This is a genomic window from Spongiimicrobium sp. 3-5 (genome assembly GCF_046557915.1).
Lineage (GTDB): Bacteria > Bacteroidota > Bacteroidia > Flavobacteriales > Flavobacteriaceae > JBHEBG01.
In genome coordinates this window covers 57672-115342 of the sequence record NZ_JBHEBG010000005.1, presented here as the reverse complement: position 1 = coordinate 115342, position 57671 = coordinate 57672, and the positions used below count along the sequence as shown (strand labels likewise).

Below are 57671 nucleotides of genomic sequence, written 5' to 3'. Positions count from 1 at the left end.
ATCATTATCTAGATCGGCATAGGCCGCTCCGTTAGAGCAGCTAGGGTCTTCAATGCCCCAGTTTTCCGAAACGTTTTCAAAAGTCATATCGCCTTTGTTACGGTAGGCGTAATTTATCAATTGGGCCTTGGGCAATTCGTTTATAGAGCTCAGTTTCTGTTTTATTTTGGTATCCACATCGCCTAAGGGATTGTCATATATGTTTTGGTAGTGTATGTAATCCAAATTGCCCAAATCTCTTAAAAAACCATTGGTAACATACATGTCCTTATAACCATCATTGTCATAATCCGCTAAAAGGGCGCTCCAGCTCCAGTCGGTACTGCTTACACCGGCCAAAAAACCAATTTCGCTGAACTTATCTTCACCTTGATTTAATTGCAATGTATTTCTGCTGTATTGTGGATCGTAACCTGCTTCGAGCATCATTTGAAAGCGATCATAACCTGTAGAGGAGATAATCAATTTTTGTCTTGTATTATCTTCTGGCCGCATATCGAGTACCACAATATCGGGTTTACCATTGTTATCAATATCGGCAACATCATTTCCCATACCTGCATAGGAAGTATGTTTTATCTGATCGGATATTTGGTCTTTAAAAGTACCATCCCCTTGGTTTATATATAGGATGTCATTACCAATAAAATCGTTAGAAACATAGATATCTGGCCAAGAATCGTTGTTGATATCCGAAATACCTACACCAAGGCCATAACCTTCTACCAAGATCCCCGCCTCGGTAGAAACATCGGTAAATTTCCCATTGCCATCATTCCGATATAACCTATCGGTACTAATGGATTCCCCATTCAATTTTCGTGGCATGCTACTATTTACCCCATGCTCGTAGGCAGCTGGGTTTACCAGCAGATATAAATCCAAATCGTGGTCCTTATCAAAATCAAAAAAGGCAGCTTGCATGGATTGGCGTGTATCCGCTAGGCCGTATTCCTCAGCTTTTTCCGTGAACGTTAAATCTCCGTTATTAATGTAGAGCAAATTGGCACGTTGCGGTATTGGGGCACCTCCAGAAACGCAAACGTAAATATCCAAAAAACCATCTTGGTTAATATCTACCATGGTTACGCCAGTCCCCCAGCTTTTGTTCAGAATACCCGCTTTATCGCTTATATCCTCAAATTGTAGATTTCCTTTGTTGAGGTAGAGCCTACCCGAGACCATATTACCGCTGAAATAGATATCCGTAAGGCCGTCGTTATTGATATCACCTACGGCTACTCCGGCACCCGTATAAATATTCATGAAAGAAAATACGTTTATACTATCATTTTCTTCAATGGTATTAGTGAAGTCTATACCTGAGTGCGACGAACCCACTCTTTTAAAACCTTGGGTTTGCTCTTTCTTGCATGCAACTAAGAACAAGAGGCTACAAAAAACGCCGATAAGTGGTTTAAAATATTTCATTGCGCCGGAAAAATTTGGGTTTGTTCACCTTCAACATCGATTATAGTTACAGTTTTAGCATTGTTTGGAATTGGCATACTTCTACTGGGTTGGGACAAATAACTGCCGCCATAGTTAAATTCAACCTTTTGTTGTTGTCCATTAGCGTATTGGATTATTGCATAAACATCCTGTGATTTTGCGGTGTATATTTTTTGCTGTGGCCTTGGGAAGGTATAGACAGCTAAAGGACCGTTATTAATCGTAGCCATGGCAACTTCTTTACCCTCGGCGTATAGTCTGGCCAACCCCTTGGCATCCCCGGGAACAAAAAAACCGCTTTGTTCTACCCCTACGGATTTAAACCCTCCATTTCCATTACCAGCCAACAGCCAACCAATGGCGGCATCGTATTGACCAGAGAATACTTCGCCACTATAAAAATTTCCAACGGCCAAAAGGTCTAGATGGTCATCATTATTATAGTCGCCCACCATCATTCCGTACATAGGAGCGATTTGAGCGGGTCTGGGCAATGCGGTAAGCTTAAACTTTCCATCCCCTAAATTTTCTAGATAACTGTTGGCAAAAGTTTCTGATTTAACCACATAGGCATCTTCTAATTCTTGTTTTAGAAAAGATTCTTCAAAGGTAGCCTTGGCGTAGTCGGAATATGTTCTAAAGCGGGCCCTCATAGCGTTTATTTGATCGATGAGGTCGTTTCGGGAATGAGCTACATAATTTTCGCCATCGATATAATAGCACATTACCGGATCTATTTGCCCATTTTTATCGTAATCGTTGGCATAGATGCAAAGTGGTTCTTCGGAACTTGCATGGTACCTGCTATTTAAGCCAAGATTGCCCAAAATATAATCGGTGTCCCCATCATTGTCAAAATCTCCCGATACGATATTGTTCCACCAGCCAGAAGTATGTTCCAGACCAGTTTGTTTCGTGATCTCCACTAATTTTCCTTGCTGATTTTCAAAAAAGCGAATGGCCATAAATTCACCTACTACAACGAGATCTTGCCATGTGTCATTATTAAAATCTGTCCATAACGCCCCAGTAACCATTCCCAATTCTTCAAAAAGAGTACTAACAGCTTGGTCATCCTTAATAAAGCTAATGCCGTTTTCCGCGCTATTGTTTTTTAGCAGATAGCTAGCCGGTGCAAGGGGGTAGGCCCCCGGTCTAACCCTACCGCCTACAAAAAGATCTAGTTTACCGTCTTTGTTGTAATCGGCGGCGGTAACTACGGAACCACTTACAGCAAATTCTGGGAGGGCACGTATCTCGGTGAAAGCACCCGTACCGTCATTTTCGTATAATCTGTCTTGGTACAATGGACTGTTCTCTTTATGCGTAGATCCTCCACTTACTACGTATAGGTCTTGATCACCATCGTTGTCGGCATCAAAGAACAAAGTTCCCATATCCTCTTGTTGCTTTTGGGGAAACGATAGCTTTTGAAAACTCTGATTTTCACTTTGGATCATAAGCGTGCCCGGCTGCCCGGTAGCACCACCAATATAACAATCTTCCATACCGTCGCCATTTACATCGGCTACTGCGAGTCCAGGGCCATTGCGCGAATGCATATGGGGCAGTAAAGCCTGTATCTTAAAATCTACAAATGGGTCTTCTCGATGCTTATAAGCATGTAGGGCCGTGCTATCCATTTGCTGAAATAGTGTAGGAGCCGTATATTTTTGTTTGGTTTGATAAGGGATGGCATCCTTAATTTTTAGGGTAATTTCCTTATTTGTGGACACATCTTGAAGCACCTCTCTATTTCCGTTTGGCCAAGTCACTATTACGCTGTCCAACCTAACCGTGTTACCCAAGCCAAAATGAAGGGAATGTTCTACTGTGGAGAGGTAACCTCTATAGGGTGTAAAGTATTGTTTTTGTACTTTTCCCTGATAATGGAGTGTTACCTGACTGCCTATTCCTGCTAAATTTGGCGCTTCCCCCTTAAATTTGAATTTTATATAATTATGAGTTTGGTCCGATACTGTATTATTCTCAAAAAGACTAGCCGGATCGTCAATGTTGTTCATTACCAGATCCAAGTCACCATCGTTGTCCAGATCACCATAGGCCATACCGTTGGAGTAGGTGGGTTTGGTAAAACCGGCTTCTTCGGAGATGTCCTTAAATTGAAGGTCGCCTTCATTTTTGAAGAAAAAATTGTGTGTTTTTATACCGGGTAGCTTATTGAGTTCTTCTATTCGCTGCTTTCTGTTGGTTTCCTCCGTACCCATGGTAAGTACCTGATTTCCGTATACCATGAAATCTAGGTTGGTAATATCTTGTCGGTAGCCATTGGTAATGCCAAGGTCTTTAAGGCCATCGTGATCAAAATCGGCCAATAGCGCACTCCAACTCCACTCTGTGGCGGAGATACCTGCAATTTGGCCCACTTCACTAAAAGATCCATTTCCATTGTTCAGCTGTAAGGTATTTCGAATATACTGGGGCTGGTAACCATCTGATATACTATTTTGAAACTGATCATAATTGTTGCCCATCATGGTAAGTTTCCAGCGTTCATTATCTGGTGGTAGCATATCCAAGACCACTACGTCCATTAGTCCGTCGTTGTTAATGTCCGCTATATCATTACCCATACCATTATAGGTAAGATGTTTAAAATAGGTGCTAATTTCATTAAGGAACGTTCCGTTTTGTTGATTTACGTACAGCAGATCGTCCGTAAGAAAATCATTGGATACGTAAATGTCTGGCCATCCGTCCATGTTGATATCAAATACTTCTACGCCAAGACCAAATCCTTCCATTAAGATTCCGGCTTCTATTGAGACGTCACTAAAGGTTTGATCTCCATTATTGCGAAACAACTTGTCTACAGAAGGTGCTTTCCCAGTTCGATCTTTAGGACGTGTTGTATTGCGGTTAAAATCTACCAGGGCGTTACTTAGCAGATACATATCCAAATCCCCATCTCCGTCATAGTCCAAAAAGGCGGCTTGTACAGAATAGCTTTCGTCTGCGAGGCCCCATTTTTCAGCTTCTTCCTCAAATGCTAGCTTACCCTCTTTTAAACCTTTGTTAATGAACAAAAGATTGGCCCTATCGGCTCCTGTAGAAGTTCTTGGTCCACCCTTGCACACATAGATGTCTTGATATCCGTCTTGGTTAATATCTACGATAGCCACACCGTTAGACCAATTAGTAGACCCAACATTGGCCTGTTCCGTGAGGTCTTCGAACTGCCAATTGCCCAAGTTGCGGTATAATCGGTTACTTGTCATGTTACCGGTAAAATAAAGGTCTTGTAATCCGTCTTTATCAAAATCTGCCACTGCAACCCCTGCACCATTGTACATGTATTCAAATTCGAGTACACTTAATGTTTCATCCAATACCAGTGTATTGCTAAAGGATACACCAGAATTTTCTGAGGTATGCTCTTTGAATAAATGTTCTGCGGTTTTATTGCAGCCGACCAAGCTCACTATCAAAGAGAATGAGCTTATTGTCAGTAGTCGTTGTAAGGTTGTATTGAACATACAGCGAATATAATTACTAAGGGTTAAAAAAAGGAATCCAATCTCTTAAAATAGACTGGATTCCCTATGGTTTGAAGCAATCAAATGTCCTAAACTAATTTCGCGAATAGGGCAACGATCTATTTCTTAGTAATTAGGATTTTGTTGAAGCATACCTCCAGATCTATCAACCTCTGACAATGGGAACGGAAACACATTAAATCTGTCATCCCAAGCTGCACCAAAGATTTGAGAGCCAATGCCCCATCGGGTAATATCGAACCAACGATGTGGTTCGAGTGCCAACTCAATCCTTTTCTCTTGCCTCATGGCTTGCGTTAGGTCTGCCGCTGCGTCCAAAATAGGTAGCCCTGCCCTAACTCTAATATCATCAATTTGCTGTCTAGCAATGGTAAGATCACCACCACCTTCTATTAGTGCTTCGGCATATAAGAGCTTTAACTCGGCAAATCTAAACCAACGTTCATTGTTAAAATCTGCCTGTCCGTTAGGTGCATGGTTCCCTGGAACGGTATTCGCCGGACCTCTGTACTTCTTTAAAGTGAAATCTGTTGAGGACCATTCTACGTCATAGGGCAAGCTAGCAGTACCGCCACCATCATAAGTGTAGTACATGTCACCATCTTGGTAAAATATGGATTGGGCCCTAACGTCACCGGGTTCAAAGGCATCTACTAAATCTTGGGTAGGGGCCCACCAGCCTAGTTTTCCTGCTGGAGCTCCATTACCTGCATCCCAGTACCATCCTCTACCTGTTCCTTGTGAGGCTTTGAAATTCTCTGAGTGCGTATCGTCAAATACCCAAAGGTTATCATCTGAGAAAGGACCTCCATATTGGATTTCAAAAATAGATTCCGCGTTGTTCTCATTATCAAAGGCAAATACACTGTCGTAATCCGGTAAAAGCTCATAAGGCCCGTTGGTTACAACATCGGCAAAAGCGGTGATCGCCGCAGCCCAATCTTGTTTCCAAACGTTTACTTTCCCTATGTAGGATCTTGCGGCCCAGGAAGTGACTCTACCTGTATTTCCGCTATCCCAAGCTGCGGGTAGACCTGCTGCTGCTTCTGTCAAATCAGCCAATATTGATGTAAACAAGTCATCAGTAGTTGAATTTGGCAGGGCCAAATCGTTTATGTCTGTTTTAACCTCTAACGCTAAGGGAGCTGGACCAAATAGTTTCAATGCCTGAAAATGGAACCATCCTCTAAGAAATTTAGCTTCTGCGGATAATTCTGTTTTATCCTCTGCCGTTAGTTCATTTTCACCTTCCATATTTTCCAATACCAGATTGGCGCGGAAGATACCCTCATATATCTGTGTGTAAATTGCCGCATAGGGAACGTCGCTAGAACGTATTTGTAAAAGGTCTATATCTTGGGAAATACCATCTGAAGTAACATTATCTGCTGCTACATCATCCGTTATTACCATGGTTATTTTCCAAAATTCCCCTCTTTCGGAAAGTGTTTCGGTACTCGTTCCCCAAAAATCCTGAATGGAAGAATAGGAAGCGAATATAGCGCCGTCGAAATCGGCTCTGGTCTTATAAAATGTATCGGCAGTTACACGATCTAGCGGTAGCAGGTCCAATTCATTATTACAAGAGGAAAGACAAAAGAAACAGATGCCTACTAAAAACATACTTATCTTCTTCATAATTATCTTATTAAATTATTTTTTTATTATAAAATTAATTAAAACTCACGGACCATCCTAGTTGAAAAATCCTTGGCTGTGGTGATGCACCGCCATCCTGACCACTGGCCAAGGTAAAGTCTCCTTTCTGGAAACTCTGTGCGCGAGTAACCTCTGGGTCAAAACCAGAGTAATTGGTAAATGTTGCCAAGTTTTGAGCTCCAATATAAAACCGCATTCTGCTTACAAATCCGTTGGTCCATTTGTTCAACGTTTCCTGTGGTAAGCTATATCCAATGGATATATTTTGAATACGCATGTAACCTGCATCTTCTACCCAACGGTCTGATACCCTATTGTTGTTGTTGGGATCGTCCCTTGTTAACCTTGGGCTGGAACTAGAGTTGGTTGTTCCTGGTCCGGTCCATCGGTTAAGTACTTGTGTACTAAAGTTACTTGCGGAGGTTAGATCTTCCAATGGTATTCTTGCCGAGTTGTAGATCTGCTGATCGCCAACACCCCTAAGCACCATAGAGAAGTCAAAACCTTTGTATTCTGCCTGGAGATTAAATCCATAGAAGAAACCAGGGAAAGGACTGCCTAGGAATGTTCTGTCCTCTGCATCTACCTCACCATCACCATTTACATCTACAAATCGAACATCACCAGGTGCTGCACCACTAGAAAAAGCATCGGGAAGGGCGGCATCGGCAGCAGCCTGATCTTGATAAAGGCCGTCTGTTTTAAAGCCGAAGAAGTGACCCAAACTTTCACCAACAATGGTACGATGCGTTTGTGCACCTCCAATACCCGAAATAATCGATGGGATTTGACCCAAGCTCGTTACTTCGTTTTTCACTGTGGTAAGGTTGGCGCCTATACTATATTTGAAATCGCCTATTTCATCATTGAAGTTAACCGAAAGTTCTATTCCCGAGTTTTTAATTTCCCCTACGTTTGCATCGGCCGGTAAGAAAAAGCCCGATACAAAAGGTATTGGAAGCCCAAGAAGTACGTCTTCGGTAGTTTTGTTGTAATAATCGAACGTTCCGGTAAGTTTACCGTTAAGAAAACGTCCGTCGATCCCTATATCATATTGTGTACTGGTTTCCCATTTAAGGTCGGCATTGGCAAAACTGCTTGGTGCAGGAGCTACCGTAACCGATTGATCGTCACCTATTACATAGAAGATGTTATTGTTCAATGCACTAAGGAACGCGAAATTTAACCCTGTAAATTGGTTACCAGACTGTCCCCATCCAACTCTGATCTTCAAATCGTCCACAAAATCACCTTTAGGAAAAAAGTCTTCTTCGGAAATTCTCCAACCAACGGATAATGAAGGGAAAATATCGTCCCTGTTGTCTTCGGCAAATCTAGATGTGGCATCCCTTCTAACATTGGCGGTTGCCAAATACTTTCCTTTATAGTTGTAGGTAAGTCTACCTAACCATCCTTGCAATGTCCAAAGATCGGCCTCATTGGCGGCTGCTACTGCTGTACCTGTAGCGGCAAAATTTGGATTGAACAAGTTACGTCCTTGGATTCTTACCTTATCGAATTTAAACTTGGTCTGCTCAAATCCGAATATGGCGGATAGATTATGATCGGAACCCCCGAAGGTAGTATCATAAGATAGGGTTGCGGCAGATGTTAACGTTAATTCTATTGGACGGGATTGAACCAACAAGGATTGTCTAATTGAATTGCCTGTAAAATCTGTTTCTTCCTGGAAGAAATCACCAGAACCTACGTTATAGTCAATACCAAGTGAAGGTCTAAGTTTAAGGCCTTCCACAATTTGAAGTTCGCCATAGAAATTGGCTAAAACCTTACGTGTTTGGATGGTTGTTCTGTTTATCCGCTCATCTGTTCTAAACAAAATATTACTAGCAGAACCTTCGCCTATCGTCCCTGGGTTTTCTTGGTTGTAACCTAAAGGACCGTTGGGATCGAAGGGTTGAAAGTATGGTGCGTTAAGCGCGGCATTGTATGCAGCGTTAAGACCACCACCTTCTGCTTGGGTAGTACGATCTGTTTGACTTATCAATATTGATTCTCCAAATCGCAAAAATTTCCCCACTTTAATATCAGAGTTGGCCTTGAACGAGAAACGCTCAAAATCTTGTGCTCTTTCAATACCGTCAGAGCTTAAATAACCACCAGATATGAAGTAGTTGGCTTTTTCAGTACCACCACTTACGGTAACATTATGGTTTTGAACAAAACCATTTTCAAAAACAAGGTCTTGCCAGTCTACGTTGGGTTGACCGCTAAATTCTGAAACGTCTCTTCCAAGCTGACCTTGGATATCTATATATTGCTGTACGTTAAGCATGTCATACCTGTCTCTTACGGTGCTTACGGAAACGTAACCATCATAATTAACTTTGGCATCACCGGTTTTTCCACGCTTCGTGGTAACGATAATTACACCATTTGCCGCCCTAGCCCCATAAATGGCCGCGGAAGCGGCATCTTTAAGAACATCTATGGATTCGATGTCGTTGGGATTGAGTCCGGCCAATGGGTTAGAATCCGTAGTGGAGGAAGTGTTTACGGTAATATTATTGGTCTGTACAATCGGTACACCATCTATTACCCATAAAGGATCGTTTACCCCCGGAGTTCCAATACCACGTATACGTACGTTGATAGGAGCCCCCGGATCACCACTTCTATTGGTAATGTTTACCCCGGAAATGGTTCCGGCCAGTACCTGATCAGGACTGGTAATGGGTTTGGATACAATATCCTCTGCTCCAATAGAGCCTACAGCACCGGTAAGATCTGCCTTCCGTTGCGTACCATAACCTACAACTACTACTTCGCTAAGCGCTTGGGCATCTTCTACCATAACAACGTTAATAGTAGACCTGCCATTAATTTGCACTTCTTGCAAAGAATAACCTACGTAGGAAAATACCAAGGCGGTTGCACCATCCGGTGCGTCTATCACGTAGTTACCGTCAAAATCGGTAACCGTACCTACGGTGGTACCTTTGACTACTACGTTTACGCCAGGTAATGGACCTGTTGCATCTGAAATTGCCCCAGAAATAGAAGTCTGGGCAAAGGACGAGTGCACTCCAAATAAAATTAGAAAAATGAACGCCAGGTAAAGCACCTTCGTTTCACGGTGTTTCGTAAAGTTTTGTTTCATAATCAATGAAGTTTAGAGTTAGTTTTTCGAAAACCACAGTGCAGAAACACAAATATTTCTGTACTATGATATACTATGCTACATTGACAAAAGTATTATAAAAATCAATATATAAAAATAAAATCCTAATAAAAATAGCTATTTAACATATAACAGCTTAAAATTTTATGTAGTTGATACCTGGGCTTTAAAATCTTTGGATAAATAAAAAACCAATTCTTACCCGCTAGTTTAGACCCATTTGGTTGTTAAAATGCATGGATGTAGGAACTTGGAAGTACATTCTTTTTGCTTGGTATTACAAATATTGTGGTTACAAAGGGAAGTATCATTAAAATAAATGGTTAACCGTACCGGCCAATAGTTTTCTTAAAAAAGGCCTTATAAAGAATCATTTCATTACTTGGATAGCGGACAAAAGTAATTTTACCGTTATAAATATATCTGGGAAGCTTAGGTCTACATCTATTTAAAACATTCAATATATTGGGTATAACTAAATCTTTGGGACCACAAATAATATTCTTGTTTATATTTGTAACAATCACGGATGCGCAATGATCTGCTTTTGGACTTCGGTCATGGATTTTTAGTGTTTGACCGGCAAGGAACAGGAGAATTATGGTATTGATAGACAAAATCATCAAACTGAAGCAGAACTTTAGTCTGTCTAAACACGAACAATTGGTACAGGGTGTCATCGAGGCGATAGATGAAGGTATCCTAACCCCGGGTGATCAATTGCCTTCTATCAATAAGATGGTTAGCGAGGTTGGTTTTGCCAGAAAAACTATTGTACGGGCCTACGAAGAACTCAAAGAGCGCGGTCTTGTTGAGTCTAAAAAATTAAAAGGGTATTTCATAGTTAGTCAGGAAACCAAAGTTACACTTAAAATAGCCCTTATACTATTCTCTTTTCAACGGTTTCAAGAAGAATTCTACAATACATTTAGAAAGGAACTGGGCAAGCGATTCCATATAGACGTCTTTTTTCACCATAACAACATATCGATTTTTGAAACCATCTTTTCCAATATACGTGGAAAGTATGGGATGTACGTGGTAGCACCAATACCTAACCCCAAGTTACGTCCATTGTTAGAGGGCATTTCTCCCCAAAAATTACTTATTATTGATAGATATTTACCTTTGGCCCCGGAGTACTCCTATATTTCCCAAGAGTTTGAGAAGAATACCTATGGCCGACTCGTAGAATTACTGCCGGCGATTAAAAAGTTTAAAAAGTTTGTATTGCTTTTTTGGGAAGACGGGGATTACCCAATGGGAATCATGAACTCCTTCAATCGGTTTTTATCCGATTACGATTTGGATGGTGCGGTAGAGAACAAATACAAACCAGGATCTATCAAAAAAGGAAATCTCTATTTCTTTATCAGTGATACCTTTTTATGGGAGGTGCTAAGAGATTGCCGAAATAACGAATATGTGGTAGGTAAAGACGTAGGTATCCTATCCCACAACGACCACATCGCCAAACAAATTGTCTTTGGTGGCATTACAACCATTTCCACCGATTTTAACGATATGGCACGTAGGGCGGCCAACCATATTAAAAGCGGAGGCATTACCCAGGAGATAATGCCTTTTAATCTCATTAAGCGCAATTCGCTCTAAATTCACCTTCAATTTCTTTTAGGTTAAAATGTTAATTTCATTGAATTTTCAATCCATATTTGACAATTCTTAGAGTTTTTATGCATTTTATTTTTGATTTCTTAAGTTTAATACTACATTTGCATTGTAGCATAGTATATCATAGTATATATGTTTTACCTGTGTCAGGTTAACTATAAAAGTTTGAGTTTAGTTATATTGAGTTAGTTTACCAAAGTTTAAGTAGCGAGAAAAGCCAAGTGATTGTGAATCGCTTGGCTTTTATCTACTATAACCGAAGTGAACTAGGATCTGCCGTCTTAACCGTAAACCATACTAATTAAGTAATAATGCTGAAAAAGGCCACCTTAGGGCAAGAACTTGAGATTTTGATAAAGGGAGTGGAAGCCCCTATTTCTTCATCGTTAACCAAGGCATTTGATGACGATGGACTTATAATCTACGATTTTGAAGTGAGCTGTAATGAAGAGGTTTATCCCCGGCCCATTACCCTGCTATGGAAAGTGCCGGCAATTGATGTGAAGGGAGTTTGGAAACCGACTACAGATTTTGCAAAACGTATTCAGGCAGATTGGGAATTGGAAAATATGGAGTCTAGAATATCCATAGATTCACCAGTAATAAGCCTGTTTGGAAATAACGACCTAAATGTACTGACTTTCGCATGTTCCAATGCGATCAACAAGCTGGAGATGAATGCCCGATTACGGGAAGAGAACAACAATTTTTACTGTCATCTTACCCTTTTTACAGAGCAGCATTACGCATTGAAGAAATTCAAAATTCAGCTGCGCTTAGATTACCGAAATCTTCATTTTTCAGATACTTTGAGGGACGTTTCCAAATGGTGGGAGACCGCTGGCCAGCTAAAACCTGCTTTTGTACCTCCAATAGCAAAAAAACCACTATACTCTACCTGGTATCAATTTCATCAAAGCTTAGACCTTGATGTCCTGTTTCAAGAATGCAAAATAGCCTACGATCTAGGATATAGGGTGGTTATTGTAGATGATGGTTGGCAGACCAACGACTCTAACCGGGGGTACGATTATACCGGCGATTGGCAACCAGACCGTATCCCGGAAATGGCACAGTTTGTAGCGCAAATGCACAAATTGGGAATGAAGGTTGCGCTTTGGTATTCCGTTCCGTTTTGTGGTAAAAAATCTGCCGCCTATGAAAGGTTTAAAGGAAAGTTTTTAACAGAAAACCATCGCTGGGCACCCGTTTTCGATCCACGTTATCCCGAGGTTCGCGAATACCTGGTAAATACCTATGCGCATGCACTTAGAGATTGGAAACTAGATGGTTTTAAACTCGATTTTATTGATGATTTTAAACTGTATTCAGATACCCCGTTGAGCAAGGAAGACGGACGAGATTTTGCCTCCATTAATGCTGCGGTAGATAGGCTTCTTACTGACGTTATGACTGCCTTGCAAGCCATTAATCCCGAAGTTTTTATAGAGTTCAGACAAAAATACACCGGTCCTGCAATGCGGAAATACGGTAATATGTTTAGAGCGTTCGATTGCCCTGGGGATGCCACTATGAATAGAGTGCGCATTGCCGATATTAAGATGCTTTGCGGAGAAAGTGTTGTGCATTCGGATATGGTTACATGGCATAAGGACGAATCTTTGGAAGTCGCTGCTTTGCACATGGTAAACACCTTATTTGGTGTGCCACAGTTGTCCATTATGTTACACGAAGCCCCACCCTTACATGTACAAATGATAGCTTTCTATACACGCTATTGGCAAGAGCACGCCCATATTTTATTGGAAGGCCATTTTACTCCTTCCAGACCCTTGGCAAACTACCCTATGCAAAGGGTATCCAAGGATGGGTACACCATCATAGGCATATATGAAGAGTATGTGGCCAAACTATACGAGGCAAAGGAAAATATACATTTGATAAATGGACAAATAGCCAATGAACTTGTGCTGAATTGTATAACGAGTTTAGGCGACTATAACTGCCTGGTTTATGATTGTACAGGAAAGAAAATCAGTGAAAAAGAAGTGAACTTGGCCAAGGGCGTACATCTATTGGAAGTACCTCCCTGCGGGCTTATTGAACTGACTAAACAAGTTTAGATAAACCAAACCAAAACCAATCGTAAAGATGGAAGAAGCGATAAGCAGTATTGATATTATAATCATTGGGGTTTATTTCATTGGAGTAATGCTTATCGGTCTTTATGTTGCCAGAGGAACAAAAACGGGAGAAGACCTTTTCCTCGGAGGAAGAACTTTTGGCTGGGGTCTAATAGGGCTTTCATTGTTTGCTTCCAATATTTCCACCTCTACCATTATAGGGCTCTCTGGTGCCGCCTATAGTTCCGGTATTGTGCAGTCTGTTTATGAATGGATGACAGGCATACCACTGATTATTGCCGCTCTTATATTTATACCACTTTATCTAAAATCTAAAATTACCACCATTCCCGAATTTTTGGAACTCCGTTTTGACAGAAGATCTAGAAAGTTCTTTTCCCTAGTAACCATCTTTACCAGCATAGTGGTAGATACCGCGGGAGGTTTGTATGCAGGAGCTATTGTTCTACAAGCGTTTTTTCCAAATTTGATCATTTGGCAAACCACCTTGGTATTAGCCTTGGTCGCTGGTATTTATACCGCTTTTGGAGGACTAAAGGCTGTTGTTTATACCGATGCCATACAGGCTATTATCCTCATTGTTGGTTGCTCAATTTTGTCCTATATGATGTTCGAAAAGTTAGATTTTTCCTGGGATAAGGTTGTGGGGGCAGCCCCTGAGGGTCACTTATCAATAATAAGACCTGCGGATGACGATTCCTTACCTTGGCCCGGATTAATTATGGCGGTTCCCATATTAGGTTTTTGGTATTGGACTACCAACCAGTACATTGTGCAACGCATTTTAGGGGCAAAGGATGTCAACAATGCCCGATGGGGTGTTATATTGGCAAGTTTCTTAAAGATTATACCCCTATTTATAATGGTTATTCCCGGTACCATGGCCATTGGCCTGTTTCCCGGCTTGGGCAATGCGGATCAGGTATTTCCAACGGCGGTAATGAACATATTGCCCGTAGGGCTCATAGGCCTTGTGCTTGCCGGATTGATATCGGCCATTATGAGTAGCGTGGATTCTACCTTAAATTCGGCATCTACGCTATTGGTAGTAGATTTTATTAAAACCAAAAATCCGGATATCAGCGATAAGGATACGGTAAAATATGGAAGAATCACCACCCTGGTACTGATGTTGGTGGCTGCTGGGTGGGCACCCATGATAGAGAACTTTGGAGGTATTTGGTCCTATTTGCAGCAAATGTTTTCAATAATAGTTCCGCCAATCGTGGTACTGTTCCTTGTTGGGGTATTCTACAAAAGGGGAAACAAGGATGGCGCTTTTTGGACATTGATTTTAGGTACCTTGGGAGGGGTTGTACTCTTCGTTCTGGACCAATTGGGTTTTTGGACGCTACATTTCACCTACAACGTAGGGATTATGGTAGTCATAAGTACTCTTGTTTTTATATTTATTAGTAGGGCTACACCGCCACCCTCAGAAGAAAAAATAGCCTTATACACGTATAGGAAGGAATTGATTCGAATGGGAACGGAGAATGTTCCTTGGTATAAGGATTATAGATATCAAATTGTACTTTTGCTGGCTATTATTGGATATTTGGCAATCGTTTTCGCTTAATTAAGATTACAAGGCCAGAAAAGTATGGGTAAAACAGATAACACAATGCAATTTATAAAAAAGTTCTCCCCGCAGCTTGTTGTAGAATCTCCAGGCCGAATTAACCTTATCGGGGAACATACTGATTATAATTTGGGTTATGTGTTGCCCACTGCCATCAAAAAAAAAATTACCCTGAAGTTTGCCAAAAACGGATCAGATAGCAAGTGTGAAGTTTATAGCTATGACCTTAAAAGAGGTGTCTCTTTTGATTTGGACAATTTTACCAAAAGCGATGTGGGGTGGGAAAACTACATCTTTGGTGTAATCCATGAAATTTCCAAAAAATCCGACAAGCTAAAGGGTTTTAATTGTACCATAGAAAGTTATATGCCCACCGGTTCGGGTATCAGCTCTTCCGCTGCTTTGGAATGCGGCTTTGCCTACGGCCTCAACGAATTGTTCAATTTGGGCCTCAACAATCGTGAAATCGTTGAACTTACTCACCATTCCGAGCACAATTACGTAGGCACCAAATGTGGAATAATGGATCAGTTTGCATCGGTAATGAGCAAAGAGGGTCATGTTATCTTATTGGACTGCAGGTCCCTGGAGCATACCTATATTCCGATGACAATAGCACCTTATAAGTTGGTGTTGCTAAACACCAATGTTTCTCATAATCTGGTCACAAGCGAATACAATACCCGGTCAGAAGAATGCGAGCAAGGTGTGGCGATCATTAAAACTGAATTTCCGGAGGTAGTTTCGTTACGAGATGTTACAGAGACTATGCTGCAGGCATGCAAACCACTCATGGATGCTGTTATTTATAAAAGATGCGAGTACGTTTTAGAAGAAAACAATCGTGTTTTGGAGGCAGTGGAGGCCTTAAAAGAAAATGATCTAAGGCGTTTGGGCCAGTTAATGTACAAAACACACAAAGGGCTTAGATACGACTATGAGGTAAGTTGCGTAGAACTCGATTTTCTGGTTGATTTTTCCAAACAGTTCGATGCTGTTCTTGGTGCCCGGGTAATGGGGGGCGGCTTTGGGGGCTGTACCATTAATCTGGTACACGAAGATACTGTGGACACCTTTATTGAAGAAGCATCAGCTGCCTATTTTAAGGAATTCAATATTAAATTAACGGCCTTTGAAGCACTTCCCAGTGAGGGAACTTCCATTATATACCCCTAATGAAAATGCAAGATTTTAATAGTAATCCACATAGGCGGTTTAACATTCTTACCGGGGAGTGGATATTGGTCTCTCCCCACAGGACCAAAAGACCTTGGCAAGGTAAGACCGAAGAAAGAAACGAAGTTCCAAGACCCCATTATAACCCTAGTTGCTACCTATGCCCTGGAAATGAACGCTCTGGCGGAGAAGTAAATCCAAACTACAAAAGCCCTTATGCATTCACCAACGATTTTTCTGCACTTTTGACCCATGTAGATCAGGAAACGAAAATAGACGGATTACTTCTGGCAAGATCAGAATCCGGCCTATGCCGGGTAGTCTGTTTTTCACCAAACCATTCCCTTACCCTTCCACTAATGTCACAAGGTGAGATAACCGATGTAATATCACTTTGGCAGCAAGAATATAAGGAGTTGGGGGCGTTGGAAAGAATCAACCATGTGCAGATCTTTGAGAACAAAGGCGATATCATGGGGTGTAGTAATGCCCATCCCCACGGTCAGATATGGGCACAAGAAACTGTTCCACAAGAAGTCAGTAAAAAAGCTGCCCGTTTTTTGGACTATTGGGACAAAAATGGTAAAAGTTTATTGGCAGATTACCTAACCCAGGAGCTTAGTTTGGATGAGCGCATAATTTTGGAGAATAAAAATTTTGTAGCCTTGGTGCCCTATTGGGCAATTTGGCCGTATGAAACCATGATTGTTCCCAGAAGAAAAATAGCACATATAGGGCAACTCACTTTCGATGAGAAAAAGGATTTTGCAGCAATCATTAAGATGCTTACAACTAGGTATGATAACATATTTGAAACGTCTTTTCCTTATTCTGCGGGTATACATCAATGCCCTACAGATGGTAAACCTCATCCGGAATGGCATTTCCACATGTCTTTTTATCCCCCGCTATTACGCTCGGCAACCATTAAAAAATTTATGGTGGGATACGAGCTGTTTGCCGATCCGCAGCGCGATATTACTGCGGAACAGGCTGCTGACACCTTAAAACGTCAAAAAGACGTGCACTATAGCTTGTAGGGTACAGAATTAGAATGGAATTAAAAAAATTAGTACTTTCCCTTATTCAATAGCTAATAGTTTGAAAAAAAATTTCCCCAAACAGGAAGAAAGCTCGGTTTTACGGATATCCACAGAAGTAGAACTGATTTTAGGCACCATAGGGGCGGTGCAAAGCTTTTTTGTGTCTGCTTACCTTTTCTTTGGTAAGAAAAGGAACACTACCAATCTGCTGTTGGTTTTTTTCTTTTTAATGATTACCCTAAGAATAGTAAAATCGCTGGCCTGGGTGTATCTAGATTCTGTCCCTGCCTGGTTTTTAAATCTCGGTTTTATGGCGCATGTCGCTTCCGGACCAGCTCTTTTTTTATATCTCTATTACTTTTTACACAACAAAAAATGGAAAGTAATAGCGTATATCCATTTTATACCGGCAATCGGGCTGCTGTTACTACTTTTTAGATTAACCGGGGATAATTTTTGGCATTTTGGAGGTTATACAGCGCTGCTTTATCATCAAATTGTTTATGCCGTGGGATCCCTAGCAGTATTGGTTCATGGTTTTATCAACCGCAAGAAGCTAACTGTTTATTTGGATAGAAAGCAATGGCTCTGGCTTGCATTACTGATGATGGGAGCTGCCAGTATACAATTGGCTTATTTTTCCAATTACGTTCTTGGTTTGGTGCCTTATATGGCGGGCCCTATGATATATGCTCTTTTTATCTATGTGATTGCCTTCTTCGGTATGTTGAACCATCAACTATTCAATCAAATAAAGCCCGCAAACAAGTACCGGAACATTAATATAGACCCCAAAGAATTTGAACGAATACATCGCAGAATAGCGACTTTCCTTGAAAAGGAAAAACCCTACTTGGACGATGCCTTTAGTTTGGAGAAGCTCTCCAAAGCCGTTTCTTTTCCCAGTTATTTAACCTCTTACGTAATCAACAAAGGGTTTTCTACCAACTTTTCCGATCTAATAAATGCCCATCGTATCAAAACAGCAAAAACCATGCTTAGGTCATCGGATTTTCAGCATATAAAAATTTCGGAAGTGGCTTATGAGTGCGGATTTAGTTCACTGTCTTCTTTTAATGCCGCTTTTAAAAAACAGACCGGCACCACACCTTCCCAATACAAGAAAGACCAATAGCTAGCTTTCATATTTATAAATGCGTCAGTTGCTTTTAAGAATCCCTTAGGAAGTAATGGACAAACTTGGCACTTTGTGGGGGTTATTACTTCTACATGCACAAAAATACATTTAAGGGATTCGGTTTAATAGCGCAGGCAGAGCGTAGGGTTGTTTTGTGGGCGTTTCTGTATTTTTTTACCCTTCTTGCCTCTTACTTTATCTTGAGGCCCCTACGAGACGAAATGGGTGTTGCCAATGGTGCTATCAATATGCAATGGCTATTTACCGGAACGTTTGCCACTATGATGGTCATTGTACCATTGTTCGGATATGCAACGGCCAAATTTAAGATAGCAAAGGTGCTTAGCAGTGCCTACGTGTTTCTGATTATTAATATTATCTGCTTTTATCTCCTTTTTAAATTTGTGCCGAATATTGAAGTATTACCTGCGGTCTTTTTTATTTGGCTAAGTGTTTTTAACCTGTTTGCGGTTTCGTTATTCTGGAGTTTTATGGTAGATATTTTTACCATGGACCAGTCCAAACGCCTGTTTGGTGTAATAGCCGCCGGGGGTAGCTTAGGGGCCATCGTTGGTCCTTTGGTGACCAATTTGCTATCCCATAAAACCGCGATTGAAAACTTGTTTCTTGTGGCGGCTTCGTTCTTATTGATTTCCTTGCTTGCCCTTAGAAAACTTATGCGAATAAGCGCAGGGCAAAACCCTAAAAAGGAAGGGTACGTGCAAAACTTTTCAGATACGTTTTTATCCAAAAATAGCATCCTCGATGGTATAAAATTGGTAATGACCTCTAAATATCTGCAAGGAATGGTGTTATTTATGCTGTTGTATACCGGGGTCTCTACTTTTTTGTATTTTGAACAGGCACATATTGTTGAGACTCTTATGGAATTTCCATCTCACAGAATTGCCTATTTTTCCAAAGTAGATTTGGTTACCAATGTTTTGGCCATTGGGGGACAGCTATTTTTAACCTCACGTATTATTGGAAAATTCGGGTTAACTATATCGCTCTGTTGTTTGCCCATACTTATAGGAATTGGCTTTGTGGCATTGAGTTTTAACACCATGCTGATAATTATCGCTATACTGGTAATAATGCATCGGGCCGGGAATTTTATGGTATTACGTCCGGCTAGGGAAATGTTGTATACCATCTGTAGTAGGGAGGAAAAATATAAGGCTAAAAATTTTATCGATACCGCCGTATACCGAGGGGGAGACGCACTTTGGGGCTGGGCTTTTGCCGGGTTGGTATCTTTAGGGCTTGGCCTGTCGGCCATAGCAATTATAGCACTGCCCATAATTGCACTTTGGTCGCATACGGGATTTAAATTGGGCAGAAATGCGGAAGGTAGACCATCAAGTAAAATATCAACGATAAAAACGAAAAGATGAAAAAATATTCGAGGCGGGAAGCTTCCAAATTAATGTTATGCGCTTCGGCAGGGACCATTATGTCACCCTCGTTAATGTCTTATGCCGAAGATGGCTTAAAGAAAAGAAAAATCCCATCATCAGGAGAGCTCCTGCCCATTGTAGGCTTGGGTACTTGGCAATCCTTTGATGTAGGTAGCGATCAAACCGCGAGGGCAAGGCTTAAGGAAGTACTAACGTGCATGAAAGACTATGGCGGCACATGTATAGACAGCTCCCCAATGTATGGCAGCTCTGAGCGTGTAGTAGGCGATTTAACCAAGGCCTTGGGGATGCAAGATCATTTTTTCTATGCTACAAAAGTATGGACAAGCGGCAGGCAGTCCGGAATTGATCAAATGCAAAGATCTATGCACAATATGGGAAGATCGCAAATGGATCTGATGCAGATACATAATTTGATTGATTGGAAAGAACATATCAAAACCTTAAAAGATTGGAAAGAGCGGAAAAAGATAAGGTATTGGGGAATTACCCATTACACCAACTCCTCCCATGAGACCTTGGCAAAACTCATCCAAAACGAGAAACCAGATTTTGTGCAGTTCAATTACTCTATTAATCAACGAAATGCCGAAAAACGACTTTTGGGTACGGCCCATGATCATGGTGTAGCCGTAATCATAAATAGACCCTATGCCGGAGGGTCCCTTTTTAGAAAGACCAGGGGAAAAAGCCTCCCCCCATGGTGTAAAGAGCAGGAAATAAATTCGTGGGGACAGTTTTTTCTAAAATACATTCTGGCGCATAGTGCGGTAAACCTAGTAATTCCTGGTACTTCCAAACCACATCATATGGTAGACAATTTAAAAGCGGGAATAGGTAGACTACCAGACAAGGAGACCAAGGCTAAAATGGTTTCTTTGCTGGCGGATATGTGAAACTTTTTAGAGCCATTTTTTATAGAACGAATCCATATTTGATAATGGAAATACAAGTGTATTAAATACTGGGTAATAGGAGGTGATAGACATTGTTTTTGGTTATTTTAGCTGTCCAAAACCAAAATATCGATGTTGCATATTACAAACCGTTGGATCTTTACGCAAATATATTCACTGCTTAAATACATTGCATTACTATTGATTGTTGCGCTTTGCTTTCAGTGTAAAAACGAGAAAAAAGAAGCGACGAAGCCGTCGGATGAGTTTGTTAATACCAAGCCTGTGCCGCTGAACCTGATAAAGGATCTACCAGAAAATATCTCCGTTCCGGAAGGCATGGTTTGGATAGCCGGCGGAACTTTTAAGCTTGGTGCGGTTGCCCAAGACACCATGGCCATGAGCCACGAGAAGCCTGCTAGCGAAGCGGCCGTAGATGGCTTTTTCATGGATATTACAGAGGTTACCAATGCACAGTTCGCCAAATTCGTGAATGAAACGGGTTATATTACAACTGCTGAGCGCGAAATAGACTGGGAGGAGATGAAAAAGCAACTTCCCGAAGGTACCCCAAAACCACACGATTCTATTATGCAACCGGGATCTCTAAATTTTAAAAAGACTCCGGAAGCTTTACCCAATCTATACGACTTTTCGCAATGGTGGAAATGGACGATTGGATCTAATTGGAGGCATCCCAACGGACCGGATAGCGATATTAATGGGAAAGATGATCATCCGGTGGTACATATTTCCTTTGAAGATGCACAAGCTTATTGCGAATGGGCGGGTAGTAGATTGCCTACGGAAGCAGAATGGGAATATGCCGCTAGGGGAAATATGAAAAACACTGTATATTATTGGGGCGATGATCATGCCCAACTTCCTAAGATGGCCAACACTTGGGAGGGTTTGTTTCCTGTTTCCAACGATAAGCTGGATGGATTTGAGCGTAGGGCTACCGTAAAAAGTTATTTACCAAACGGTTTTGGACTTTACGATATGGCAGGCAATGTGTGGGAGTGGACCTCCGACTGGTACAATACAGATTATTTTGCAAAACTTTACAAAGAAGACGGACCCGCAGTGAATCCTACCGGTGCAAAACAACCCTACAATAAAGCCAATCCGTATGCAAAGGAAAAGGTAATCAAAGGTGGTTCTTTTTTGTGCAGTGCCTCTTACTGTGCCAGTTATAGGGTATCGGCCAGGATGGGATCCAGTACCGATTCTTCCTTGGAACACCTTGGCTTTAGAACGGTTAAGACCCTGGCTATGTTAGAAAATAAGCGGCCGTAAGGAAAGACTTTAGGGCTTTTGGGCTTACACTTGCGCAAACCATAAATTTTATTGAATACCCATAATAACTTTTGATAACTATTAAAGTAAGTTTTTTGCTAAAAAACCTACTTTTACATTAAATAATTTAGAGAAGATTTTGATTATGTCCGAAAAAGTAGAAAAAGTTAAAACATTGATTATAGGGTCTGGCCCTGCAGGCTATACTGCGGCCATATATGCTGCACGAGCCGATCTAAAACCTGTGCTTTATACAGGAATGGAACCCGGGGGGCAATTGACTACCACCACGGAAGTAGATAACTTTCCCGGATATCCAGAGGGTGTTGATGGCCCTACAATGATGGTGCAACTGCAACAGCAAGCGGAAAGGTTTGGTACGGAAGTGCGTATTGGAATGGCTACAGCAGTGGATTTTAGCGATGAAGTAGGAGGTATCCATAAGATTACCATAGACGATAATAAGATTATTGAAGCGGAAAGTGTTATTATTTCTACAGGCGCCACGGCAAAATACCTTAATATACCTAGTGAAGAACGTTTAAAAGGTGGTGGGGTCTCTGCCTGTGCCGTATGTGACGGTTTTTTCTATAAAGGGCAAGATGTAGCCATTGTTGGGGCCGGTGATACCGCTGCGGAAGAAGCTTCTTACCTGGCAAATATCTGTAATAAGGTCACTATGTTGGTTAGAAAGGATTATATGCGTGCTTCCAAGGCCATGCAGCATAGAGTAAATAGTCTTCCCAATATAGAAATACGGTACAATACAGAAGTAGATGAGGTATTGGGTGAGCAGGTAGTGGAAGGCCTAAGAATGGTAAACAACCAAACAGGTGAAAAAGAAGAAATAGCCATTACGGGTTTCTTTGTAGCCATTGGCCATAAACCCAATACTGATATATTTAAGGGTCAGTTAGAAATGGATGATACCGGATATTTAATTACCCAAGGAAAATCTACCAAAACAAGCAAGCCTGGTGTTTTTGCCAGTGGAGATGTCCAAGACAAAGAGTATAGGCAAGCCGTAACGGCTGCCGGTACGGGTTGTATGGCAGCTTTGGATGCTGAGCGGTATTTGGCAACGATAGAAACGCCACAGGAAGTATCCTAACCCTTAGATAGGTTGAACGGCATAAAAAAAGCCGCTATGAAAATAGCGGCTTTTTTATATACGATTATTAGGCTTAATCTATTCGTTTATAATTTTCGGAAAAGGTCTTATTACCTTCTTCATCCAATGTTATTTGTTTATAAGTGTCTTTGTCTAACTCTAGCTCAAACTCAAATACAACAGTGGTATCAATAACCTTCATCATTTCTGCAGACCCATATTCCAACCGTTCTTGTAGTGTGTTATCGTCAATTTTGTAGATTCCGTAACCAAACCACTCCGAAGGATCGTCCGGGGAATACCTTGTCCACATAACTTTCCCCTTACTGTATATTTTAACCTGTCTATACCCATTGGTATTTAGAATGGTATCGGTAACATTTACCCCATCGTAATTAAAGCGATTAACAAGCTCCCAAGTACCTTCAAGGGAATTTTCCGTTTGTAGTTTAGAAGAAGTAATTTCGGTAGCGGAAACCAAAATCAACATCAAAAAAACCAATCCAAGCAATTTTTTCATGGCTGTGTGTTTTAGAGTTATTAACACTAATAAGTTACGATATTTTTTGTTAATTCCGTAATATTCAGGGCGTTTAATAAGAGATTTCTCTAATTTTAAAATCTTTTATTGCGCTTTTTATGATGTGCCGTATAAATTGATTAAATAAACGAGGCGTTCTATGTCATCGGTGGTATGGGCAGCGCTTAAAACGATTCTATGAACTAAGGAGGCATCTTCTCCCGGATAGTTGAAATTGGTGGTAATGACACCATTTTTGATTAGATAGTCCGTTAGCCCAAAGTTGGGATGACTGTATGTGGGATGGTTGTCCATATATCTAAATGCTTCAGGACTTTTTAAGGTGCCCAAGAAAAGTTTGGTATGGGCTTGCAACAGTTTTCTTTTTTGAGAGCAAATACCCTTACCTTGCAGTAATGCCGCCAACAGTGCAGGGGAGGCCGGACTAGCACCGCCAAAAAATGGCGTGTTCGTTAACTCTGTTGTTCTTTGTTTGGTTCCTAAAACAGCGCCTGCCTGTATACCAAAACCCTTACCTAAAGAGCAACAGACTATGAGTTCCTTAGCGGGTAAAGGGGATAAAAGACGAAAAACACCACCGCCATTTGGTCCAACCACACCTATACCATGTGAGTCGTCCACTACTAGGATCACATCTTCAAGGGGAAGCGATCGTAGTCCCTCAAAATCCGGGTAATTGCATCCCGAAAAATCTATGGAATCCAAAAACAACACGGGAGCCTGTCTCTTTTTTTTCGAGAGATGCTGGCGTAGGGCAATGTTAAGCGCGGTATAGGTTGTATAGGACTTCTCTTTGGATCTATATAGTGCAGAATGGGTGTTTGGGGCGTAAAAAGGGGCATATTGTTTGTTGTAAAAAAAATTGCTAACGAACTGTCCGGCCAAATAACCCGATGAAAGCGTAATGCATGCTTCTGCACCGCTCAGGGATGCTAAAAAAGTTTCCGCTTGTGTATATACCGATATTCGGATATTGGAGTGTCTGGAAGAACCGTAGTTGGTGCCGTATTGCCTAATGTTTTTAATCAGCAAATCCTGAAAATGCGGATCGGTCTGAAGTCCTAAATATGCCGTTCCCCCAAAATAGTGATACTCCTTGTCGTCTAGAAGTATCTTGCGTCCCGGAAATGAATCAATGTAATGTGCCATCACAATAAGGTTATTCCACTTCCACCAAGTGTTGGGAAGACCACCTCTCCGGTGCTCCGCAATTGTACGCCGCTCGCAATGTCTTTTTTCAATAACATGGCCCCATCCATATCCACGTAATCTAGTTGGGGGAGTAACTGGGCTATGGCCGAAATACCCACGGTAGACTCCGTCATACAGCCTACCATAATTTTCATGCCCATGGCCCGGCCTTTTTTTATCATTCGTAATGCAGGGGTAACCCCACCGCATTTAGTAAGTTTTATATTAATACCACTGAAATGAAGACCACACTTTTCCACATCGGATTCCACGATACAACTTTCGTCCGCTATTATGGGTAGCACACTCTGGTGCATTACCTTTTCCATACCCTCCCAGTTATTGGCCTTTAGGGGCTGTTCTATAAACTCTACGCCAAGGGTCTTAAGCGTAATGGCATTGGCAATGGTTTCGTCTACTTCCCATGCGCAATTGGCGTCTACCCTAAAAACGGCCTTAGAATATTTGCGCAATTCCCTGATGATGGCTACATCGTTTTCCGTGCCCAACTTTATTTTATAGATTGGCCAAGGAACTTCTCGCATTTTGGCTACCATTTTATCTATAGTATCCAAACCAATGGTATAATTGGAAACCGGATAATGGTCTAGATTGGTGCCCCATATCCTATGGAGCGGCTTTTCCATGAGTTTTCCATAAAGATCGTTGGCCGCCAGGTCTAATGCACAGATGGCAAAATTGCTAAGTCCCTTGGCTACCAAGAACGCATGAAAAGTTTCCGGGTCGGTAAGGTCAAAGACCGCTATTTCGTCTCGGATATTTTCAATTTCTTGCTCCATAAGTTCCAATGTAATTTGGTAATATGGATTGGAAGTTGCCTCGCCATAGCCTGTCTTTCCTTTGTGAGACAAACAAACAATGAGGGTATCCTGAAAATCATAAGACTCTCTAGAAATACGAAAGGTATGTTTTAAGGGAAGTACGTACTTTTTGAGGCTCAAATGCATACTGAAATCGTTTGTACGAATATAGATAATCCGCCTTAGCTATAAAATCAAAACCCGCTGAATTTTCAACGGGTTTTGGGCTAATTTGGTTTATAACTAACTAAAGATTGAAAAAAAATTCTTGCTAATATTTATGAACGCTTCCCGAAGCCGATTTCTTTTTTTGAACGGTAGCCTCACCTGTATAGGAGATATCCCCGCCACTACTGGCATCGGCTGTTAAGGACTCGGAAACGTTTACGGTAATGTCTGCACCACTGCTTACATCTGCAGTACAGGTTTTGGTTAAAAGATCCTTGGCTTTTATGTCCGAACCGCTACTGGCACTCGCATAAAGAATGTCGGTTTCCCCGGATATCCTTATGTCTGCCCCGCTACTGGCGTCCGCCTCCACTTCGTCGGCATTTAGTTCCACGTGCAGATCCGAACCACTGCTGGCATCTAGCGAAATTTTATCCGCTTTGATGGGGGCACTGCTTACTAAATCCGATCCGCTAGAACTTTCCAAGGCGGTTACTTCTGGTAGGGAAACATATATTTTTTTTGTGGCCCTCCCAATGTTTTCAATGGCATGTATACGTAGTCTACCATTTTTTATATCGGTACCGATTAGGTCTATTACATTCTCGTCGGCCTCAACTTCTATACTGAAATCATCTGCCTGCGTTACAAATACGTCTAGACCTTCAGAAGCGGAAACAACGGTAAATTCTTCCGTAACCTTCCTGTCTTCAGTGGCAACAACGCCATTGCCTTGTTTGCCGTTTCCAAAATTGATGTCGAATGCGCAAGAGGACATTATTATTGCCATTATAAGCGCGATTGTAATTCTTGCTAGTGTTGTCATGATTGTCGTTTTTAGATTGTTAAAATTCCTGATTTTGATTGATGTTGAATATTATATTGTACTGAATTGTAGAAATAGCTGGTTGAAATGTTATGTTAGTCTTTTTCCTTGGCTTTTATTTTGATGCCGTCTTCATCGATCTTCAATTTAAAAGAATCGTTCTCGTCTTCAATGTTGATATCTACCCCGTCTTCATTGATAATAATTCTGCCATTATCGTCCTCTAAGATTTCATCTTCGATAATCTCGGGGCAGTCCTGACATTTTAACTCACCATTGTTTCCTAGCGCCCAAGTGTAGTCCACAATTTCGCTTCGGTATAGTTCGTGGTCATTCTTTGTGCTTCTACCAATATGCCCCTTGGCGGATTCATCGAAACTTACAACGGCTCCTTCCGGTAGGTATATGGTAACACGTATCTCCTGGTCACGGACCATATTTTTGGCATCGGTGGTGATAAAATCATCTAAAAGCAAGGTGCTGCCAGCGATGGAATATCCATAATTTATTGCCCCAGCCCGTTCTCTGGCTTCATTAAACGAGCTTCCATCGGCATCTTTTCTTATTTTGATATGGGCCAGGGAATCATCGGATTTTTTAATATCGAAAAGAATATCGTCCGAGATTAAAAGTCGATCCCCATCGTCTGTATAGGTAACACTCATTCCATTTAGGCGAACGTGCTCTATGTTATCGAGTAACTCGGTACTTCGCATGTTTATCCTTAGGGTATCGATATTACTTTCAAAGGCCAAAACCTGCTTTTCGCTTATGCTACCCGTAAAGGCATGGGCAGAAACCTGTTTTACCCCAAGTATTATTAGTCCTATCAAAGCGATGAGCCATAGACCCAGAAGGGAGAACTTGGCAATGTTTCCTATAGACCTTAGATTATTCACAAGTATTTTCAGTCCTAAGTAGAATAGAAAGAAAAACGGAATTCCCACGGCCAAAAAGGAGAGCAAGGACACCAACCAAACGGGGGCTTGGGTAGAATTTACCATTTCGTAAAAGTCCACACCGGGTATATGTATCATATCCAAGACACCTACGGTAAATAGGCCAATGAACAGTCCTATCATGGTGGCTGCACCTATGATGATCAGTAAGATTCCTATAAACTTTCCCGCAACCTTAAAAAGAAACATGATTATATCTCCCAGGGTATCAAAAAAAGTCTTCCCGCTACTTTTTACTTTATTACCCATCTTTTCATAATCGGCATTCTTTACTTTGTCCGCAACATCATCGAACCCTTCTTTTACCTTACGTTCTATATTGCTTATGTTTACGGCTTCGCCCTTCATATCCAATTTTTGTGAAGTGGTAGCCGCTTCGGGCACCAAGATCCATAATAGGATGTAAGCTATAAAACCGAAACCGGTGAAAATGGCCAAGAAAATGAATATAAGTCGTATCCAAAGGGCGTCTAGGCCCATGTAGTGTTCCAAACCGGAACAAACTCCTCCTATATATTTACTATCTATATCGCGGTATAATTTTTTTACCCGTGAGGTGGTGGTGGTCGATTTTGCCCTAGGTTCGTCCTCAAAAATGTCTTCATCTACCATGTAGTCTTCTGGCTGGCCCATAATGGCCACAACCTCGTCTACCTCTTTTTGGGTAATGACCTGACGGTCGTTTTCCATTTTTTCGTAAAATAGCTCCGATATCCTTGCTTCAATATCCGCAAGTATCTCATCACTACCCGGGGTACCGGCGAAGGATCGTTTTATGGCCTCTAGATAGCGTCGCAACTTGTTGTACGCCTCCTCATCGATATGAAAAATTGTATTTGCTAAATTTATATTTACTGTCTTGTTCATCGTTACTTGCTTTTAGTGTTGGTTACCAGATTTACGGCGTGTCTAAGTTCGTCCCAGGTAATGTTCAGTTCTTTAAGAAACAGTTTTCCCGTTTCGGTTAACATATAATATTTACGTGGGGGACCAGAGGTTGACTCTTCCCAACGATAGTTGAGCAATCCGGCATTTTTGAGCCTTGTAAGCAAAGGATAAATTGTGCCCTCCACCACAAGCATCTTTGCGTCCTTTAAGGAGCCAAGAATTTCAGAAGCGTATTTGTCCTCTCCGTTTAGAATGGAGAGAATGCAATACTCCAAAACCCCTTTGCGCATCTGTGCTTTTGTGTTTTCTATGTTCATAGTTTCTGTACTCTTTTTAATGCCGTCCCTAGACTTGGATTTTTTCCCTGTATTTGATCTGGTTTTCAGCATGATTTGACTGTTCGTTTTTTGATTGATGAATAAACATCTTGCTTGATTTGATTAATGATTAAACTCCTGTGTTATTTGGCGTGATTAAGACCAAACTTGTATGTACACTATTTTATAAAATTTATTGTAATGGGATACTTAAACGTTTCTCCCTCGTTGGTTCTGATTGTTGCCAGAATGGTATATACCACATTTATGATAAAAAGTGCGCCCTGCACCAATCCGGTGATACCCAAAGGCCATAAGAACCTGCCAAACCTATAATGGTCGTTGTCAAAGTGGAAATCGAGCCCATTAAAACCATTGAAGTCCGGAAAGTTGAATACCCCGTGCTCAAAAATATCGGGCAAGAAACTAATGAAAAAAGGTATGGAAATCATTCCCAGGACTATAGAGTATAAGAGCAGACTGATTTGAAAGTTCAGCGCTTGTTTTCCATTGTAATCCACAAATTTGTGCTCCTTTTTATTTGCCGTCCATAAAATGAGCGGCAAAAGGAAATTGCCAAAAGGGATGATGTATTTAGAAAAGGTAGAGGCATGTATTATGGCTGCTAGGTTCCTTTCGTGTTTTGTGATTGTCTCTGTCATGGCTTGTGTTTTTCCTACTCTGTTTTGGCTTGTAATTCTCTATTAGCGTTAATAACCTAATAACTGACTATGCAAATATATGGCTAAAAAAAGGTATTATGCAAAACATAGTACTAAAAATTAACATATTTTTAACGTTTATGAGTTCGATTATTTTCAATACTTTTGAAGCAAAGAAACCAACAACTATGGCCCAGAGCACCAGTAAAATCAATATATTCACTTTTTTTAAACTCCCGGCCGCATGGTGGTGCGGGGTGCGTATGAAATCTATGGACCACCAAAGGGCCGTTGTAACGGTAAAGTACCGATGGATAAATCAAAACCCTTTTAAATCTATGTATTGGGCTGTGCAGGGCATGGCGGCAGAGCTAAGTACAGGCGCTATGGTCACGGATCAGATTCGGGCCAGTGGAGAAAAAATATCCATGTTGGTAGCCAATAACACCGCTAATTTTTCGAAAAAGGCAAGGGGGCGTATCACCTTCACCTGTACCGATGGCCATCTTATAAAAGATGCTTTGCAAAGAACCATTGAAACTGGGGAGGGGCAAACCCTTTGGATGAAATCTGAAGGTATGGACGAAAACAATAATTTGGTATCCACCTTTGCTTTTGAGTGGACTCTAAAACTAAAACAGCAATAGCAATAATATTTTGATGTAACGAATTTACCCAGTGTACAACTAATAGAGGTAACCAAAAATTTATAAAAGCATGAATGCACACGAAATAGACTATCAAATTTACGGGGAAGAGATGCAATTTGTAGAAATAGAACTGGATCCGCAAGAAGCTGTAGTGGCAGAGGCCGGAAGTTTTATGATGATGGACACCGATATTAAAATGGACACCATTTTTGGTGATGGGTCTAACCAAGATACCGGAGTTTTGGGAAAACTGTTCTCTGCAGGAAAACGATTGCTAACGGGCGAAAGCCTTTTTATGACCGCCTTTCTAAATATAGGCCAAGGAAAAAGGCAGGTAAGCTTTGCATCTCCCTATCCTGGAAAAATTTTACCCATAGATCTGTCCGAAAAACAGGGGAAATTCATCTGCCAGAAAGATGCCTTCCTCTGTGCGGCAAAGGGAGTATCTGTAGGCATTGAGTTTTCTAAACGTTTAGGACGTGGCCTATTTGGCGGCGAGGGCTTTATTATGCAAAAATTGGAAGGCGATGGTATGGCCTTTGTACATGCTGGGGGTACCATGGCCAAAAAAGAGTTGGCCGCCGGCGAAGTATTGAAGGTAGATACCGGTTGTATCGTTGGTTTCACCAAAGATGTAGATTACGATATAGAATTCGTTGGCGGTATAAAAAACACCGTTTTTGGCGGGGAAGGGCTGTTCTTTGCTACCCTAAAAGGCCCAGGTACCGTATACATACAATCTTTACCCTTTAGCAGATTGGCAAGCAGGGTATGGGCAGCCGCACCAAAAGGGGAAGGTAAGGATAAGGGAGAAGGCAGTATTCTTGGGGGTATAGGAGATTTGTTGGACGGAGATAACCGCTTTTAATGAATTTTAAAAGACTATACGATTTTCTTAGAGAACTGGAGCGTAACAATTCTAAGCAGTGGATGGACAACAACCGAAAGCGCTACCACACCGTTAGAAACGATTTTATTGCTTGGCTCGACGAATTGGACACCACCTTAGGTGCCCTGGACGACAATTACTATGCAACGCCAGGCAAAAAAGGCATTACGCGCATCAATAACAATTTAATGTTTCACCCCAATAAACCCGTGTACCGCGATTATTTTGGAGCGGCACTGGACAAAGCCCCGGGTTCTGCAGATTTTTATCTGGAATTCGGTACCAAAAGCTCGCTATTTGCGGGCGGACTTTGGCGGCCCGAGGCCAAAACGCTTCGTAGTATTCGCGATGCCATAGATTATGACGGGGAAGATTTAAAAAAAATCATCCATAAAAAGTCCTTTAAGCAGACTTTTGGCAATCTATTGGAAGATGAAAAGCTTAAAACATCCCCCAAAGGTTTTGCCAATGATCACCCACATATCGATCTGCTTAGAAATAAGACATTTGCCGTAATACACTATTTTAAAGAGGAAGATGTATACCAAAACGATTTTGAGGACAAAATCATCCAAATCTATAAAGAAATGCTACCTTTTAGGCGCTATTTAAATCAGGCAATCACCGTTTAAAATCGAACTATTGAAAACTCCCAAGATAAGGAACATAAAAAAAGAACTACTATCAGATAACTGGTATATACTCAACAAGTTTACTTTCGACTATCAAAAAGATGATGGTTCTTGGGAAACCCAATACCGTGAAGCCTATGATAGGGGCAACGGGGCGGTTATCCTTTTGTACAACAAAGAAAAGGGAACTGTGGTTTTAACCCGCCAGTTCCGTATGCCAACCTACGTTAACGGTAATGAATCGGGTATGATGATCGAAGCCTGTGCGGGATTGCTAGATGGGGATCATCCGGAAGATTGCATCAGAAAGGAAGTGGAAGAAGAAACGGGGTACAAAATTGATGGGGTCCGCAAGGTATTTGAATCCTATATGTCTCCCGGATCCGTAACGGAGATCCTCTTTTTTTTCATTGGAGCCTATGAAGATAAAATGAAGGTAGGCGAGGGGGGAGGAGCAGATGACGAAAGTGAGCATATTGAAGTTTTGGAATACCCTTTCACAGCAGCACTAAAAATGATAGCGACCGGAGAAATTAAGGATGGCAAAACTATTATGTTATTGCAATATGCGTCCATGCATGGATTATTTGATTAAACCAAATGAAAAAGGAAGCCAAAATTGGTTTAGGAGGCGGGTGCCATTGGTGTACAGAGGCTGTTTTTCAGTCGCTTAGGGGAGTGCAAAGTGTGGCACAAGGCTTTATTGCCGCTGACGGTACAGATAGCGCGTTTTCCGAAGGCGTTGTTGTTACCTATGACCCTGCCGTAATACCTTTGGTAGATTTGATCAACATACATTTACATACCCACCAAAGTACCCATGACCATGCCTTGAGGACAAAGTATCGGTCTGCCATTTATGTCTTTAACAAGCAGGAATGCAAAGAGGTAGCAGATATTTTAAACACATTACAATCTGGCTTTGAAGATCCTTTGATTACCAAAGTACTTTTGTATAAAGCCTTTAAGCCTTCAGATGACCTGTTTCAGGATTATTACTACTCTAACCCCGATAAACCATTTTGTACCCGGTACATATCCCCAAAGTTAAAATTACTGTTGGATAAATTTTCTGAACATTTAGATCGGCAAAAGATGATCGATTACTGATTGTGATGTAGCCAGTCCAACGCCGTTTTTATCTCTTCCCTTACTTCGGCGGAAGGTCTTTTAAAATGGTTGTTCATAAAACTAAAAATTAAGGTTTTCCCCGATTTTGTAAGTAGATAACCACTTAGGCAGTAGTTGTTGCTAAAACTTCCAGATTTGGCATAAATGTAGGTGTTGCCGTTACCCTTTTCGGTATCCGATAAAGTACCCGATGCATCCCAAGTGGGAAACAGGTTAAAAAGACGTGCTTTTGGCAATTCTACATACAGCTTTTGCAACACATTTACCACGGATTGCGGTGTAAACAGGTTATATCTAGAAAGTCCCGATCCGTCTACCCATCGCGGAGGTTGTTTTACATCGGCCAGAAGATTTTCCAAACTATGGGTTATTGCAATCTTAGTTTTTAAGGTGTCCGAAATTAAGGAGGAGGTAAGCAGCAGCATTTGTTCTGCCAAGAAATTATCGCTTTTCTGCATCATACGTTTGTAAAGTGAATCGGAGGGTACGCTGTATAAAATTTCCTTTTGCCCCTTGGGCATAGCTTCGGTAAGGGCAATGTTTTGATGAAGCACATTTTCCAAAAGTTGTTTTGTAAGACTGTCCGAGGTAATGAACGGAACCTGTAGCGTGTCTTGTCTTACAACATCAAAATAGAAAAGGTTACGATCAATTTCCCTATTGCGTTTAAAAGAAACGGGCACAATCTTTTTTTGGAAAGCAAGGGGTGTGGCTATTGTGGTATCTGTATTGTGAAGGTTTACCACATTGCCGTACATGGGTAGGCTGCTACGTTCAGCGGAATAGTAATAATGGTAATCGTCCCAAGCCCAACCCGTACCAAATTTCTCCTCCTTAAAATTTGATGTGCTGACCACTATATTTTTATAGTTCTTCATAAAATTTATGGCCGTACTATCCTTAAAAAAGGGATGTAGGAACGTAGGATCACCGGTACCCTCTACAAAAAGGGTGTCCTTAAATACCAGATAACGCAATGCTGGTATTTTGTTGGGTAGGGTTTTAATGGCGGTGTAGAGCGTAAAGATTTTGGTATTGCTTGCCGGGGTAAAGTACTTCCGCGAATTTTGATTGTAGAGGGTATCGCGTGTATTTGCATCTACCAGCAGAAATCCGGTAAAGTGATTTTGATAATGGGTATTGGCGAATTTCTGACTTAGGTTTTTTTGTGTTGTTCCGTACTTAGTTGAAGAACAACTTATTAGAACAGATAAAATTGCTAGCAAAGGAGTTGCCCGTTTTATTGGGGTAAAAGCACCACGAGTACATTTATTAAGGTTATTCATACATCTTAACATGAATTTATCTAATATTTAACGGATAAGGAACAATAAATTTTGCCTTTTTTTTGTTAACTTTATAGACAACAATCTAATTAAATATTTATAAATATGGCAAGAGCTATGCTAGAGTACACTAAAACTGTACTCCAGAAGGTTAGTTTTGACACAAAATTATTTTGTAAAGAATTAAAAAAAGCAGTTTCTAGATTACTACCTGATGAAATTGAAGAACTTAAGATTTGGCTGCACCAGTTTATAACGGATAAGCCAGAGCTACAGCAAAGTATTATTTATCTTAAAGCATAACCAAAGCCACCTTCGGGTGGCTTTTTACATTTTAACACTTTTCCGGGCAACCAAACTGCCATTTTAGGCTCCTTAAATAAACCTATTTATACAACCTTATGAGAACTGCACTTGTATGTCTTATGGCCTTTTTTGTTTCGTGCAACGACTCTGAAAAGTCATTAGAGAACGATGTAAATGCCAACGCAAGCGATCTTATTGGGAACTGGCAATTGGAAGCCACAAAAATAAGTCCAGGAGGAATTGTAGATTGGACATTGGTAGAAGATGGTGGGATCTATAGCTTTGAGGCCAATGGCACTTTTAGTTACACCAACTCTAAAAACCCGGAACATAACCGCTTAGGTACCTACACCTTGGACGAAAACGAGCTTTCTTTTACCTATACAAGAGATGGTCAGCAGATTACCGGGGTATATAACAGGGTTTTTACCGACGGCAAATTAATCTTGCAGTTTATAGGCTGTATAGAGGAGTGTTCCGAAAGATACAAACGAGTAAACTGATTACTTTTTGTTGAGGGGACTTATTATTTCCACATCCTGAAACGCTATAGCGCCACGTACTATGCCCGATATTACATCGCGCAAAGCTTCCGTAATCTGAATTTTGAGTTCGCTCTTGTGATAAATAAGACTCACTTCCCTTGCCGGTGATGGTTTTTGAAAATATTTTAGATTATTCTTCTTGGTATCATCCAGATCCAACGTATTTAGGTAGGGTAGGAGGGTCATCCCCAAACCTTCATTGGATAGGTTTACCAAAGTTTCAAAACTACCGCTTTGCAATTGAAAATGTTCATCAGCATGGTTCTTGGAATTATTGCACAGATTAATTACCCCATCCCTAAAGCAATGTCCGTCTTTTAGTAAAAGCACGTCCTCAATTTCCAAATCGCTTGTTTTCAACTGATTTTGTTTAGCCAATCTATGCGTTTTGGGTACGTATCCTACAAATGGTTCGTAATACAAGGGCCGTTCTTTAATAAATTCTATCTCCAAGGGCGTAGCGGCAATACCGGCATCTAGGTGCCCATCCTGGATATTGCGAATTAAAAGATCTGTATTCTGCTCCTTAATGATAAGGTTTACCTTAGGGTACTTATTTATAAATGTTTTTAGGAACATAGGTAGTAAGGTGGGCATAATTGTTGGGATAATTCCCAAGGTAAATTCCCCCCCGATAAATCCTTTTTCCTGATCTACGATATCCTTTATCCTTTCTGCCTCATTGACAATGTTCTTTGCCTGGGCCACAATTTTTTGGCCTACTTCGGTAATGGATATGGGTTTTTTGCTGCGGTCAAAAATCTGCACGTCCAACTCGTCCTCCAACTTCTGTACCTGCATGCTAAGGGTAGGTTGGGTAACAAAACTCTTTTCTGCGGCGAGCGTAAAATTCTTGTACTCTGCAACGGCAAGTACGTACTGCAACTGGGTAATGGTCATTGAGTATAGTTTAGTGATATAAAATTAATAAAAACTATCAATAAAACTTATGATGAAAGTAAAAATTTAGTTACCCTATTTACGATTTAGAACCTTGGCCATTACGCCATGGCATAATGGTACCGCTCGTAGCTTTCCAATCCTATACTTGGGAGAAGGAAACTATCAACGATTATTTGTCAAATAAAAAACCACAGCTCCCTCGATAGCTATTAGGACCATGGTTCTTATCTTATTTATATTTCTTACCGTTATCGCTTACTCATAATCGCCACTAGTTATAAACCAGTGGGAGTGGGGCTGGTAAAAGTGCCAATTTGGAACATTACCCTATTCGCCCAACCACTTAGAATATCTTTTATGAAAATAATTTCGGTAATCCTTTTCTTTAATTCTTCCTTTAATAATATCTTCAACAAATGGCTCATTGTCAATCCTTAATAGACTAATTTTCTCATTAAAAATTTCGATTGTAAATACACCATTTGAATAGTGAATGGCGCCTTTGTTCTCAAGCTTTCCCGAAACTCTATTTTCAACAAACAACTCCCCATTTTCAATTTTGTATTTAAGTGGCTTCAACATTCCTTGAGAAGAATAGTAATATATTAATTCTTCATTAATGTATAATTCAAAATATTCATCTTCAAATTTGACTTGGTATTGTAGATACCAATTCCCTTTAAGGTCTTCTATTTTAGAATCCTGAGGACTGCATGAAAATAAAATAAAATAAATGAAATAGAATATGTAATTTCTCATATCACAAACATTAAGATTAAAACTTTTTCATATGATATGTACTTGGAGCATCTGGAAATTTCTCTTCGTATATGTCACTTCTAATTTTACCTAAAACACTATTTCTAACATTACTATCAGTAAAACGTGCAAATATTATAGGTATGTCACCACAATTTGTACAATTCTCAGGTATTGGCCCCCTGATATTAATTTCGTATTGCATTACTTTCTTCCCGTCTACCCTAATATAACGACTATCCTTATATACTGACATCAAGAGATTATCAGGTTTACCAACGAAGTAACCTTCCTGAACGCCAATAATTACTCCCGAATCTTCATAAATGAATTCAGTTGTATTTTCAGCGGAAGCACCTGTTCCAAAAAGAAAGTGAAGTAACTTCATCACCCCGTCAGATTCTGCATTTACTTTCCGAATTAGAGCATCTGATACGTTCCTACGTTCATTATTCTGATTGTCAATATATCTACTCCACAGAATAAATGCGTTTATAATACTTTCCGGACTTTCATTCAAATCAATCTTTTTAGGACAAGTTTCGCAGACTCCTTTTTCCTGCGAATCTTGAGTTTCAGAAGAATCATCGTTTTTTTCAGACTTTTTATCCCCATCAATGCCCTTTAACTGGTCGGTCCAATGTCCTCCACTTTGATTTAAGAAACTACTTTGGAAGAAGGTCTGTTGGCTATGATCATATTCGTCACTATCAGCACCACTTGGATCGGACCAAAAGATTGGATTGTTGTCATAACCTTGGTAGGGTGAATATTGATGATGTGTTACTGGATCCATTGTAGAGAAACGGCCTAGGGCAGGATCATAATGCCTCATGCTCATCTCCATCATGTCATACCCAAGTGACTCCTCCATCTCCATCCATGTTGTTTTATCCCATCAATCCAAGAACCAAAATCCCATAACTGATTATTTGTTAAAATTTCATCAATAGTAATGTATCAACATCCTGCCGTTTCAAATGAATTTTTAGGCTTCCAGAAACTTTTTGCAGTGTATCTCCTTTTTTAATATAGTTGAACACACTACTTATTTCGTCGTCAAGCAATATAATTCTTTGCCCATCCTTTTCTTTCAAAACAATTTTATGATAACCATGCTGCTCTTGATCTATATACTTGTCAAGGACAACGCCTACATAACTCTCATTTTCGTAATTTTCGATAATTTTATCTGGACTTATCTTTAAAGGAGGTACTTTTAAATAGTACCATGCGGTAACTGTTATTATCCCAATGATTATAATAATAGCTAGTGTTTTTCCTAAATATTTCATTAATCTTGGTTTTTGTTGTTCTTTTAAACCTCCATAAAGCATTTTCTCTATGGCAACAAAATTAGACATAAAATACTCTGCCGTTTGGTAGTCAATCGAATTTTCTCCTGAACGAACTCTAATATAAATATTAAAAGGAGTTTCCCATGAGGTACACATAGTCCCAGTCGCTACCATTGGGCTCTACATAGCCTTCTGCCTGGTTAAAAAATTTCAATGAACTGTTCTCGTACACATAATTGCCGGCATACTCGGTATTGGCCCCCGTGCTTACAACCTTCTTTTGCTTTGTACCCGTGGCGTTGTAAATATAGGGATTCTTTCATTTTCTTTGCTTGTCCAAAGAAAATGAAACAAAAGAAAATACACTTCTCCCATAGGTATTTTTGTTGGCACAAAACCTGATCGGAAACTTCGCCATGGCGTAATGGTACCGCTCGAAGCTTTCCTCACCAATACTTGGGAGAAGAAAGCTATTCACAATCATTCGCCAAATAAAAAAAACATAGCTCCCCATAGCTATCGGGAACGTGGTTCTTCTATTCTTTATATTTCTTATCGTTATCGCTTACTCTTCACCGCACGAGCAGAAAGATGCTCGCGCTAGCGGGGATTTCTTTTCCAAAAATGTTGCTTCACTTCAATGCATAAAAAAACCACCCGAAGGTGGTTTTGTTTTCAAAAGTTTATTGGAGTTATTTCAATGTTTACTTGACACTGTAATTTTGGTTAATCTATTCACTAAAAACCATTACAAGACCAATTGCGATAAGTGCTAACCCTCCTACAATACCTCTGAACAACATCGATTTATCCCATAAATTACCTTCATTGGGGCTTCGCCTCAAAAAAAGGGTGACCAAATAAATGATACCACTTAAGGTCAATAAAATACCAAACCAATTTATCTTACTCATTATATTTATTCTTGTGATTCTACAACACGTTCGGTCAATATAACCTTCATAGAACCATTCTGTTTAATAATTTCCTGGCCGAGTTGGCTGCCTCCAGGCACTTTTCTTAATGCCGCATCGACTAATTCACCAGCTACAACCCAACCAGCTTCGTTAGCAGCACTTTGTATATCGGATGTTGTCAAATGCACTGTAATTTCAAGAGCACTCCCTGCCGTGGATATCCCATTCCCAATTGCTGCTAAAGGTATTCCAATTTCGGCACCGACCACTGTCAAAGTTAGGGTATAGCCAGCCAAAGCTGCTCCATCGCCAACGTCTTGTAATAATTGGGCTGTATCTAATAATTGATCTTTATTGTTAATGATAATCTGCTTTGCAGATGGCAAGTTTACATTTACAGATTTTTGCACAAAATCATCGCCACCTTCCATTTCTTGTTGGATTCTTTCCCCAATAGTATTATCAGAAAGTCCAAACAATGAAAGAGCAGAATTGAAAAAGTCTACTATAGAATCGCAGCAATTACCATTATTATCGTTGGCACCTGCATTTCCTGCAATATGTTGCGGAAAACCTTGTTTTTCCATAGCTATTTGTTCGGCAACATCCTGTTCAGTTTCATCATATTCGTCAAAACCTAACGGCATCATTCCATCGGGGTCGATAAAGAATATCGGGTTGTCAAATGCATAATTATATGGCGAGTGTCTACGCATCTGTTCGGCCAAGGGGTCAAGGTTCATCCACCTGCCCAGTGCAGGGTCATAGTTCCTTGCGCCAAAATCATAGGTATCGATATCAAGACTTTCATCAAATTCCTTGCCACTAAATTTCCAACGTTGCGCCACCGAGTTCCCAAGCGGAGATACCACTTCATTGTAACCCTTGTGCTGTAACCCAAAGGGGTAGTAGTTGTTCTCCTCGATTATCTCGTTGGAAGGGTCAATAGAACCGTCACCATCCGCATCGGTATAGCTCAAACGTATATTGTCGATGTGGTCACGGAATTGATACACATAGTCAAAATTTCCTTGACCGTCAGAGGTTACATACCCTTCTGGATGGTCGAAAAACTGCAACGTATCGTTTTCGTAAATGTAACCATCTGCATATTCGGTATAAGTGCCGTTGCTTGCTGTCTTTTCCAACTTTATGCCCGAGGCATCGTACACATAGTTTATCACACCACCACTGTCAAAGTTCACCTGAACGGGCAGATTGAGATGGTTGTAATCGATGTCCGTAATGCCCTTATTAAGGTCCTTGATCATATTGCCATTGGGATCGTATTCATAATCGTTACCTACTGTATTGCCATCCCTAAAACCTTGCCTAACGTTCGCAGAGGTACCATAACTGTCCATAACGGCCAAGAGCGTGTTGCCGCCATCGTAGGTATAGGTTAAATAATCCATTCCTGCGCTACCATTTTCATAGTTGGGATGTTGCATAAGACGGAACAACCCTCCTATATTACCGTTACGGTCATAATTGTAAACACGTGTGTTAAACTTGTAATGAAATCTGCGGTCCTCCACAAAATAGGCTTCCATCAACCTATTGAGCGCATCATATCTATAAGTATACTCCTTTAAGTTACTGTTTTCACTAGCCGTTTTCCAATAGGCATGGCTTATGTTACCATTGTACAACGGCATATTAAGATAACTTCTTGCACCGTCCGGTCTGTTATAGTTTAGACCAAAACTAAACAAATCGTTGTCTTGTTCCAAATTGTTGGGATCATTGATGGCCTTAAGCCATCCCCTTACCGTATAGGTATAATCTACCTTTTGCAAGGGTTGCGCCTTGGTATGGCCCACATCCTTTTTTATGAGTTGCCCCAAGGCATCATAATGGTTTTTGGCGATCAGTTCCTCTCCTTGTTCGTTTATATTCTGTTTTTGCGACAGCAAACGCCCAGCAGGGTCGTACTCAAAGGTATCCAAGGTAACAATATTGGTCTGTCCCTGTTTTTTATGGGTGGTCCTTGTTTCCACTATCCTGCCCACAAAATCCAACTTGTTCTCCACAATGTCCGTTGTATTTAAATACGGATTTACGGTATGGGTATATATGGGCCTTGCCTTGTCATCATAATAGGTAACCGAGGTAATCCAAGAGTCCGTGCCCAAAACCCGTACTTTGTTTACCGTAGGCAGGCTTTTGGTATTTTTTGTAGAGGTTAAACCATAGTAGGTGGTAACAGTACCGCCCAGCCCTGGTGACAGATCTATATAGTCGTCATAATAAGCAATGGTAAGCACCTCAAAGTTTGTGGCATCTTGAGGGTAGGCGTTGTGGCTATAAAAAACGTTGGTTCCATTCAAATTATTTGCCAAGGGCAGCCGTTCTTCGTACTGTGTAACTATTCCATTTGCCTCTGATTGGGCATCGGCCCTTGCTGTGGCATTATTGATCTTACCGGTATAGGCCACCCTGCCAAAGGCATCGTATTTGGTGAACAGCCAACTGTTTTCCGATTTTAGATTGGCATCCTGTGTTAAAACGGGTAGATCTAATTTATTATAAACGATACGTTCCCAATCCTTGCCGGGAATCTTCTTTTCTATAAGCCGGTTTCTGTGATCGTATTTGTATTGATAGGCCAGATCGTTCAGGTTGTTTTCCGTAATATTTGTGGGTGTACTGAGTTCACTGATATCCAAATACAAATTGCCATATACTTTATGCGCTATCGTACCGTCCCCAGTTAAATGTAGTTTCCCGTTTTGGATGGAGGCCGTATAATGATCTGTCTCCCATTCAAAGCTGTCTGGCAGCGTGGTAACACCAATGCTTCCTTCCAAGGGTCCGTCGGGAATATCAAAATCGAAACCTAGATCTAGTACTTCCCCTTCTTTTAAAGTAACTTTTGGACCACTGTAGTCAGAAAAAAAGATAGATAATCGTTTCATATAGATATTAAAATAATAAAATACGGAATTGGAAGTGCTCTCATGCCCGTCCTCATACAATGAATACACATTATTCAAATTTACCATCTCCAAATTGTCTTTTTGCCAAATCAGGGCATAGCTATTGAACTTTGGCGGCAGTACATAGGTGAGATTTCCAAAATCGTCATAGACGTAGTAGGTATCGTGCCACTTACTTGCACTGAAGGTGCGCTTTAAAACCACCCGTCCTTGCTTGTCCTTATATTCTTCGGTGGTATAGTCCTTGGGATAGAAGATGAGCCCTTCGGCCTGCCAGTTCTCATCCTTGGTAATGGTTTTGTACAATTGTGAGGGTTTGTACTCCCCGGCATCCACAAGTTGGGGCTTTTGGGTATCATTGTTTAAAAAGACCACTTTGTAACGTTTAACAAAATCGGATCTTACATTGGCAGTATGTTCATATTTTATGGTATGGTCGTTGTCCGCATTTTTGTCAAGCGCCCAGTCCTCTCCCGGTGCCGCTTGTTCTAACACCCTGCTCAGGGACGAAGGTTCAAAATGTTTTTCCGAGTAGGGGTTTAGGGTGTTCTCATATTTTTCGGTATTGTAAAAAGCCGCCGTATTATCTAAGGCATTCGGTTGCAAAGCACCGTCCATGCTTGTGGCGGCATAGGGTAGATACTCCTTGTCTTGTCTCCCGAAACCGTCATAAGTTATATGGGTAACGATATCCTCACGGTTACCACCCGCCCGGATACCTATACTTTGCTTGGGTCTGCCCAAACCATCAAAATAGGTTATCTGTTGAATAAGGGCATCATTTTCTGTAAAGAATTGGGGATCTAGGGCTACGGTACTTTCTTTTTGATATGTGCGGGTATAGATATAGTTATGGGCTTCGGGATCGGTACTCGGGGTAATAACGCAGCTGTTATCGGCAGAGTTGATCGTAGGGCATTGGTCGTTGTTGTTGGAAACATAATTGGCTGGTTGTGCGCAAGTGGGCGCACTTGGCGTGTTGGGGTCCCCAAGACCATCATTATCCAGATCGGCATAATAGATTATTTGGCTTATGACCGATGCCTCAATGGGTTCTCTCACGGAAGCCGCACAAAGCGTAACCGTGTTATAACTTTCTGCATAATATGTTTGGGAAGTACTCAACGCAGGGGTAACGAAACTGGTTCCGGTCCCTACCAAATTCCCGGAAGTGAGTGCATCGTACCACCGTATTTCATCACTATAGGAACCCAATGTGGCGACCAGGGTCACCGTTCCGCTCCCACATCGTTGTACATCGTCCCCAGTAGCAATTCCCGGAACGGGGTTAATATTTGCCGTGATGTCAACCCTAGGGCCTTCGCATCCATTGACCACTGTAGCGACCTTGTACCCTGTGGATGAAGTGAGTACAGGGGTAGTGAAAGTAGTCCCATCCGTAATATGTGCCCCCGTGGCATCATACCACTTATAACTATCCCCCGTTATACTAGAGGCCGTAAAGGTAACGGTACCAGGGCCACAACTTGCCTGTTGGACTATGGTAGGGGTCTGGGTGGTATTGACCATAGTAATGGTTATGGTCTTTCTCGGTGTAATGGGAAAGGAACACCCAACTTCATTTTTTATGGTACCCCCAAGATATAGGATCTTCTGGCCGCTCACGGTCTCACTGCTATTCAGGGTATAGGTAAGATCTCTTTGCTGGCCCAAAAGGTTTCCCCCGGCAGAGGCATCGTACCATTTAAAATCACTTCCACTTGCCCCACCTACGGCCCTCAATACGTAATCTGCCGTAGGGCCACATTGTGTACCCGAATAATTGATAAAAGTGATGGTAGGTGCGCCAGGGTTTAAATATACCGCCGATGTTTTTTTCCGTGGTCCCTCGCAGCCTTTGTACACGGCACTTACCCAGTAATCCTTGTTTACCCCTACCACGGTTTTCTGTGTAATGTAGGAAGCCCCACCGCCAACCTCAGTACCTTGGGTATAAATGGAGGTAGAAGCGGATTCGTACCAGCGGTGTTCAATATAGGGATCAGTGGGCGAGATACCGCTGCTTATGGCCTGTAGGGTAATAGTGGAAGACCCACAGGTATTTGTCCTTTCGTCATCCGTTTGCAAAGGGATGGTATTGGGTGACACCTGTACCGTACGGGAAGAACTGAGACAATCCGTCCCGTTGACCTGTGCCTTCACCGAATAGTTCATTGTAGTTGCCACGTTGTTTACAGTATAGGAATTACCGCTACCTACTTGCTGCCCCTGCGGATTGTACCACTTATAGGTGATACCGCTCGTCCCGGTCAGCGAAAGTGTAACGTTAGACGTGCCACAAACAGGTTGTATGGTTGGTGTCGCGGGTAAGGTCGGTGTTGTCGGGATAGTAACGTAAACCCTACCGGAGACGGCGCTCCATTGTAAGTCGCTATTTCTTCTTGCCTTGATATAATAATATCCGGAACCTTGATCAGCGGTATAATTGTTGGTAGCCGCATTTAGAATAGCACTATCGTTTTCACCATTGGAGTTCTTGCCTTGCCAAAACCAGGTGACCCCCGGTGGGATACCACCTGTTTTTTCAAGCGTGGCCCGTCCGCAAGTAGTTGATAATACCTTGGGATTCGATGGTGGCGGCGTACCCGTTACCGTAACGTTTAAAGAGGCACCCCCAGTATCGAAATTTGCGTTGACAAAAAAAGTGCCTGGACTATTCCAACGTACTACCACGCCCCCATTATTGGGATTAATTATGGTTGCTGAAGCTGGCACAAACCACCTAACTGTCCCCGAACCTGGTGGACTAAGTGTATATGAGTGTTCCTCTCCCTGCTTAACATTGGTGGGACCGTAGATGGTATATTGTGCTTGTAAACTACCCGTGGCCATAAGAAAAAATAGCAAGGGCCAAATAGGACTCTTTGGGTATTGTTTGATACTAAAATTAATTTTCATAGGTATTCTCATTAATTAGTTTGGGCTTCTATAGTGATATTCGTAGTCGGTCACCAGATTATTGTCCTCATCCCTGATCTCTTTCAATCGATTAAAATCATCGTATTCGTAATAGACGGTATAACCTCGAGAATCGGTCATACTGGTCACCCCCACCAAAGGGTCATAGGTATAACTGCTCATCTGCGCCTTATTCAGGGAAGCGTGCTTCCGTATGGCGTCCAGGGCATCCCGAAGCAGTTCCTCCTTACAGGTGGGGCCCCCACAATGGTCATAATCCACATTGGAAGCAGTTACCGCTGCATCTATCAAACTTTGGATCGCTGTTGCGTCGGAGGTTTCAAAGTCCTCGATCTTTGCAATGGGATACTGGTCGTTATACCCCCAGATGTAATAAATATGGGGCCCATTGGCTTTGGAAACCTCCAATGGGTTACCCTTATCATTGTAGGCGTGGTAAACAATACGATCCTCCATAGGGTTATCGGAAACATCATATTGGCCCTTTAGGCTTTTAATGGAATCGGGGAATACAAGGCTATTGCCCCAATCCCGATAACGGGTACGTTGCTTGTTCCTGGAAAGAATGCCCCCATTGGCATCCTTCACAATGGTCTCTACCTGTACCGGTTCCGAGATACGGTGCAGGTCATTTCCCTTGAGTTTATCGATAACCAGTTTTTCCGTGGTGGTAAGATCCGGGCCCGTGACCGAACTTGTCGCAATGATATCGTCCGGGTAAGTGGTTAGGGTTTCCACGGTATTGCCCAAGCTGTTGATAGTTTCCATTCGGGTGAGCTGCAGGTGGGCGGGGTTATCATAAAAATAATCGGTGCTTGTGGTTATGGGATTTAAACCATTTGTATCATATACTTTGGTAGTACTCTTCTTTAGCACCCTTCTTCCCAATTCCTTTTCCCCGATCATATAGGCAAACAGGATGCTATTAAAGTCAACTTCCTGGTTATAAGGGTTGGTAGGTTCGTCCCAGCTTCCAGAGGTGGACTCAATGGGGCGATAAATAAAATTGTCGAACAACCTTAGCGATGCTATATTTTCATATTGGTTGTCGACTTCCTTGATAGGTATATAGGTATTCCCATTTCTTTTGTAGGTTTCCTCCCTGCTCAGTTTCCCCCGTTTCCATGCCGTGGATTCATAAAAGGTAAGTTCACTTACTCCATTTATGGCACCGTATATCAGATTTTTGGTTGCCGCCGTCCAGCCGGACTCGTCCCAGCGATCAGTTTGGTATACGAAATTGCGACTGAACTGTGGATGTTCGAAAGGTATTGCCCCGATGATGGTGTTCACTACACGGGTAGGGGCAATATTCTGAAAATAGGATACTATTTTGCCATTGTCCTGCGGTGTGGTTAGATCATTGTCATCATCAAAATAGGAATAATTATATTCCGTCACTTTTCCATACTCGATAATCGGTTCCCCGCCCAAATTATTGTTGAAGTGTGGTGTAGTGGATACCTGGGAAAATAGAATAGTGGAAGGGTTGAAAGTGAAAATACCCCTTACGTGGCCCCTGTTCCTTTCTGGTTGTATCAAATTGGGGTTCCCATATTCAAATTTCTTTATCCGCACGGGTGCGGTGGATTCACCATCATAATCGGAAATAGATTTAATACGTAGACCGCCCACCAGTTTTTCCACTTCCTGTACACCGGCGGGTTGTTCCCAGGAAATTGTGATCGCGACCATGGAGCAATCATAGGCGCCGAATGAGCCGAACCCGTTGTCAAACGCCTCGAGTGAATATTGGGTATCGGCCTGAAGGGGAATTGGGCTAAAAATACTGCCCAGATTATACCCAAAGAACATATCTATGGTTTGGCTAAGGCCGTCAGAACTATCGCTTGGGTAACCACTGCTATTAGGTGTTGGTCTATAAAATTGTTTTGACCCAATGGCAACGTAGGACTGTGAGGATCCTTGATGACTTATGGGGCTCATAAAAATGGAGGCACGAATGTTCCTTGAGCCCGACGGAATTTCCAGTAGCTTACTATCGGTATGTGGATAGTAAGAATTGTCACATTCACTACCGAAGGCACGGACAGTAAGCGATTTATTTTCATAGACCTGTTCATTAGCCAACAGTCTATTGGACTCCAATTCGAATACTGTGGAACCTCCAGTAGGATATGTTATTTTCTCAAGAATGGCGGCCTTCATTTTCTGTTCATTGGGGCTTCGATCCCCGTCACCGACAAAATATGTAACGGTGTTCAATCCGGTTGCGGCTGCTTTTGTCCTTGGTAACAGGCTTCCGGTATTGTTGTTGGGATATCCCCATGAATCCTGGGCCGTGGTACATCGGAGCGGTAGGGCGGTACTTTCGTTATAAATGAAGGAATGTTTTGCATCACTGTTCGGCAAAGGGCCCCGGTACATGCTCGTCAATTTCAGACTACTTTCCCTACTTCTGGTCTGTCTTTCCGAGTCAAAGAAGACCGGCGCTGTTTGGTAATCCCTTGAAAAAACACCCCCGGAACGTTGGAAATAGTCATATGTGAAATGGTACTCGTCTATCAATTTCCCTACTTGTGTGCCATCATTGGTATAAACCTTTATTGCATCCAATTTGTAGTCTTCCTGTAAATCCATACGACCAAGTGATGATTCGAACTTGATATAACCGTTATCAAAAACAATCTTGTCCAGATACTTTTTGCTGATTTTCGATAATTCATGATAACTAGCAGACAGGTAGTCCCGCCAGGCCGTAGTTGTCGGGGGGAAATCACCATCTACCCGAATATTTTCTCCAACGGGCATTGAATAATCATCGACCCGACTGTCACCATACTGGTTTAAATAAGTTTTATATTCGAAAGAGATGGAATGCCGCCTATCTTTTGAAATGAGTTTAGTGAGATACCAAGCCGAAATATAGCCCGTTGGGTCAGAGATGTATAGGTTTGAAAGGTTGGGGTTGATGGTCTTTTCTGCGACTACGTTGCCACTATCATCCTTGCCAAAGATCAACATGGTGCCATCTTGCAATGTCGCATGTATTTCTTCTTTGGAGACCGCGGTGATTCTTATCTGGGTTATATCATCGAATACGGCTTCTTGACTTTCCCGATCAAAATAGAATGAACCACTTATTCCCAAAGCATTGAACACATACTCGTCAGGGGCCGTATCTTTACTGCCCTGGGATGCTTCTACCAAATAACCCCAATTGGTCTCATTAAAAGTAAAGTTTTCCATACGGGGAATGTTATCGTAAAAATCAAGGTCGGGCAGTCCCTTCGTATTTCTGATGATCGCACCTCCCGCGTTCAATGACCATCCCAGCCCCACCCAGGAGGCAAGGTCGTTCAACCTTATGCCTGACATATTGTAGTTTAAATTGATGGGTACCGATAAACTTTTTTCCGTTAGGGTATAGATAGGAATATTAACACTGGTGTTGCCCAGGTTTTTATTTACCGGGTACAGTCCATAACTGCCCAAGCTGGCCGCATTGGGCGATACTGGAAAATAGTCGGGCAAATCTAAGGACGACTGTTGTGAAAAGGAGGCCGGTATTATAAATAATGCGAAAAGGCTGGTTATCCATCGCCTCGCTCCTTTTTGACAGGTTTGTTTTTTCATTTTCTCGATTTATAAAATTTGGGTGTCCCTAAAAAGGATTTTTAGTTTTCTATTGTTTGCCTTCCAGTACTTGTATTCTTCGTTCCTGTTCCAGGATGTAAAGCGTAAGCTCCTCTATCTTTTCCAAGAGTAGCCTGTTCATCTCGCCCAACTGTATGCCATTGGCCTCCACCTCGCCCGCGGAGGGAATGTTGATCAGGTGTCCCTTTTCCTCGATATGGGCTTCCACTTCCCGTAGGGTGGGCAGGTCATAATCTGTCTTAAAGACATAATCCGCCCAGCCCGTAAGGTCTACCTTTACCTCTTTGGTATGTATCTTTCCGTCTACTGCCAATCTATAGGCATTCTGGGCCGCTGTTCCTATGCCCACATTGCCCGTAGTGAACTTGATATCCAGTCCCGACGGTGTCCACATACCGCTGCCTTCAATAGGGTCCGGGGTACCTGCCAACAACTTCTGTACGGTCGGTTCCTGTCCGTTGACCACTTCCACGCGTGGATCCCAGAAAAATTGTCGATCATAAATGTTCCGGCCATATTCAAAAAGGGCCTTGTGCTTTAATTTGTCCGCACCTTGCCTAAACTTAAAATCATTTTCCATATCCAAAACCTTGACTCCGGTAACACCATCATAGATGCCACCTAAATTTTTAGTCCCTTGGTAATTACTTTCATGGATATAACCTACCAACAGATACCATTTATCCAACTCTGGGAGTTCTCCTTGCCAGAAATAAGGGTTTTTAACGAAGTTGCCTTCGAGGGACAGGGTGGCCTTACCGTAATCGTCACGCGTTTGTGTCCCAAAAAAAGTTCTTCCGTTCATAGAGCCCGTTTTCTTGACCCAGATAGTAAATCGATATGTTTTAGAGGGATCTATCCCTAAAAGAGAAGCCTTCAACCCGCCTCTCCCACGGTATGTGCTACTGGGAATCACTTTCCACAGTACAGACGCCCCTCCATATGGATCGATCCCCATTTCCCTAATGTTCTCATAATTTTCACCCGTGATTTCAAAGCCCCGTGCCGGGGTGTTTCCCTCCGTCCAAGTGGTCGTGTCCAGAAGATTGGTCTGGCCAAAAGAAAGGCTGTACACGAACAGAAATGCTAATTTTAGGATATTTTTTTTCATGATCAAAATTGTATTAAGTGTATAAATTCTTTTTTGTATTTATTTAAATCTAGAGTTGGTCTGTTGACCCTTGACCGGGTTGCAACAATGTGAGGGGATAATTCTTACAGCTAAACATTAAGCACGCTCAATACTCCCATTTAGGCCAATATTTTTCTCATTTTACTTCATTATTTAACGTTGTGGACGCCACTTGGGGAATCTCTCCCTTTCGAAACATCCTGTTCTAATTCCATTTATTGATCTACATGGGGGAACTGTAGTCCTTGAACGCTATCTGAAAGGTCAAAACCTTGCAGACTGCCTATCGATGGGATAAAAATGTGGGTATAGGGCCCTTTTTTCGCTTCAGGTAGTTTTCTGCTTTTGAACAAATGGAAAAGAAACCATGACAAGGCAGCTACCTAAATCGGATACCAATAATGTTATAGGGATGATATTGGATGGCTATAGATCTAGCGAAAGTGAGGAAAATCGCTTTTGTGAAGCCATATCACAATGCGAAATAATGAATTTTTTCCAAGAATATAAAATTATTTTACATAATTTATATAATATAAATTCTACTTCAAATAATATCAGGGACTTAGCTTTTATGAAAGATCGTTCTCCTTCATTGCCATCCGCCCCGATAAATCTAACCCATGAAGCCTCATATTACATTCCAAATCTTTATATTTAATCTCATACGGTATCAATGAGTAAAACCAAAGCACATAATATTCTAGCTTTTCTGGCGAAAGTTCCTTTCTTTTCTGAGGTTTCCCAGATATCCTTGGGTCATTTGTGCCAAGAGATCCAAACCGAGACTTTCGAAAAACATGACCTAATATTTAAAAAAGGAGATGTTGGCGAACTTATGTATGTGCTGCTCAAAGGAAAGGTAAAGGTGCACGATGGTGACCATGTCTATGGCTACTTATCCGAAGGGGATTGTTTTGGGGAATATGCCTTAATAGACAATCAAAATAGATCAGCAACGGTAACCGCGGATACGGAAACCGAGGTACTTGCGATAGCACGCACCAAGTTTTTGGAACTAATGGCCACCGACAGTGGCTTTGCACAAGGGGTATTGTCCGTAATGATAAAACGTCATCGCGAATTGGATGTTATCCAAGAACGTTTGGCGGCTTCCAAGCAAGAAATAGAATTGAACAATACCAAAATGAGCGGCCTTATCAACGGGGCCATGGACGCCATTATAATGTTCAATAGTGATTTTCGTATCGTTTTAACCAATCCTTCGGCCCATACCCTTTTAGAAAATACGGATGTTCTACAACGCAATGTATTGTTCTTTTTGGACGATGCCAGCGCCGACATCATAGAGTCCTTGGTAAAATCAGATGTGAAACAGACGACCCACAACCTTAACAACTATTTACCAAGTTTAATTAAGGTAATCGGAAGCGACGGTAAGGAAACCATCAATGAAGGTACCATAAGCAGGTATGGTAATAAAAAGGAGACATTTTTTACATTGATTCTTAGGAATATCGAAGAGCGCCTTATTGCGGAAGATAAAATAAATTTGCTAACAACACAGACCCAATATCTGGAAGAGGAGATCAAAGAACTCACTAGCAGCTATGGTATCCTGGCCGAAGATAAGGCCATGCAACGGGTATTGAATCTTATCCAACAAGTGGCAGGCACTGATGCAACGGTTTTGATAACCGGCGAAACCGGAACGGGTAAAGAATTGGTGGCCAGAGCTATACACAAGGCAAGTCAAAGAACAGACAAGCCTTTAATCCGCATCAACTGTGGTGCCATACCTGCAAACTTAATAGAGAGCGAGTTGTTTGGGCACGAAAAAGGTGCTTTTACCGGTGCTACGGCAAGTAGAAAAGGCCGATTTTTATTGGCGGATAAGGGTACGATATTTCTGGACGAAATTGGAGAAATGCCGATTGACCTGCAACCCAAGCTACTGCGGGTAATCCAGGAGGGCGAGTTTGATCCGGTAGGAAGCTCTGAAACGATTAAAGTAGACGTCCGGATTATTGCGGCGACCCATAGGGATTTACTTGCCCATGCCAGTACCGGTAGCTTTAGGGAAGACCTATACTACAGGTTAAATGTATTTCCTATAGAAGTACCAGCACTTAGGGACCGGGGAGACGATGTTTGCCTTATTGCCCAACAGATGATTCAGGAATTTTCCAACAAGCTGAACAAACCATCCGTACAAATTAGCGACACCGATAAATTACGTTTAAAGGACTACCACTGGCCCGGTAATGTGCGCGAACTGCAAAATTTGGTGGAGCGTGCCATAATCGTGTCCGAAAAAGGGGATATTGATTGGGCTACAATAATTCCGGTTACTGCAGACTCAAAACCTTTGGAAGCCAAGACCATTACGGAGAAGGTACTTACCTCCGAAGAACTTGTTAATTTGGAACGTGACAACATTCTCAGGGCTCTTAAACATACAAGATGGAAAATCTCTGGGAAGAACGGCGCCGCTTCCCTACTTAAAATGCGGCCAACCACACTTACTTCAAAAATTAAGGCCCTGGGTATCATCCGGCCGATATAAATTCACGAAATCTCATAAATTTAGTAACGACATTTCGTTTTTATACGATATTTCGTTACTTAAAATATTATTACAAATCGATTTAAAATACTGATAATCAATTAATTATAATCTTTGGCATGGAGGGTGCTTACCTTAGGGAAACAAAAATGTTTAACTAAAAAAATAATTAAAATGATTACAACAGCAAACAAAAAAAACGGAGTAAATGTAGATCAGTTAATGGCTACGGTAGAAGCGGTTCAAGGGAATCCAGAATTGGCAAAATTTGAGTTTAGAGCCAAAAACAATTGGATCGAAGGTGGTCATTGTGTCACCAGTGTAAAAAGCTTTTACGGCGTAGGTGAGGAAGACACCACACGTAAAGAGACCTTTACCATGGAAGCAGATCATCCTACAGTATTGTTGGGTGAGGATTTGGCTCCGAGTGCCGCAGAAATTGTACTGCATGCCCTAGGTTCTTGTCTAACAGCCGCCATGACGTATCATGCCGCCGCACAGGGTATCGATATTGAAGGTATGGAATCTACTTTGGAAGGTGGTATAGACCTTCACGGATTCTTAGGGCTAAACCCCGAGATCAGAAAAGGTTATGACGGAATTAAGGTAAAATTTAAAGTAAAATCCGATGCCTCCGAGGAGCAATTGAGAGCTTTATCACAATTTTCTCCGGTATTCGATATGATTACCAATCCTACTCCGGTTTCGATAGAATTCGAAAAGTAAAAACCTAAAAGACCGTCTCAAAAGGTATTGGGGCGGTCTTTTTTATTTCCAATCCAAAACTATACCAACCATCCAATTGTAACAACTAGGTACGCCAAAATGAAAGAACAAAAATATATTGTAGTAAATGGTAACCAGGCAGCGGCGCAAGTGGCATATAAGGTTAATGAAGTATGTGCCATTTATCCGATTACCCCTTCCTCCGAAATGTCGGAGTTGGCAGCCGAGTGGAGCGCCAACCAACAGCGGAATGTTTTTGGTGATGTTCCTTCAATTTTTGAAATGCAAAGTGAAGCAGGTGTAGCGGGGGCACTACATGGCGCCCTGCAAACAGGATCCTTGGCAACTACTTTTACGGCATCGCAAGGGTTGTTGCTTATGATGCCCAATATGTACAAAATAGCCGGTGAATTAACCCCCAATGTAATTCATGTTGCAACAAGATCGGTAGCCACCCACGCCTTATCGGTTTTTGGGGATCACAGTGATATTATGGCCGTACGCAATACGGGCTATGCTTTTTTAGGGGCGGCCTCGGTACAGGAAGCCATGGATTTTGCATTGATTGCCCAAGCGGCCACACTGGAATCGCGTATTCCCTTTGTTCATTTTTTTGACGGATTCCGTACTTCGCACGAAACGTCCAAAATAGAGAACCTACCAAACGCGGTAATTAAAGAAATGATGAACACCGACCACATACAAGCCCACCGAGACAACGCCTTAAACCCCAATAAACCGGTATTGAGAGGTACCGCACAGGGCGCAGATGTATTTTTTCAAAGCAGGGAAGCAAGCAATACTTACTACAATGCTTGTCCGGACCTGGTACAAAAACAAATGGACAAATTTTCGGAACTTACGGGCAGATCTTATCAAATCTTCGAATATGTAGGTCATCCCAAAGCAGAGCAAGTGCTTATAGCCATGGCTTCGGCAACGGAAACCATCGAAAAAACAATCAAATACTTAAATGCAAAAGGTGAGAAAATAGGATTGATAAAGGTTCGCTTGTTCAGACCTTTTAGTGCTGACCACCTAGTTAAGGCACTCCCCAAAAGCTGTAAGTCCATAGCCGTACTAGATAGGACCAAAGAGCCCGGATCTACCGGTGAACCTTTGTACTTGGATGTGGTACAATCCGTAACGGCCCTTATCAACAGTTTTGATCAGTTCCCAAAAATAGTTGGTGGCAGATACGGTTTGTCCTCCAAGGAGTTAACTCCTGCAATGATCCTGAGTGTAGTAAATAACCTAAAAAAAGAACATCCCAAAAACAATTTTACGATAGGTATAAATGATGACGTAACCCATTTAAGTTTGGATTATGAGCAGGACATCGATGTAAAAGATAAAAATTATAAGGCCTTATTTTACGAAACCAGGTCCGTAGATGCTACCACCAGTTTTGGCAATACCTTGCAATATCTAGGAGCTTTGGACAATACCTTTGTACAAGGCTATACCGAATGTGACTACAGAAAATCTAGATCTAGAAGTGTTTCCAACCTGCGAATTTCGAAAACCCCGATCAGAGCCCCTTATTTAGTTTCCGATGCGGATTTTGTGGTTTGTGATTCAGTAAACTTTGTTGAGAATGACGATGTAATAAAACGTATAAAATTTGGCGGTAGGCTACTTGTTGCCTCCGAATTGCCCAACCAAGAATTTTGGAATCAACTTTCCATCGAACGCAAGCAAGAGCTAGTGGCAAAGGAAATATTGGTTTATACAATAGACAGCAAGAAAATTGTCCCAGAGTACTTTTCCGAAAATTATACTATTTCTTCGTTGCATGCTTGCTTTTTTGCATTGAATGAAAAAATCTCCTTAGACCAAGCATTCCAAAAGCTGCAGAACCATATTACCAAAGTTGATTTGTTCTTGGGCACTCAGATAAATGGGTCCAATACCTTAAGGATAAACAATTTTGAAAACACTTTAATTGAAGCACTAATTGCGGGCAGGGGAGGGGAACTGCCAGTTAGTGCGCTACCGGCAGATGGTACATTCCAAACGGGAACATCAGAATTTAACGAAGTATATCACGGTTTAGAAATCCCCGAGTGGGACCAAGATCTATGCACCCATTGCGGCGCATGCAGCATGGCCTGTCCGCAGGGAGCATTAAGAATAAAGGTCTATGATGATAATGTGCTAATGCAGGCACCATCAGGGTTTAAAAACACTATGGCCCTTGACCCGGAATGGGCTGTGGATTTATTGAATTATACCATCCAAATAGATGCCGATCAGTGTACTTCCTGCAACAACTGCGTGGATGCATGTCCGGCAAAAGCACTGACAATGATCAATAAGACCGTAGCACATAAGGTTAAATGGGACTACTTTAAGAACATTCCAGAAATGGACCGATCCAAAATTGACGTTAGTATGGTAAGTCGGCAACAACTACAAGAACCGCTGTTTAAATATTCTTCCGGGGTGGATGGTTGTGGGGAAGCTCCCTATTTAAAACTGTTATCGCAATTATTCGGTGATCGTATGCTCGTAGCCAATGCAACGGGGGCCAGCTCCATTTTTGGTGGTGCACTACCTACGACACCTTGGACTAAAAATGCGGAAGGGAAGGGTCCGGCATGGTCTAATTCCTTATTTGAGGATAATGCCGAATTTGGCTTGGGTTTCCGATTGACTCTGGAGCAGCAGGAAATGCGGACAAAAAACTTATTGAAAAGATGTATGAACCCTCTCGAATTTGATTTGGTATACAACATCCTTAATGCACCCCAGAACACCGAAACGGAAATTGAAGCGCAACGTGCCAGGATTGCCGAACTTAAATATAAATTAACAACAAACCCCTCCAAGGAAGCCCAAGAATTACTGAAATTATCTGATAGTTTAATTAAGCAAAGTGTTTGGATCGTAGGTGGTGACGGCTGGGCCTATGATATTGGTTATGGGGGTATAGATCATGTTATCGCTTCCGGAAAAAACGTAAATATCCTTGTTCTGGATAATGAGGTATATTCCAATACAGGTGGGCAGAACTCCAAGGCCACTCCTTATGGGGCTTCCGCTAAATTTGAAATCAACGGAAAACAAAAACAGAAGAAAGACCTGGGTTTGTTGGCGATGTGCTATGATGATGTTTATGTTGCGTCCGTTGCCATGGGAGCAGACCAAGAACATACCTTAAAAACCTTTTTAGAAGCCGAAAGTTACGATGGCCCGTCTATTATTATTGCCTATTGCCATAGTCCGGCACATGGTATCGATATGAAAAACCCAAGTCAATATCACAAAGCCGCAGTAGATTCCGGGCAATGGTTATTGTATCGGAATGATCCTCGAAGAACCGTTAGGGGATTAAACCCCTTGCAATTAGACTCGGAAAGACCTAGTATAGGCATGCATGATTATTTAAGAGGTGAGAAGCGCTTTGAAAAGTTTCTTGGTTATGAAGATGAAGCCACCAACATGCGGATAACTGAAATACAACGCAAAGTAGATCAGCGATTTAAAAGATATGCCCGCATGGCTTCCCAAATGTTATCGTTAAGTGAAAAATAGCTATCGGCAAGCTAAAATATCAATTTTTAGTATATTCACAGGAATCAACCAACTGTATCCGTTTTGACCTCCACCTTTATCAAATCCCTGGTTTCCTGGATCGCTGGCATTGGCTCGCATCCCGATGATAGAGAGGAAGTGCGGGTGCAAAAAACGCTATTGATTGCATTTGCCGGTAGCATGGCCATAATGGCTTGTTTTTGGGGACTTCTATATCTATACTTTGGCGAACCCCTTGCCGCTTCCATTCCTTCGCTCTACGCCGCGGTTTCGTTAATTAGCATAGCCTTGTTTGCGAAGATCAAAAATTACCAGCTGTTTTTGGTGAGTCAGCTTGCTTTTAGCCTTATCCTTCCTTTTATATTGATGTTGACCTTAGGCGGATATGCCGGTTCCAGTGCCGTAATTATTTGGTCGCTTACCTCGCCGTTAGGGGCTTTGGTACTCCAAGGACGGTCACAGGCCTTATGGTGGTTTTTTGCCTTTATCGGCTTATTGGTGGTTGCTCTATTGCTAGAAGGACAATACACCTCTGTAAATAATCTGCCCACACATACCATTACCGGCTTTTTTGTGATGAACATAGCGGGGATGTCTTTAACCTCCTTTATAGTACTTAGGTATTTCGTAGGAGAGAAAAATTTAGCCATTACCATGCTCGAAAGTAAGCACAAATGGATCAAAGAAGCTTTTTCGGCCTATGTTTCACCCAATTTGGTGACCCATTTAATTCAGCACCCCGATGAGCTGAGGTTGGGAGGGGAGCGTAGGGAATGTACTTTTATATTTACGGATTTGGTTGGGTTTACCCCTTTAGTGGAGAAATCGGATCCGGCTACCCTTGTAACTTACCTCAATGAATACTTTGAAGGGATGATCGCCATAGTATTTAAACACGAGGGTACGGTTTCTAAAATAGTTGGGGATGCCATTGCGGTAATGTTTTCGGCCCCTGTTGTACAGAAAGACCATGCTGCTAGGGCTGTTGCCTGTGCTTTGGATATGGATGCCTATGCGCAAAATTTTGCTTTGGAAAAGCAAAAAATTGGTCTGGATTTAGGAAGAACACGGATAGGTGTAAATACCGGTACGGTAATCATAGGAAATATTGGTGGAAAAAATCAACTCGATTATAGGGCTTTGGGCGATGCCATTAATACGGCAGCCCGTTTGGAAAGCGCCAACAAGCAGCTAGGGACTCGGGTTTGCGTAAGCGGTACCACCGTAGCGCAATGCCCTGATTTTATAGGAAGGCCCATAGGATCTTTGCTGTTAAAGGGTAAAACACGACCCGTGGCTACCTTTGAACCACTAACAAAAAGTAAAAGTGAAACCCCAAACATATCGGATTATCTGGAAGCCTATAAACTAATGGAAAACAATGCCCCT

General features: G+C 41.6%; 41 protein-coding genes (2 of these 41 cut by a window edge). 21 read left to right on the top strand and 20 right to left on the bottom strand.

Annotation, left to right across the window (positions count from 1 at the left end):
* From ACEQ81_RS16995 to ACEQ81_RS16980, 4 genes are all read right to left on the bottom strand, one after another.
* Window positions 1–1431: the start of a VCBS repeat-containing protein gene (locus ACEQ81_RS16995; RefSeq protein ID WP_411032120.1), read on the bottom strand. 2082 nt of this gene lie to the left of the window's left edge; only the first 1431 of its 3513 coding nucleotides appear in the window; its start codon is at window positions 1429–1431; the stop codon falls past the left edge of the window.
* Window positions 1428–4949: a VCBS repeat-containing protein gene (locus tag ACEQ81_RS16990; protein ID WP_411032119.1), complete on the bottom strand. Its 3522-nt coding sequence runs from the start codon at window positions 4947–4949 to the stop codon at window positions 1428–1430. Before ACEQ81_RS16990 ends, ACEQ81_RS16995 begins: the two co-directional genes overlap by 4 nt.
* A gap of 126 nt (window positions 4950–5075) precedes the next feature.
* The gene (locus ACEQ81_RS16985) at window positions 5076–6608 is read right to left on the bottom strand and encodes a RagB/SusD family nutrient uptake outer membrane protein (RefSeq protein ID WP_411032118.1); all 1533 of its coding nucleotides are present in this window, start codon (window positions 6606–6608) and stop codon (window positions 5076–5078) included.
* A 34-nt stretch (window positions 6609–6642) separates the two neighbouring features.
* The gene (locus ACEQ81_RS16980; protein ID WP_411032117.1) at window positions 6643–9750 is read right to left on the bottom strand and encodes a SusC/RagA family TonB-linked outer membrane protein; all 3108 of its coding nucleotides are present in this window, start codon (window positions 9748–9750) and stop codon (window positions 6643–6645) included.
* Between the two features lie 621 nt (window positions 9751–10371).
* Here ACEQ81_RS16980 and ACEQ81_RS16975 point away from each other — a divergent pair.
* The 10 genes from ACEQ81_RS16975 to trxB all read left to right on the top strand — a co-directional run bounded on the left by ACEQ81_RS16975 (window position 10372) and on the right by trxB (window position 23174).
* On the top strand, window positions 10372–11385 hold the full coding sequence (locus tag ACEQ81_RS16975; protein ID WP_411032116.1) for a GntR family transcriptional regulator: 1014 nt from the start codon (window positions 10372–10374) through the stop codon (window positions 11383–11385).
* A gap of 329 nt (window positions 11386–11714) precedes the next feature.
* On the top strand, window positions 11715–13487 hold the full coding sequence (locus ACEQ81_RS16970; protein ID WP_411032115.1) for a glycoside hydrolase family 36 protein: 1773 nt from the start codon (window positions 11715–11717) through the stop codon (window positions 13485–13487).
* 28 nt (window positions 13488–13515) lie between these two features.
* Window positions 13516–15087, top strand: a complete 1572-nt coding sequence (locus tag ACEQ81_RS16965) for a sodium:solute symporter (RefSeq protein WP_411032114.1) — start codon at window positions 13516–13518, stop codon at window positions 15085–15087.
* A gap of 45 nt (window positions 15088–15132) precedes the next feature.
* Window positions 15133–16266, top strand: coding sequence for a galactokinase (gene galK, locus ACEQ81_RS16960; RefSeq protein WP_411032113.1), 1134 nt, complete (start codon window positions 15133–15135; stop codon window positions 16264–16266).
* A gap of 5 nt (window positions 16267–16271) precedes the next feature.
* Window positions 16272–17306, top strand: coding sequence for a UDP-glucose--hexose-1-phosphate uridylyltransferase (locus tag ACEQ81_RS16955; RefSeq protein ID WP_411032112.1), 1035 nt, complete (start codon window positions 16272–16274; stop codon window positions 17304–17306).
* Window positions 17307–17367: 61 nt separating this feature from the next.
* Window positions 17368–18444, top strand: a complete 1077-nt coding sequence (locus ACEQ81_RS16950; protein ID WP_411032111.1) for a helix-turn-helix domain-containing protein — start codon at window positions 17368–17370, stop codon at window positions 18442–18444.
* A 95-nt stretch (window positions 18445–18539) separates the two neighbouring features.
* Window positions 18540–19844 (top strand): NTP/NDP exchange transporter, encoded by a 1305-nt coding sequence (locus ACEQ81_RS16945; protein ID WP_411032110.1) that lies wholly within the window; start codon window positions 18540–18542, stop codon window positions 19842–19844.
* Entirely contained in the window at window positions 19841–20764 is a 924-nt protein-coding gene (locus ACEQ81_RS16940; RefSeq protein WP_411032109.1) for an aldo/keto reductase, read from the top strand. The genes ACEQ81_RS16945 and ACEQ81_RS16940 overlap by 4 nt, the downstream gene beginning before the upstream one ends.
* Before the next feature lie 132 nt (window positions 20765–20896).
* Window positions 20897–22063 (top strand): formylglycine-generating enzyme family protein, encoded by a 1167-nt coding sequence (locus ACEQ81_RS16935; RefSeq protein WP_411032108.1) that lies wholly within the window; start codon window positions 20897–20899, stop codon window positions 22061–22063.
* Window positions 22064–22208: 145 nt separating this feature from the next.
* On the top strand, window positions 22209–23174 hold the full coding sequence (trxB, locus tag ACEQ81_RS16930) for a thioredoxin-disulfide reductase (RefSeq protein ID WP_411032107.1): 966 nt from the start codon (window positions 22209–22211) through the stop codon (window positions 23172–23174).
* A gap of 73 nt (window positions 23175–23247) precedes the next feature.
* Here the strand turns inward: trxB and ACEQ81_RS16925 are convergent, their stop codons facing one another.
* The 7 genes from ACEQ81_RS16925 to ACEQ81_RS16895 all read right to left on the bottom strand — a co-directional run bounded on the left by ACEQ81_RS16925 (window position 23248) and on the right by ACEQ81_RS16895 (window position 29547).
* Window positions 23248–23694, bottom strand: coding sequence for a hypothetical protein (locus tag ACEQ81_RS16925; protein WP_411032106.1), 447 nt, complete (start codon window positions 23692–23694; stop codon window positions 23248–23250).
* Between the two features lie 117 nt (window positions 23695–23811).
* The gene (locus tag ACEQ81_RS16920; protein ID WP_411032105.1) at window positions 23812–24864 is read right to left on the bottom strand and encodes a pyridoxal phosphate-dependent aminotransferase family protein; all 1053 of its coding nucleotides are present in this window, start codon (window positions 24862–24864) and stop codon (window positions 23812–23814) included.
* Window positions 24864–25874: a dipeptide epimerase gene (locus tag ACEQ81_RS16915; RefSeq protein WP_411032104.1), complete on the bottom strand. Its 1011-nt coding sequence runs from the start codon at window positions 25872–25874 to the stop codon at window positions 24864–24866. Before ACEQ81_RS16915 ends, ACEQ81_RS16920 begins: the two co-directional genes overlap by 1 nt.
* Window positions 25875–25998: 124 nt before the next feature.
* Window positions 25999–26721: a head GIN domain-containing protein gene (locus tag ACEQ81_RS16910; RefSeq protein ID WP_411032103.1), complete on the bottom strand. Its 723-nt coding sequence runs from the start codon at window positions 26719–26721 to the stop codon at window positions 25999–26001.
* 95 nt (window positions 26722–26816) lie between these two features.
* Complete coding sequence (locus ACEQ81_RS16905; RefSeq protein WP_411032102.1) at window positions 26817–28547, bottom strand: PspC domain-containing protein; 1731 nt, start codon at window positions 28545–28547, stop codon at window positions 26817–26819.
* Between the two features lie 2 nt (window positions 28548–28549).
* On the bottom strand, window positions 28550–28885 hold the full coding sequence (locus ACEQ81_RS16900) for a PadR family transcriptional regulator (protein WP_411032134.1): 336 nt from the start codon (window positions 28883–28885) through the stop codon (window positions 28550–28552).
* Between the two features lie 179 nt (window positions 28886–29064).
* A complete protein-coding gene (locus ACEQ81_RS16895) occupies window positions 29065–29547 on the bottom strand; it encodes a DUF4870 domain-containing protein (RefSeq protein WP_411032101.1) in 483 nt (160 codons plus the stop codon).
* Between the two features lie 188 nt (window positions 29548–29735).
* Here ACEQ81_RS16895 and ACEQ81_RS16890 point away from each other — a divergent pair, with 188 nt between their 5' ends.
* The 5 genes from ACEQ81_RS16890 (at window position 29736) to ACEQ81_RS16870 (ending at window position 32828) form a co-directional block, all read left to right on the top strand.
* A complete protein-coding gene (locus ACEQ81_RS16890) occupies window positions 29736–30194 on the top strand; it encodes a DUF4442 domain-containing protein (RefSeq protein WP_411032133.1) in 459 nt (152 codons plus the stop codon).
* Between the two features lie 70 nt (window positions 30195–30264).
* Window positions 30265–31065: a TIGR00266 family protein gene (locus ACEQ81_RS16885; protein WP_411032100.1), complete on the top strand. Its 801-nt coding sequence runs from the start codon at window positions 30265–30267 to the stop codon at window positions 31063–31065.
* Entirely contained in the window at window positions 31065–31718 is a 654-nt protein-coding gene (locus ACEQ81_RS16880; protein WP_411032099.1) for a DUF2461 domain-containing protein, read from the top strand. Before ACEQ81_RS16885 ends, ACEQ81_RS16880 begins: the two co-directional genes overlap by 1 nt.
* Window positions 31719–31728: 10 nt before the next feature.
* Complete coding sequence (gene nudK, locus ACEQ81_RS16875; protein ID WP_411032098.1) at window positions 31729–32313, top strand: GDP-mannose pyrophosphatase NudK; 585 nt, start codon at window positions 31729–31731, stop codon at window positions 32311–32313.
* A 5-nt stretch (window positions 32314–32318) separates the two neighbouring features.
* Window positions 32319–32828, top strand: coding sequence for a peptide-methionine (S)-S-oxide reductase (locus ACEQ81_RS16870; protein WP_411032097.1), 510 nt, complete (start codon window positions 32319–32321; stop codon window positions 32826–32828).
* Here the strand turns inward: ACEQ81_RS16870 and ACEQ81_RS16865 are convergent.
* A complete protein-coding gene (locus ACEQ81_RS16865; protein ID WP_411032096.1) occupies window positions 32822–34135 on the bottom strand; it encodes a D-alanyl-D-alanine carboxypeptidase/D-alanyl-D-alanine-endopeptidase in 1314 nt (437 codons plus the stop codon). The two genes, ACEQ81_RS16870 and ACEQ81_RS16865, sit on opposite strands and share 7 nt — an antisense overlap.
* Window positions 34136–34240: 105 nt before the next feature.
* Here ACEQ81_RS16865 and ACEQ81_RS16860 point away from each other — a divergent pair, with 105 nt between their 5' ends.
* Both ACEQ81_RS16860 and ACEQ81_RS16855 read left to right on the top strand, forming a co-directional pair.
* Window positions 34241–34438: a hypothetical protein gene (locus ACEQ81_RS16860; RefSeq protein ID WP_411032095.1), complete on the top strand. Its 198-nt coding sequence runs from the start codon at window positions 34241–34243 to the stop codon at window positions 34436–34438.
* Window positions 34439–34536: 98 nt separating this feature from the next.
* Window positions 34537–34944 carry a lipocalin family protein gene (locus ACEQ81_RS16855; protein WP_411032094.1) on the top strand — a complete coding sequence of 136 codons (408 nt, stop codon included), beginning with the start codon at window positions 34537–34539 and terminating at the stop codon, window positions 34942–34944.
* On the opposite strand, the gene ACEQ81_RS16850 is transcribed toward ACEQ81_RS16855, so the two are convergent.
* The 8 genes from ACEQ81_RS16850 to ACEQ81_RS16815 all read right to left on the bottom strand — a co-directional run bounded on the left by ACEQ81_RS16850 (window position 34945) and on the right by ACEQ81_RS16815 (window position 49471).
* Window positions 34945–35886, bottom strand: a complete 942-nt coding sequence (locus ACEQ81_RS16850) for a LysR substrate-binding domain-containing protein (RefSeq protein WP_411032093.1) — start codon at window positions 35884–35886, stop codon at window positions 34945–34947.
* 330 nt (window positions 35887–36216) lie between these two features.
* A complete protein-coding gene (locus ACEQ81_RS16845; protein ID WP_411032092.1) occupies window positions 36217–36648 on the bottom strand; it encodes a hypothetical protein in 432 nt (143 codons plus the stop codon).
* A gap of 16 nt (window positions 36649–36664) precedes the next feature.
* Window positions 36665–37528, bottom strand: coding sequence for an RHS repeat-associated core domain-containing protein (locus ACEQ81_RS16840; RefSeq protein ID WP_411032091.1), 864 nt, complete (start codon window positions 37526–37528; stop codon window positions 36665–36667).
* A gap of 55 nt (window positions 37529–37583) precedes the next feature.
* A complete protein-coding gene (locus ACEQ81_RS16835) occupies window positions 37584–38120 on the bottom strand; it encodes a hypothetical protein (protein ID WP_411032090.1) in 537 nt (178 codons plus the stop codon).
* A 557-nt stretch (window positions 38121–38677) separates the two neighbouring features.
* Window positions 38678–38860, bottom strand: a complete 183-nt coding sequence (locus tag ACEQ81_RS16830) for a hypothetical protein (protein WP_411032089.1) — start codon at window positions 38858–38860, stop codon at window positions 38678–38680.
* A gap of 5 nt (window positions 38861–38865) precedes the next feature.
* Window positions 38866–44721, bottom strand: a complete 5856-nt coding sequence (locus tag ACEQ81_RS16825; RefSeq protein ID WP_411032088.1) for a DUF6443 domain-containing protein — start codon at window positions 44719–44721, stop codon at window positions 38866–38868.
* 15 nt (window positions 44722–44736) lie between these two features.
* On the bottom strand, window positions 44737–48339 hold the full coding sequence (locus tag ACEQ81_RS16820; RefSeq protein WP_411032087.1) for a hypothetical protein: 3603 nt from the start codon (window positions 48337–48339) through the stop codon (window positions 44737–44739).
* Window positions 48340–48388: 49 nt separating this feature from the next.
* A complete protein-coding gene (locus ACEQ81_RS16815; RefSeq protein ID WP_411032086.1) occupies window positions 48389–49471 on the bottom strand; it encodes a hypothetical protein in 1083 nt (360 codons plus the stop codon).
* Between the two features lie 697 nt (window positions 49472–50168).
* On the opposite strand from ACEQ81_RS16815, the gene ACEQ81_RS16810 reads away from it, so the two are divergent.
* The 4 genes from ACEQ81_RS16810 to ACEQ81_RS16795 form a co-directional block, all read left to right on the top strand.
* A complete protein-coding gene (locus ACEQ81_RS16810) occupies window positions 50169–52019 on the top strand; it encodes a sigma 54-interacting transcriptional regulator (protein ID WP_411032085.1) in 1851 nt (616 codons plus the stop codon).
* Between the two features lie 174 nt (window positions 52020–52193).
* Window positions 52194–52745, top strand: a complete 552-nt coding sequence (locus ACEQ81_RS16805; RefSeq protein WP_411032084.1) for an OsmC family protein — start codon at window positions 52194–52196, stop codon at window positions 52743–52745.
* A gap of 99 nt (window positions 52746–52844) precedes the next feature.
* Window positions 52845–56282, top strand: coding sequence for a 4Fe-4S binding protein (locus tag ACEQ81_RS16800; RefSeq protein ID WP_411032083.1), 3438 nt, complete (start codon window positions 52845–52847; stop codon window positions 56280–56282).
* Between the two features lie 63 nt (window positions 56283–56345).
* Window positions 56346–57671: the 5' portion of an adenylate/guanylate cyclase domain-containing protein gene (locus ACEQ81_RS16795; protein WP_411032082.1), read on the top strand. The gene runs 123 nt beyond the window's last position; the window shows 1326 of its 1449 coding nt (coding positions 1–1326); the start codon lies at window positions 56346–56348; the stop codon falls past the right edge of the window.

Excerpts from the sequence above, each read along its gene's own strand:
- ACEQ81_RS16910 (WP_411032103.1), bottom strand. The coding sequence starts at position 26,721 with ATGACAACACTAGCAAGAATTACAATCGCGCTTATAATGGCAATAATA.
- ACEQ81_RS16890 (WP_411032133.1), top strand. The coding sequence starts at position 29,736 with ATGGCCCAGAGCACCAGTAAAATCAATATATTCACTTTTTTTAAACTC.
- ACEQ81_RS16880 (WP_411032099.1), top strand. The coding sequence starts at position 31,065 with ATGAATTTTAAAAGACTATACGATTTTCTTAGAGAACTGGAGCGTAAC.
- ACEQ81_RS16915 (WP_411032104.1), bottom strand. The coding sequence starts at position 25,874 with ATGCATTTGAGCCTCAAAAAGTACGTACTTCCCTTAAAACATACCTTT.
- ACEQ81_RS16975 (WP_411032116.1), top strand. The coding sequence starts at position 10,372 with ATGGTATTGATAGACAAAATCATCAAACTGAAGCAGAACTTTAGTCTG.
- ACEQ81_RS16830 (WP_411032089.1), bottom strand. The coding sequence starts at position 38,860 with ATGAGTAAGATAAATTGGTTTGGTATTTTATTGACCTTAAGTGGTATC.
- ACEQ81_RS16835 (WP_411032090.1), bottom strand. The coding sequence starts at position 38,120 with ATGGTAGCGACTGGGACTATGTGTACCTCATGGGAAACTCCTTTTAAT.
- ACEQ81_RS16905 (WP_411032102.1), bottom strand. The coding sequence starts at position 28,547 with ATGAACAAGACAGTAAATATAAATTTAGCAAATACAATTTTTCATATC.
- ACEQ81_RS16965 (WP_411032114.1), top strand. The coding sequence starts at position 13,516 with ATGGAAGAAGCGATAAGCAGTATTGATATTATAATCATTGGGGTTTAT.
- ACEQ81_RS16985 (WP_411032118.1), bottom strand. The coding sequence starts at position 6,608 with ATGAAGAAGATAAGTATGTTTTTAGTAGGCATCTGTTTCTTTTGTCTT.
- ACEQ81_RS16935 (WP_411032108.1), top strand. The coding sequence starts at position 20,897 with ATGTTGCATATTACAAACCGTTGGATCTTTACGCAAATATATTCACTG.
- ACEQ81_RS16860 (WP_411032095.1), top strand. The coding sequence starts at position 34,241 with ATGGCAAGAGCTATGCTAGAGTACACTAAAACTGTACTCCAGAAGGTT.
- ACEQ81_RS16840 (WP_411032091.1), bottom strand. The coding sequence starts at position 37,528 with ATGGAGATGGAGGAGTCACTTGGGTATGACATGATGGAGATGAGCATG.
- ACEQ81_RS16925 (WP_411032106.1), bottom strand. The coding sequence starts at position 23,694 with ATGAAAAAATTGCTTGGATTGGTTTTTTTGATGTTGATTTTGGTTTCC.
- ACEQ81_RS16920 (WP_411032105.1), bottom strand. The coding sequence starts at position 24,864 with ATGGCACATTACATTGATTCATTTCCGGGACGCAAGATACTTCTAGAC.
- ACEQ81_RS16885 (WP_411032100.1), top strand. The coding sequence starts at position 30,265 with ATGAATGCACACGAAATAGACTATCAAATTTACGGGGAAGAGATGCAA.
- ACEQ81_RS16870 (WP_411032097.1), top strand. The coding sequence starts at position 32,319 with ATGAAAAAGGAAGCCAAAATTGGTTTAGGAGGCGGGTGCCATTGGTGT.
- ACEQ81_RS16805 (WP_411032084.1), top strand. The coding sequence starts at position 52,194 with ATGATTACAACAGCAAACAAAAAAAACGGAGTAAATGTAGATCAGTTA.
- ACEQ81_RS16825 (WP_411032088.1), bottom strand. The coding sequence starts at position 44,721 with ATGAAAATTAATTTTAGTATCAAACAATACCCAAAGAGTCCTATTTGG.
- ACEQ81_RS16815 (WP_411032086.1), bottom strand. The coding sequence starts at position 49,471 with ATGAAAAAAAATATCCTAAAATTAGCATTTCTGTTCGTGTACAGCCTT.
- ACEQ81_RS16820 (WP_411032087.1), bottom strand. The coding sequence starts at position 48,339 with ATGAAAAAACAAACCTGTCAAAAAGGAGCGAGGCGATGGATAACCAGC.
- ACEQ81_RS16990 (WP_411032119.1), bottom strand. The coding sequence starts at position 4,949 with ATGTTCAATACAACCTTACAACGACTACTGACAATAAGCTCATTCTCT.
- ACEQ81_RS16945 (WP_411032110.1), top strand. The coding sequence starts at position 18,540 with ATGCACAAAAATACATTTAAGGGATTCGGTTTAATAGCGCAGGCAGAG.
- ACEQ81_RS16845 (WP_411032092.1), bottom strand. The coding sequence starts at position 36,648 with ATGAGAAATTACATATTCTATTTCATTTATTTTATTTTATTTTCATGC.
- ACEQ81_RS16850 (WP_411032093.1), bottom strand. The coding sequence starts at position 35,886 with ATGACCATTACCCAGTTGCAGTACGTACTTGCCGTTGCAGAGTACAAG.
- trxB (WP_411032107.1), top strand. The coding sequence starts at position 22,209 with ATGTCCGAAAAAGTAGAAAAAGTTAAAACATTGATTATAGGGTCTGGC.
- ACEQ81_RS16855 (WP_411032094.1), top strand. The coding sequence starts at position 34,537 with ATGAGAACTGCACTTGTATGTCTTATGGCCTTTTTTGTTTCGTGCAAC.
- ACEQ81_RS16810 (WP_411032085.1), top strand. The coding sequence starts at position 50,169 with ATGAGTAAAACCAAAGCACATAATATTCTAGCTTTTCTGGCGAAAGTT.
- ACEQ81_RS16940 (WP_411032109.1), top strand. The coding sequence starts at position 19,841 with ATGAAAAAATATTCGAGGCGGGAAGCTTCCAAATTAATGTTATGCGCT.
- galK (WP_411032113.1), top strand. The coding sequence starts at position 15,133 with ATGCAATTTATAAAAAAGTTCTCCCCGCAGCTTGTTGTAGAATCTCCA.
- ACEQ81_RS16900 (WP_411032134.1), bottom strand. The coding sequence starts at position 28,885 with ATGAACATAGAAAACACAAAAGCACAGATGCGCAAAGGGGTTTTGGAG.
- ACEQ81_RS16865 (WP_411032096.1), bottom strand. The coding sequence starts at position 34,135 with ATGAATAACCTTAATAAATGTACTCGTGGTGCTTTTACCCCAATAAAA.
- ACEQ81_RS16800 (WP_411032083.1), top strand. The coding sequence starts at position 52,845 with ATGAAAGAACAAAAATATATTGTAGTAAATGGTAACCAGGCAGCGGCG.
- ACEQ81_RS16895 (WP_411032101.1), bottom strand. The coding sequence starts at position 29,547 with ATGACAGAGACAATCACAAAACACGAAAGGAACCTAGCAGCCATAATA.
- ACEQ81_RS16980 (WP_411032117.1), bottom strand. The coding sequence starts at position 9,750 with ATGAAACAAAACTTTACGAAACACCGTGAAACGAAGGTGCTTTACCTG.
- ACEQ81_RS16955 (WP_411032112.1), top strand. The coding sequence starts at position 16,272 with ATGCAAGATTTTAATAGTAATCCACATAGGCGGTTTAACATTCTTACC.
- ACEQ81_RS16970 (WP_411032115.1), top strand. The coding sequence starts at position 11,715 with ATGCTGAAAAAGGCCACCTTAGGGCAAGAACTTGAGATTTTGATAAAG.